The 49,325-nt window shown below is 42.6% G+C and carries 47 protein-coding genes and 1 riboswitch (1 of these 48 only partly in view); of the genes, 10 read left to right on the plus strand and 37 right to left on the minus strand.

The window, feature by feature from the left end; all coding sequences use genetic code 11:
• The 4 genes in view from J3998_RS03790 to J3998_RS03805 are tightly spaced (at most 17 nt apart) and all read right to left on the minus strand, a layout consistent with a single transcriptional unit that may run on beyond the window.
• Positions 1 to 1,275: the 5' portion of an ABC-F family ATP-binding cassette domain-containing protein gene (locus J3998_RS03790; protein WP_208148133.1), read on the minus strand. The gene continues 660 nt to the left of window position 1, outside the view; the window shows 1,275 of its 1,935 coding nt (coding positions 1-1,275); it begins with the start codon at positions 1,273 to 1,275; its stop codon lies beyond the left edge, outside the window.
• 8 nt (positions 1,276 to 1,283) lie between these two features.
• Positions 1,284 to 1,967, minus strand: a complete 684-nt coding sequence (lolD, locus tag J3998_RS03795; protein ID WP_208148134.1) for a lipoprotein-releasing ABC transporter ATP-binding protein LolD — start codon at positions 1,965 to 1,967, stop codon at positions 1,284 to 1,286.
• The gene (locus tag J3998_RS03800) at positions 1,960 to 3,210 is read right to left on the minus strand and encodes a lipoprotein-releasing ABC transporter permease subunit (RefSeq protein ID WP_208148135.1); all 1,251 of its coding nucleotides are present in this window, start codon (positions 3,208 to 3,210) and stop codon (positions 1,960 to 1,962) included. Before J3998_RS03800 ends, lolD begins: the two co-directional genes overlap by 8 nt.
• Before the next feature lie 17 nt (positions 3,211 to 3,227).
• Positions 3,228 to 3,911 carry a trimeric intracellular cation channel family protein gene (locus tag J3998_RS03805; RefSeq protein WP_243750578.1) on the minus strand — a complete coding sequence of 228 codons (684 nt, stop codon included), beginning with the start codon at positions 3,909 to 3,911 and terminating at the stop codon, positions 3,228 to 3,230.
• 462 nt (positions 3,912 to 4,373) lie between these two features.
• Between J3998_RS03805 and J3998_RS03810 the strand changes: the two genes are divergently transcribed.
• Positions 4,374 to 5,231, plus strand: a complete 858-nt coding sequence (locus J3998_RS03810) for a delta-class carbonic anhydrase (protein WP_208148137.1) — start codon at positions 4,374 to 4,376, stop codon at positions 5,229 to 5,231.
• Between the two features lie 165 nt (positions 5,232 to 5,396).
• On the opposite strand, the gene J3998_RS03815 is transcribed toward J3998_RS03810, so the two are convergent.
• On the minus strand, positions 5,397 to 6,713 hold the full coding sequence (locus tag J3998_RS03815; RefSeq protein ID WP_208148138.1) for an NAD(P)/FAD-dependent oxidoreductase: 1,317 nt from the start codon (positions 6,711 to 6,713) through the stop codon (positions 5,397 to 5,399).
• A 315-nt stretch (positions 6,714 to 7,028) separates the two neighbouring features.
• A complete protein-coding gene (locus tag J3998_RS03820) occupies positions 7,029 to 8,264 on the minus strand; it encodes an efflux RND transporter permease subunit (protein WP_208148139.1) in 1,236 nt (411 codons plus the stop codon).
• 110 nt (positions 8,265 to 8,374) lie between these two features.
• On the opposite strand from J3998_RS03820, the gene mfd reads away from it, so the two are divergent.
• Together mfd and J3998_RS03830 are read left to right on the plus strand one after the other, a co-directional pair.
• A complete protein-coding gene (gene mfd / locus J3998_RS03825; protein WP_208148140.1) occupies positions 8,375 to 11,854 on the plus strand; it encodes a transcription-repair coupling factor in 3,480 nt (1,159 codons plus the stop codon).
• A 71-nt stretch (positions 11,855 to 11,925) separates the two neighbouring features.
• Complete coding sequence (locus J3998_RS03830) at positions 11,926 to 12,591, plus strand: CsiV family protein (RefSeq protein WP_208148141.1); 666 nt, start codon at positions 11,926 to 11,928, stop codon at positions 12,589 to 12,591.
• A 79-nt stretch (positions 12,592 to 12,670) separates the two neighbouring features.
• Here the strand turns inward: J3998_RS03830 and J3998_RS03835 are convergent, their stop codons facing one another.
• The 4 genes from J3998_RS03835 to thiC all read right to left on the minus strand — a co-directional run bounded on the left by J3998_RS03835 (position 12,671) and on the right by thiC (position 16,858).
• Positions 12,671 to 13,465: a thiazole synthase gene (locus J3998_RS03835; RefSeq protein WP_208148142.1), complete on the minus strand. Its 795-nt coding sequence runs from the start codon at positions 13,463 to 13,465 to the stop codon at positions 12,671 to 12,673.
• A gap of 147 nt (positions 13,466 to 13,612) precedes the next feature.
• Positions 13,613 to 13,810, minus strand: a complete 198-nt coding sequence (gene thiS, locus J3998_RS03840; protein ID WP_208148143.1) for a sulfur carrier protein ThiS — start codon at positions 13,808 to 13,810, stop codon at positions 13,613 to 13,615.
• Positions 13,807 to 14,910: an FAD-dependent oxidoreductase gene (locus tag J3998_RS03845; RefSeq protein ID WP_208148144.1), complete on the minus strand. Its 1,104-nt coding sequence runs from the start codon at positions 14,908 to 14,910 to the stop codon at positions 13,807 to 13,809. Before J3998_RS03845 ends, thiS begins: the two co-directional genes overlap by 4 nt.
• Positions 14,911 to 14,914: 4 nt before the next feature.
• The gene (gene thiC / locus J3998_RS03850; protein WP_208148145.1) at positions 14,915 to 16,858 is read right to left on the minus strand and encodes a phosphomethylpyrimidine synthase ThiC; all 1,944 of its coding nucleotides are present in this window, start codon (positions 16,856 to 16,858) and stop codon (positions 14,915 to 14,917) included.
• A gap of 139 nt (positions 16,859 to 16,997) precedes the next feature.
• Positions 16,998 to 17,154, minus strand: a riboswitch (TPP riboswitch).
• 188 nt (positions 17,155 to 17,342) lie between these two features.
• Here thiC and J3998_RS03855 point away from each other — a divergent pair.
• On the plus strand, positions 17,343 to 18,170 hold the full coding sequence (locus tag J3998_RS03855) for a tetratricopeptide repeat protein (RefSeq protein WP_208148146.1): 828 nt from the start codon (positions 17,343 to 17,345) through the stop codon (positions 18,168 to 18,170).
• A gap of 128 nt (positions 18,171 to 18,298) precedes the next feature.
• Positions 18,299 to 18,832 (plus strand): DUF3087 family protein, encoded by a 534-nt coding sequence (locus tag J3998_RS03860; protein ID WP_208148147.1) that lies wholly within the window; start codon positions 18,299 to 18,301, stop codon positions 18,830 to 18,832.
• A gap of 79 nt (positions 18,833 to 18,911) precedes the next feature.
• Here J3998_RS03860 and J3998_RS03865 read toward each other — a convergent pair whose 3' ends face one another.
• Both J3998_RS03865 and J3998_RS03870 read right to left on the minus strand, forming a co-directional pair.
• The gene (locus J3998_RS03865; protein ID WP_208148148.1) at positions 18,912 to 19,889 is read right to left on the minus strand and encodes a porin; all 978 of its coding nucleotides are present in this window, start codon (positions 19,887 to 19,889) and stop codon (positions 18,912 to 18,914) included.
• A gap of 541 nt (positions 19,890 to 20,430) precedes the next feature.
• The gene (locus tag J3998_RS03870) at positions 20,431 to 21,867 is read right to left on the minus strand and encodes a sodium-dependent transporter (RefSeq protein WP_208148149.1); all 1,437 of its coding nucleotides are present in this window, start codon (positions 21,865 to 21,867) and stop codon (positions 20,431 to 20,433) included.
• A 51-nt stretch (positions 21,868 to 21,918) separates the two neighbouring features.
• Between J3998_RS03870 and murB the strand changes: the two genes are divergently transcribed.
• On the plus strand, positions 21,919 to 22,941 hold the full coding sequence (gene murB / locus J3998_RS03875) for a UDP-N-acetylmuramate dehydrogenase (protein ID WP_208148150.1): 1,023 nt from the start codon (positions 21,919 to 21,921) through the stop codon (positions 22,939 to 22,941).
• 55 nt (positions 22,942 to 22,996) lie between these two features.
• A complete protein-coding gene (locus J3998_RS03880) occupies positions 22,997 to 23,590 on the plus strand; it encodes an START domain-containing protein (RefSeq protein WP_208148151.1) in 594 nt (197 codons plus the stop codon).
• On the opposite strand, the gene J3998_RS03885 is transcribed toward J3998_RS03880, so the two are convergent.
• Together J3998_RS03885 and nagZ are read right to left on the minus strand one after the other, a co-directional pair.
• The gene (locus J3998_RS03885) at positions 23,587 to 24,720 is read right to left on the minus strand and encodes a mechanosensitive ion channel family protein (RefSeq protein WP_208148152.1); all 1,134 of its coding nucleotides are present in this window, start codon (positions 24,718 to 24,720) and stop codon (positions 23,587 to 23,589) included. The two genes, J3998_RS03880 and J3998_RS03885, sit on opposite strands and share 4 nt — an antisense overlap.
• A 29-nt stretch (positions 24,721 to 24,749) precedes the next feature.
• Positions 24,750 to 25,853: a beta-N-acetylhexosaminidase gene (nagZ, locus tag J3998_RS03890; protein WP_208148153.1), complete on the minus strand. Its 1,104-nt coding sequence runs from the start codon at positions 25,851 to 25,853 to the stop codon at positions 24,750 to 24,752.
• A 76-nt stretch (positions 25,854 to 25,929) separates the two neighbouring features.
• On the opposite strand from nagZ, the gene J3998_RS03895 reads away from it, so the two are divergent.
• Positions 25,930 to 26,379 carry an MOSC domain-containing protein gene (locus tag J3998_RS03895; RefSeq protein WP_208148154.1) on the plus strand — a complete coding sequence of 150 codons (450 nt, stop codon included), beginning with the start codon at positions 25,930 to 25,932 and terminating at the stop codon, positions 26,377 to 26,379.
• On the opposite strand, the gene J3998_RS03900 is transcribed toward J3998_RS03895, so the two are convergent.
• The 8 genes from J3998_RS03900 to J3998_RS03935 all read right to left on the minus strand — a co-directional run bounded on the left by J3998_RS03900 (position 26,376) and on the right by J3998_RS03935 (position 34,222).
• Complete coding sequence (locus J3998_RS03900; RefSeq protein WP_208148155.1) at positions 26,376 to 27,182, minus strand: ABC transporter permease; 807 nt, start codon at positions 27,180 to 27,182, stop codon at positions 26,376 to 26,378. The genes J3998_RS03895 and J3998_RS03900 overlap by 4 nt on opposite strands.
• A 16-nt stretch (positions 27,183 to 27,198) precedes the next feature.
• Positions 27,199 to 28,122: a nickel ABC transporter permease gene (gene nikB / locus J3998_RS03905; protein ID WP_208148156.1), complete on the minus strand. Its 924-nt coding sequence runs from the start codon at positions 28,120 to 28,122 to the stop codon at positions 27,199 to 27,201.
• The gene (locus J3998_RS03910; protein WP_208148157.1) at positions 28,116 to 28,733 is read right to left on the minus strand and encodes a L,D-transpeptidase; all 618 of its coding nucleotides are present in this window, start codon (positions 28,731 to 28,733) and stop codon (positions 28,116 to 28,118) included. The genes nikB and J3998_RS03910 overlap by 7 nt, the downstream gene beginning before the upstream one ends.
• Positions 28,730 to 30,310 carry an ABC transporter substrate-binding protein gene (locus J3998_RS03915; protein WP_208148158.1) on the minus strand — a complete coding sequence of 527 codons (1,581 nt, stop codon included), beginning with the start codon at positions 30,308 to 30,310 and terminating at the stop codon, positions 28,730 to 28,732. The genes J3998_RS03910 and J3998_RS03915 overlap by 4 nt, the downstream gene beginning before the upstream one ends.
• Before the next feature lie 101 nt (positions 30,311 to 30,411).
• Positions 30,412 to 31,740, minus strand: coding sequence for a TolC family outer membrane protein (locus J3998_RS03920; protein ID WP_243750579.1), 1,329 nt, complete (start codon positions 31,738 to 31,740; stop codon positions 30,412 to 30,414).
• Between the two features lie 13 nt (positions 31,741 to 31,753).
• Complete coding sequence (locus J3998_RS03925) at positions 31,754 to 32,257, minus strand: CYTH domain-containing protein (RefSeq protein ID WP_208148159.1); 504 nt, start codon at positions 32,255 to 32,257, stop codon at positions 31,754 to 31,756.
• 36 nt (positions 32,258 to 32,293) lie between these two features.
• Positions 32,294 to 33,190, minus strand: coding sequence for a cysteine synthase CysM (gene cysM, locus J3998_RS03930; RefSeq protein ID WP_208148160.1), 897 nt, complete (start codon positions 33,188 to 33,190; stop codon positions 32,294 to 32,296).
• Positions 33,191 to 33,244: 54 nt separating this feature from the next.
• The gene (locus tag J3998_RS03935) at positions 33,245 to 34,222 is read right to left on the minus strand and encodes a prenyltransferase (protein WP_208148161.1); all 978 of its coding nucleotides are present in this window, start codon (positions 34,220 to 34,222) and stop codon (positions 33,245 to 33,247) included.
• A 271-nt stretch (positions 34,223 to 34,493) separates the two neighbouring features.
• Between J3998_RS03935 and J3998_RS03940 the strand changes: the two genes are divergently transcribed.
• On the plus strand, positions 34,494 to 37,100 hold the full coding sequence (locus J3998_RS03940; protein WP_208148162.1) for a methyl-accepting chemotaxis protein: 2,607 nt from the start codon (positions 34,494 to 34,496) through the stop codon (positions 37,098 to 37,100).
• Positions 37,101 to 37,185: 85 nt separating this feature from the next.
• Here the strand turns inward: J3998_RS03940 and J3998_RS03945 are convergent, their stop codons facing one another.
• From J3998_RS03945 to J3998_RS03995, 11 genes are all read right to left on the minus strand, one after another.
• The gene (locus tag J3998_RS03945; protein ID WP_208148163.1) at positions 37,186 to 37,671 is read right to left on the minus strand and encodes a Spy/CpxP family protein refolding chaperone; all 486 of its coding nucleotides are present in this window, start codon (positions 37,669 to 37,671) and stop codon (positions 37,186 to 37,188) included.
• A gap of 290 nt (positions 37,672 to 37,961) precedes the next feature.
• Positions 37,962 to 38,807: a hypothetical protein gene (locus J3998_RS03950; protein ID WP_208148164.1), complete on the minus strand. Its 846-nt coding sequence runs from the start codon at positions 38,805 to 38,807 to the stop codon at positions 37,962 to 37,964.
• A gap of 18 nt (positions 38,808 to 38,825) precedes the next feature.
• Positions 38,826 to 39,122, minus strand: coding sequence for a DUF1840 domain-containing protein (locus tag J3998_RS03955; RefSeq protein WP_208148165.1), 297 nt, complete (start codon positions 39,120 to 39,122; stop codon positions 38,826 to 38,828).
• A 90-nt stretch (positions 39,123 to 39,212) separates the two neighbouring features.
• Positions 39,213 to 39,470 (minus strand): YfhL family 4Fe-4S dicluster ferredoxin, encoded by a 258-nt coding sequence (locus J3998_RS03960; protein ID WP_208148166.1) that lies wholly within the window; start codon positions 39,468 to 39,470, stop codon positions 39,213 to 39,215.
• 150 nt (positions 39,471 to 39,620) lie between these two features.
• Positions 39,621 to 41,159, minus strand: a complete 1,539-nt coding sequence (gene trhP, locus J3998_RS03965; RefSeq protein WP_279576209.1) for a prephenate-dependent tRNA uridine(34) hydroxylase TrhP — start codon at positions 41,157 to 41,159, stop codon at positions 39,621 to 39,623.
• A 77-nt stretch (positions 41,160 to 41,236) separates the two neighbouring features.
• Positions 41,237 to 41,767 carry a DNA-deoxyinosine glycosylase gene (locus J3998_RS03970; RefSeq protein ID WP_208148167.1) on the minus strand — a complete coding sequence of 177 codons (531 nt, stop codon included), beginning with the start codon at positions 41,765 to 41,767 and terminating at the stop codon, positions 41,237 to 41,239.
• Positions 41,760 to 42,590, minus strand: a complete 831-nt coding sequence (locus J3998_RS03975; protein WP_208148168.1) for a hypothetical protein — start codon at positions 42,588 to 42,590, stop codon at positions 41,760 to 41,762. Before J3998_RS03975 ends, J3998_RS03970 begins: the two co-directional genes overlap by 8 nt.
• A gap of 131 nt (positions 42,591 to 42,721) precedes the next feature.
• On the minus strand, positions 42,722 to 43,387 hold the full coding sequence (locus J3998_RS03980) for a nitroreductase family protein (protein WP_208148169.1): 666 nt from the start codon (positions 43,385 to 43,387) through the stop codon (positions 42,722 to 42,724).
• Between the two features lie 66 nt (positions 43,388 to 43,453).
• Entirely contained in the window at positions 43,454 to 44,830 is a 1,377-nt protein-coding gene (gene rimO / locus J3998_RS03985) for a 30S ribosomal protein S12 methylthiotransferase RimO (protein WP_208148170.1), read from the minus strand.
• A gap of 95 nt (positions 44,831 to 44,925) precedes the next feature.
• Positions 44,926 to 45,189, minus strand: a complete 264-nt coding sequence (locus tag J3998_RS03990) for a hypothetical protein (RefSeq protein WP_208148171.1) — start codon at positions 45,187 to 45,189, stop codon at positions 44,926 to 44,928.
• A 135-nt stretch (positions 45,190 to 45,324) separates the two neighbouring features.
• Positions 45,325 to 45,747: a CopD family protein gene (locus J3998_RS03995; protein WP_208148172.1), complete on the minus strand. Its 423-nt coding sequence runs from the start codon at positions 45,745 to 45,747 to the stop codon at positions 45,325 to 45,327.
• Between the two features lie 89 nt (positions 45,748 to 45,836).
• On the opposite strand from J3998_RS03995, the gene J3998_RS04000 reads away from it, so the two are divergent.
• Positions 45,837 to 46,319: an FKBP-type peptidyl-prolyl cis-trans isomerase gene (locus J3998_RS04000; RefSeq protein WP_208148173.1), complete on the plus strand. Its 483-nt coding sequence runs from the start codon at positions 45,837 to 45,839 to the stop codon at positions 46,317 to 46,319.
• Between the two features lie 71 nt (positions 46,320 to 46,390).
• Here the strand turns inward: J3998_RS04000 and J3998_RS04005 are convergent, their stop codons facing one another.
• From J3998_RS04005 to J3998_RS04020, 4 genes are all read right to left on the minus strand, one after another.
• Positions 46,391 to 47,155, minus strand: coding sequence for an elongation factor-1 alpha (locus tag J3998_RS04005; RefSeq protein WP_208148174.1), 765 nt, complete (start codon positions 47,153 to 47,155; stop codon positions 46,391 to 46,393).
• A 220-nt stretch (positions 47,156 to 47,375) separates the two neighbouring features.
• The gene (locus J3998_RS04010) at positions 47,376 to 47,849 is read right to left on the minus strand and encodes a YcgN family cysteine cluster protein (RefSeq protein WP_208148175.1); all 474 of its coding nucleotides are present in this window, start codon (positions 47,847 to 47,849) and stop codon (positions 47,376 to 47,378) included.
• Between the two features lie 21 nt (positions 47,850 to 47,870).
• Complete coding sequence (locus J3998_RS04015; RefSeq protein WP_208148176.1) at positions 47,871 to 48,608, minus strand: TIGR01621 family pseudouridine synthase; 738 nt, start codon at positions 48,606 to 48,608, stop codon at positions 47,871 to 47,873.
• Positions 48,609 to 48,751: 143 nt separating this feature from the next.
• Positions 48,752 to 49,325: hypothetical protein (locus J3998_RS04020; RefSeq protein ID WP_208148177.1), on the minus strand; the 574-nt coding region annotated here is incomplete at its 5' end.

Here is a 49,325-nt window from a genome sequence, read left to right on the forward strand (position 1 = left end):
CAGACATTGCTCATTACTAAACCCGAACCCACCCAGAAAATCTCGTGCTTGCTGGTCACTAGGCGCATCTTCCAAAGCCAATAGATGTTTTAACGGACTCCATTCCGGGCGCAAAGTTTCTAACTGATGCTGAGAGAAATAACCGACTTTAACACCACGGGCAGAAATTACCTTACCGTTAACCGGTTTTAATTCTCCGACAATTAACTTTAATAAGGTGGTTTTACCGGAGCCATTGACCCCGACCAGACCGATGCGATCACCGGAACGCAAGGTAAGATTGGCCTCGTTAATAATCGGCTTATCCGGATAAGCGAAACTTAAATTTTCGATTTTCAACATCGGATCCGGCTGAGATTTCGGCTCGGCAAACTCAAAATGAAATGGATTACTGGCCTGAACGGCGGCAACCATTTCCATCCGCTCCAAAGCTTTGACCCGACTTTGCGCCTGCTTGGCTTTGGATGCCTTGGCTTTAAAACGGCTAATAAAGGTTTTCAGATGTTGCATCTGTTGTTTTTGCTTATCATGCAACGCTTGTTGTTGCATTAGGCGTTCATTGCGCTGACGTTCAAAAGCAGCGAAATTCCCTTGGTAGAAATTGATTTTTTGATTATCAATATGGGCAATACCTTGCACTACTTGATCTAGAAAATCGCGGTCATGGGAAATAACCAGTACCGCGCCATCAAAAGATTTGAGCCACTGCTTTAACCATGAAACGGCTTCGATATCCAAGTGGTTGGTCGGTTCGTCCAGTAACAGTAAATCGGAACGTTGCATTAACGCACGCGCCAGTTTTAGGCGGACTTGCCAACCACCGGAAAAGGCATCGATACTTTTGCTGAAGTCTTCTTCGCTAAAACCTAAACCATACAACAACTGCTTGGTTTGGTTCTCTACCGCATAACCATGTAATTTATCCAACTGGTCATAGGCTGCGACAATCGCATTGTCATTATGCTCGGCCTCGGCTTTTTTCAAAGACGCAATCGCTTTAGCATAAAGCTCATCGCCAAAACTGACATACTCGATGACCGTCTGTTGCTTGGCATCGGTTTCTTGTTCGACATAACCGATAACCCATTCCGCCGGCATGCCGAGATTACCGGCATCGATGGTGACTTGTCCAAGAATGGCTCGAAAAAGCGTAGTCTTGCCGGCACCGTTTTGGCCAACAAGACCGATTTTCTGACCTGGATGAATGGCGAGATTAGCACTGTCAAGCAAGGGTTTGACACCGGCACGTAATGAAAGGTTTTGAATATTAATCATTGAATTTTTTAAGTATTTTCAACCAAGCAGCCATCTTTAAGATGCAGTTGGCGATCCATTCGATTGGCAAGTTGTAAGTCGTGAGTAACGATTAATAAGGCGGTATTCAGCTCGTGGTTTAATTCTAGCAACAGTTCAAATACCTGCTCTGCTGATTGTTGATCAAGATTACCCGTTGGTTCATCAGCAAGGATACATTCCGGCTCGGTAATCAAGGCTCGGGCAATAGCAACACGCTGACGTTCACCACCAGATAGTTCAGACGGCTTATGCAACATACGATGTCCTAAACCGACTCGCTCCAATAACTTAATCGCTTTTTGTTTAGCTTCATTCAGGTTACTACGCCGAATTCGTAACGGCATAATGACATTATCTAACGCAGTGAATTCCGGCAATAGATGATGGAATTGATAAACGAAACCCATCGACCGATTACGAATTTTGCCACGCTTGCGCTCATTTAATTGTGAAAACTCCGCATCTAAGAGTTGTACTGAACCGTTCGTTGGCTTATCTAATCCAGCCAATAGATGCAACAAAGTACTTTTACCTGAACCGGAAGTGCCAACAATCGCCAATTTTTCACCGGCAAAAAGTTCAAAATCAATCTGTTTAAAGACTTGGGTTTGGATATCCCCCTCTTTATAGGTCTTACTCAACCCCTGTGCATGCAAGACTCGTTTACTCATAACGTAACGCCTCCGCCGGTTGGACTTTGGCTGCTTTACGCGCCGGATAAAGGGTTGCTAACAACGTCAAAATAAAGGCGATACCGGAAACCGAGTAGACATCATTCCAATCGATTTTCGACGGCACTTGGCTGATGTAGTAAACATCCGGTGGAAAGAACTGAATACCTAAAAGCTTTTCAATAAACGGCACAATAACATCAATATTGGATGCCAAAGATACTCCGCCAATCAAGCCCAAAAGTGCGCCAAGCAAACCGATAACTAAACCTTGAATAATGAAAATCCATTGAATGCTGTTCGGTGTTGCCCCCAGCGTCCTCAAAACCGCAATATCCGCTTGTTTATCGGTAACCACCATCACCATGGTGGAAACGATATTAAATGCTGCGACCATAATAATGAGTGCTAAAACAATAAACATCATCTTTTTTTCCATCTCAATGGCTTTAAAGAAATTCATATGTTGCTGGCGCCAATCTTTGACATACAGGGTTTGAGCTAAATGATTAGCAACCTCTTGCTTCACTTCACCGACCCGAAAAAGGTTATCTATCTTTAACTGTAGGCCGGAGATTTGCTCGTCATACTTAAAAAGTTTCTGAGCATCTTTAATATGAATTAATGCTAAATTAGCATCATATTCATGCATACCCGCACTAAAAATGCCTACTACCGTGAAACGTTTGATACGTGGGACAATGCCAACAGCGGTTACCGTTCCCTGTGGAGCGATAACGGTAACCTTATCACCAACTGATAGGCCAAGTGATGACGCCAGCTCGTTGCCGATAACCATTGAAAACTGATTCGGCTTTAGACTCGTAAGATCGCCAATCACCATCTTACCGTTGATATTGCTGACTTCTTTCTCATACACTGGCATTACCCCACGGATCGCCACGCCTTGCACTGAACCACGATTGGTCAACATCCCTTGCTCCATAATATTTGGAGCTGCACCTTCAATATCCGGTAATTCCTTCACTTTTTCATACAAGGATGACCAGTTGCTCAACTTGCCGTTCTCTTGAGAAATGGTCATATGGGCAGTCATGCCAAGAATCCGGTCGCGCAATTCATGTTGGAAACCGTTCATAATCGATAGCACGGTAATTAAAGCGGTAACACCGAGTGCAATACCAATCATTGACGATAGAGAAATAAATGAGATGAAACCGTTACGTCGCTTTGCTCGGGTGTACCGCAAACCGACGAAGAGTTCAAAAGGGAGTTTGGACATAAATACTAAATTCAGTTTTATTTTTCGGAGTTGGCCGATGATTCATCATCAAATTTCTTGCTTCTTCGCTTGTTTTGCCGAATTGGCGGTAAATTAGCTTTATAGGAGATGAAAACCGGTAATTCAATTTTATAAACGATAGCAGAAACTCGCATAATAATAGTAATCAGAATCGACACAAAAATTGCCAGTTCCTGAGAGACATCATTGTGCAGTAACAATAAAAGAACACTCGCTCCGATAAAAGAAGCGGTTGCATAAATCTCTTTACGCAAAACGAGCGGAATTTCATCAACTAAAACATCGCGAATCATGCCGCCAACCACACCGGTCATGACACCAGTCATTATCGCAATCGGATCGGAAAAACCAAGTTCCATTGCCTTCTGCGTACCGATAACGGTAAAAACAGCTAAACCCAGTGCATCCAAGAACAATAATAACTTCACCGGTAAACGGCGAAAACGTGCCAGAAAGAAAAACGCTAAGGTTGTGCAGACAACAATATAAATATAAATATCATTTTGCGTCCAGAAAACCGGCTCACCGATAATGAGGTCTCGCAAGGTTCCACCGCCAATCGCGGTTACCATAGCGATGACAATAGCACCGAACAGATCCAAATGTTTTCGACGTGCGGCCAAAAGCCCAGTGATTGCAAAAACCACTGTGCCGAGGAAATCCAGATATTGCAATGTCATCGTTATTTTCATGCGCTGTATTATAAAAGAGCCTTGAGTTTGCAAACATAAATTTTTCACAAACTTACAGGACTTCGCGTCTATAACCTTTTATTCCTTAAGGTAAAGTATTTTAAGGCGGTATTTTCTTCTTAAAGGCATTGTGATTAATTAAATTTAAAATTAGGCGAAAATATTTCACTAGCACTGCCATTATCTCAACTTAATGCACTCCCCGATAGAGATTTCTAATATTGGGTAATAACGATATTTAAACTCAATGCTGCATTATTGATTTTTTTAATTACTCAACAAAATTCGTATTTGCTATAACTCTCAGCCGTTCGCAAAACTTGATATAGGTAGGCAAAGTCCCGCTCAAACTCAAGCTTTCCAGACAGCCAATAGCGGTAAGACGCAATGATAGCGTCATCCGCTTTATGAAAAATATAAATACAATTATTGTTATAGGACGCAGTCTTTATGAAAAAAACACTTTTAACTCTTGCTATCGCATCTATCTTCACAGCCCCTATTGCATTTGCAGCAGACCATGCTCACGAAGGTGTTGCTAACAGTGTTATCGAAAAACAACGAGCAGCGCTACAAAACAATACTCAAGGCAAAGGCTTTGGTCCACAGTCACCGCGTAATATCGATAACCTAGATGGAGCCAACCCAATTAAATTCCAAGAAGCTCCGCCGTATCAAGAAATGAATCTATGTAACATCCACTTCCATAAAAACGCAGAACACCAAGGTGGAGAGTTCACTACATACGCAGGCAATGGCGATGGACATGGCTATCAGAGCGGATTCAAATATGACGGTACACTTAGCAAAGCCGAGTCAAAACCTTATAAAGGCCAAGTCTGTCCTAGTAAACATGGCGGATTAAATGTTGGTGACACGATCGAAGTTCACTATGTACATTCAACTGCCCAAATCAAACCGGGTCCGACATTAGGTTCATGTTTGAATAAGAGCATCGGCAACCCGCAACTTCGCGTTGAGACTCAAGTTTACGTATTAGTGAATGATAAAAATGCTCTAGACTTCAAGAAAATGACAGAGCATGGAATTCGCGGCGGACGCCACCAAGCTTTGAACATTCCAACCAATATGGGGGCTCCAGTTCAATACACAGGCTCTACAACCGGACCTAAATACAACGAAAAAGGTTCACCATTCCAAGTTTCTTGGAGCGTTCGTCCAAAAGTGGCAAAAGTCGATATCTCAAGCGTTGGTGAATGGTGTAAAGGCAATACTTTTGATGAAGATCACGCACACGGTGTTCGTAACTTAGTTATCAACCCTCGCCTACTCTCAACAATTAAATAATCATTAGATAACAATAAATTAAGCCATAAAACTTGATTTAACTTATCATCTAAATTAGCCGCTAATAGTTATTGCTACTAGCGGTTTTTTTATTGCCTAGCATTTTGTTCAGACAATAAAAAACCCGCCATAATGACGGGTTTTCTACTACCAAATAATCAGTGATTATTTATCCGATTTTAGACGATTAATGCCTAGCATCTTCATAATGTATTTCTGATAAATCGGCTCTGAGTTACCGGCTTTCATATTACGAATAAAGTATTTCTCAAACGCAATCTTAGCTAAGTGAACCCACTTACCTTTTTTCGCCCACGTTAAGTTACGCGGTGGAATCTGTGGCAGAGCAACAAACGCAGCACCAGAATCACCCATATCTGCAAGACATACGGTATTCCAAGTCGGCTCTTCGTGAGGCTCTTTGCCTTCTAGGTTTGCTTCGATATTGTGACAAATCGCTGTGACCATTGACTCGATCATTAGACCGGTTTTCGGCGTACCACAAGGAACTGGACAAGTTGTATCAACCGGAGGAATCGCGATACCAACACCGAGTGCATAGATGTTTTTGTAAGTCGGGTTACGGCTAAATTGATCAACCTTAACAAAACCGCGCGGGTTAACCAACGGGCCACCCATTTTCTCAGGATCGCCATCAACCATATCGCAAAGGAATTTCGAGCCTTTGAATGCCGGAAGCATCATCGAGTATTTAAATGGTAATTCGTGTTGTTTGATAACGTTACCATGCATATCGTGCTCGTCGACATACATTGTGCCATCTTCAATTTTGGTGGTTTTAGCGTTACAAATCCAGTTGATATGACGATTACGCAACTCAGATTCCATTAGCCCTTTAGAATCACCAACACCGCCTAAACCTAGGTGACCAATGTAAGGCTCTGCCGTAACAAAAGTCATTGGAACGTCTTTACGGATTTTGCGCTTACGAAGATCCGTTTCCATAATCATTGCGAATTCATACGCAGGACCGAAACATGATGCACCTTGTACCGCACCAACAATGATCGGACCCGGATCATTACAAAACTCTTCCCACTGCTCATAAGCTTCCGCAGCATGAGGAGTCGTACAAACCGAAACGGTATTACCACCGTGACTCTTTGGACCAAAACCTTCAACTTCGTTGAACGCTAGAGAAGGACCTGTCGAAAGGATTAGGTAGTCATAATCCATGGTAGAACCGTCATCCAGAGTAATTTGATTATTGTCTGGATCAAGCGCAGTACAAATTTGGTTGTAAAACTCAATCCCTTTGCGCGTTAGATGCGGCTCTAATTTGAAAGAGATATCTTCCGGCTTACGCCAGCCCACTGCAACCCAAGGGTTTGATGGAACGAAATTAAATTCATCAACGGCATTTACAACTTTAACGGTATGCCCTTTATCAAGATGCTTACGGATATCGTAAGACATTGGTAGACCACCCGTGCTAGATCCAACTACAACAACTGTTGCCATGTTCACCTCATATTTTTGTTTTGAGTCATAACGAAGCTGACTCTTATTTTGTTCTAATAACTCTGATTTATGCAGTTACCAAAGATATTTTTATAACCAGATACGGATATAAAATTGTTAGGAAATACTGCAGTAATGAAGGATAAATTGAAAATAAAATTTTTATATCCAGAATAAATCGAACTTATTAGAATAGAAATAAAACTTATTAGCAACCCCATAGGGCTTTTTAATAATTTAAATAACGTGATGTAATTTAACCATAAAGTATATATAAACAATTGGTTATGAAAAAAGCAGTATTAAAAACACTCTTTAATGACCTTTTGTCAGCAATAACGGTAACCAAAAAAGCACCATAAAGGTAATAAAAATAATTGAGATAATCGTTAGAAAAGCGCCCATCACCACTAAAACATGATGACTAAAGAGTAAAACAGCCATGCCAATCAGTAATAGCCAAGAGCTTATCCAAATTGGCCGCGCTACACTTGCCATAGCAAACGCTACTGCATCAAACCCTTGGGCAAACATGGTTAGCTGTGCTCGTTGATAACGGCTAAAGAAATGCACAACATCGTCAATAATCAAACCGAGACTTAACATCAGTAGTACCGGTAATAGCTGTTCTGGCATGTTAAATCCGGTTGCTCCAGTCAACATTGGTAAAAGTACTTCTTGAATAGCCATACTGATTAACCACGCCAACATGGTTAGCCAGAGTGCGAACAAAACCACTCTTGCAGAACGCCAATACAACATAAAGAGCCCAGCAAACAACAGTAGCATCAAACCAAATTGATAATTTAACAATACCGCTTGGTAGTACCAGGCTAGGACTATTGAAGTCAACAGGCTGGCAACCAATAAAGGAGTGCGCCATTTCCCTTTAGTTTTTAATGTTTCAATCCAACCACGAAATCCATTTCTGTCACTGGTATTGCCGACACGGAATTCCAAGAAATAACTCAATAAAATCAATGGCAGCAAAGTAATACTGAAAAATACGCTCAAAATTGCGCCAATGGTCACCACCCAAGCCATCTGCGCGTAATCGCCGTTAAACCAAGCAGCGAAAATAAAGCCTAAAGAAGTCGTTAAATTGGAGAGCACAATAGGAGTAAAGTTCAGCTTAAGCGCTTCCGCTACCGCATCAAACTGATACAGCCCACGTGCCATTTCCCGTAACAAGGTACTTAATTGATGAATCAAATTCGACGACAGCATTATCACGATTACCAGTAATGCTAATAAACCGGTTTCATCCAGCACAATATCCAGCCATCCCAAAACACCGAAACTGCTAATCAAAATTAACCAACTTAATGCGAACTGAATCAGTGCAGTACGTTTTGAATCCGCCAACCAGGCTAAAACTAAACTCATCAAAACCGTGGCAATCAATAGTGATAACAGAATCGGTGTTAAGCTATGCCATGCAAAATCAAGTAATCCATACAGCAGTACTGCCAAAATTACACCAAAACGAATCGCCAACGATCTTTTGTTGTGGGCAATGATTTGTACCCAGCTAAACGCCCAATTTCCCATGCAGATTTTTGTCCTTTTGTTGCATTGTTTAGATTCATGCCATAAGCGAATCCGGCTGGTTTAAAATACGCCTCTAATTTTCATAAACTAAGCATATTCAGCAAGATTTCATGGCAGCTCTAAAAGTTCCGTTTTTTCCGTTAGGCGAATTTACACTCACCGGTCATCGTTCGCGTACTAGTGCACTTAATCTATCCAGTGCCGCCCTATTTATTAGTCAGCTTCAGCAACAACACCCATTTTGTGTGGTGCTCGCTAGCGATTCGCAAAAAGCCAATCAATTACAGCAACAAATCGAATTTTTCAGTGCCGCTCAAAAAACGCCGATTTTGACCTTTCCAGAATGGGAAACTCTACCATACGATCAATTCTCGCCGCACCAAGACTTGGTATCGGAACGATTAAAAACGCTTTATAAACTGCCAAATAGCCAACAAGGTATTCTAGTGATTCCGGCGTCGCTTTTGGCGCAGAAGTTAATCCCGCAAGAATATTTAGCGAAATTTACTTTTTTATTTAAAGCCGGTGACAACCTCAACCCTGAGCAATTAATCGAGCAACTCAGTGTTTCCGGTTATCAGCGCGTCAGCACGGTTATGGAACATGGTGATTATGCAGTTCGCGGCGGAATTATCGATCTCTTCCCAATGGGATCGAAGAAACCATTCCGTCTCGACCTGTTCGATGACGAAATTGAATCGATTCGTAGTTTTGACCCGGAAACCCAACTTACGATTGATACGATCGACTCAGTAGAGCTATTACCCGCCAAAGAATTTAATCTTAGTCGCGAAGGTATTGATCTCTTTAAACAGAATTTCCGTCAATATTTCGGTGAAAATGCCCATCAAAGCCAGCTGTATAAACAGGTAAGCAGCGCTGAAGCCGTTGGTGGTTTGGAATACTACCTGCCGTTTTTCCACCAACAGACAGCAACTTTGTATGACTATCTGCCGGAAAATACCGTGTTTATCGATTTTGATGATATGGAATCCGCGATTGAGCGCAATCTAAAAGACTATCAGGAACGCTACCAAATTGCCCAGCACAACAGCGATTACCCGGTAATTCAACCACAAGACTTGCTAATTAGTGAAAGCGCTGTCATGGCAGGTATGAAAGATTACCACCGTATTTCGATTGAAGCTGAAGACCAAAAGTCCAGCAAGCTTAGCCATCAATTCAAACGTCATACCTTGCCGAATCTGGCGATTGATTCCAATAGCGACTACCCATTGGCAAACCTGAATAGCTTCTTAGATATCGAACAGCATCCGGTCGTGTTCTGTGCAGAGTCAACCGGTCGTCGTGAAACCTTGATGACAGTGCTAAGTAAACACTTAAACCAAAAACAAGCTGCTAAACCGGTCATTTGTCAGAACTGGGCAGAGGTTAGCGAATGGGTCAATAGTGCTAAAAAATCCCAAGCAGCAATTCTGGTCGGCCCTATCGAGCAGTCGATTTGGTTACAAGAGCTGTGCTTAATCACCGAAGCGGATATTTTCGGACAAACCGTACTACAACGCCGTCGCCGTAAAAGCCGTCATCAAGACTTCGACAGCGCAATCTCCAACCTTGTAGAGCTTGATGAAGGCAGTCCGATTGTGCATATTGATCACGGCGTCGGTCGCTATCTCGGTTTGGAAACCATGGACATTCGCGGCACATCCCACGAGTTCTTAAAAATTGAATACGCTAAGCAAGCAATGCTCTATGTACCGGTCAGCTCATTGCATCTGGTCAGCCGCTATACCGGAGCTACGCCGGAAACTGCACCGCTGCATCAACTCGGTTCCGATAAATGGGATAAAGCCAAACAGAAAGCCGCTCAAAAAGCACATGATGTTGCTGCCGAACTGCTTGATATTTATGCGCAACGTGCGGCGAGAAAAGGCTTGGCATTCGAAACCGATGAAGAGGCTTATGCTCGATTCGCTGCTAGTTTTCCATTTGAAGAGACACCGGATCAATTTATTGCCATTGAATCGGTTATCGCAGACATGAAATCCGATAAACCGATGGATCGTTTGGTGTGTGGTGATGTCGGTTTCGGTAAAACCGAAGTGGCGATGCGCGCCGCCTTTATTGCCGCTCATGCAGGAAAACAAGTGGCGATGCTAGTACCAACTACCCTATTGGCACAACAGCACTTTGAAAACTTCCGCAACCGTTTTTCTGAGTGGCCGATTCGTATCGAGGTGCTGTCTCGTTTCCAAAGCGCTAAAGAACAGAAAATCATTCTGGCTGATTTAGCGGAAGGTAAAATCGATATTATTATCGGCACTCATAAGCTGATTCGTAAAGAGATTGTCTACAAACAACTCGGGCTGATTATCATTGACGAAGAACATCGTTTTGGCGTGCGTCAAAAAGAACAGCTAAAGAAAGTGCGTGCCGAAGTCGATGTGTTAACCATGACCGCGACGCCGATTCCGCGTACCCTAAATATGGCAATGAACGATTTGCGTGATTTATCGATTATCGCGACGGCTCCGGCCAAACGTCTAGCCGTACAGACCTTTGTACAGCAGTGGAATGAAGAAACGGTACGGGAAGCTTGTCTGCGTGAAATTCGTCGTGGCGGTCAAGTTTACTTGCTGTATAACCATGTCGACCGTATCGAGCGCATGGTTGAACAGATGCAAGAATTGATTCCAGAAGCCAAGGTGACCTTCGCGCATGGGCAGATGAATGAAAAACAACTAGAATCGGTGATGGAAGATTTCTACCATCGTCGTTTCAATATTCTGGTCTGTACTACCATTATCGAAACCGGTATTGATATTCCAACCGCCAATACCATTTTGATTCACCGCGCCGATAAATTTGGTATGGCTCAGTTACACCAGCTGCGTGGTCGTGTCGGCCGTTCACACCACAAGGCCTATGCTTATATGTTTACCGGCGATAAAGCGGCGATGACGCGTGATGCCGAAAAACGTTTAACCGCTATCGCTAAACACAATACCCTCGGTGCCGGCTTTATGCTGGCAAGCCATGATTTGGAGATTCGTGGTGCCGGTGAATTATTAGGTGACGGCCAATCCGGTCAAATCCAAGAAGTTGGTTTCGGGCTGTATAGTGAAATTCTAGATCGTGCGGTCAAGGCACTCAAATCCGGTAAACAACCGGAACTGAATGCCAAACTACACCATGGTTGCGAAGTCGATTTAGGGGAACCAGCATTGATTCCCGAAGATTATCTTCCGGACGTACATAGCCGCTTGGTTCTATATAAACGCATCGCTACCGCTGACAGCAAAGAAGCCTTACGCGATCTAGAAGTAGAAATGATTGACCGTTTCGGCCTATTGCCTCAGCAAGTCAAAAACTTGTTTATGGCTGCGGAAGTCAAATTAGTTGCCGAACTCATTGATGTACACAAAGTTGATGCTTCGGAAGCAATGATTCGCGTTGTCTTCGGTGAACAGCCAAATATCGACATGGGGAAAACCATCTTACTGCTACAGCAAGAACCGAAACGTTATCAAATGAAAGGTCAAAACGAGATTAAAATATTCGATACAATGCCCCTTTTAGAACAACGTCAAGCTGCCATTGAACTACTGGTTAAACAGATTCAACCTTAAAATTAATTTAATGTGAGCTTTGCACGAGATAGTTTACTCGTGCAAAACTCTCTCAATAACGGAAAGCCGCAATGAATGCAATTCAACTTCCTGTTCAGCGTACCCAATACAAATTGAACCCCCTCTTTACCAAGTATCTTGCTGCGCTACTCGTTTTGCTAGCATTTATTCTATCGAGCAATGCAATTCAAGCGGCCGATTTACCACGCTATAAAGTCGAAGTGATTGTGTTTGAACAATTGGCAATCAAAGGATGGACGGAAGAGAATTGGCCGGAATTAAATTCCTCGGTTGACCTAACAAACAGTACGTCTTATTTAACAAAAAAAACTAAGCCGCTTTATCTTGGCAATGCCAGTCCGCAACTGACTTCGGTTGTTCAAAAACTGGGGAAAGGCTACCGACCGATTTTTCATGAGACTTGGACACAATTTGCCTATGGCAATAAAAAAGCACCCAAAGTATCGATTGAGCAAAGTACCGCTTCAAGCCGACTAATCGGGACTGTTAAAGTCTACAAAACTAAATTTTCGCATATTGAATTAGATTTAGAACTTGAGCGCCGAATTCCCTCCGCGGTACGTGGCGCCATGGCGGAAAGAATGGGGATTGAAGAAGCTTATCTACCCGACTACTGGCGCTTCCAGTTAAAAGAAAAACGTAAAGCCGACAGCGGTGAATTGCATTACTTTGATCACCCTTTATTCGGAGCCATCGTTAAAATCAATAGATTGTAAAAAGGTGCTCAATCACACGCATAAAGCCGCTAGGAGATTTTCAACCTTAGCGGCTTTTTTGGTTTAGACGAAATCTCTTCTAGGCTGAATGCCAGAAAGGGGTATCTAAGGTTGGTGTGCTCGCAGATGCTTGTTCGCGTTGTGCCATTGGCCCCGCCTCGTAAGCCAAGCGCCCTGCCTCAATCGCACCCTTAAACGCTTGCGCCATTAATTGCGGGTTTTGAGCATGCGCAATCGCGGTATTCAGCAAAATACCGTCAACCCCCATTTCCATCGCTTGCATAGCATGCGAAGGCGTGCCGATACCAGAATCGATAATCATCGTTACTTCCGGAAAGCGATCACGAATGGCTTGAGTCGCATACGGATTGATAATGCCTTTACCGGTACCGATTGGCGAGCCCCACGGCATAATCACCTTACAGCCCAATTCAACTAAATGACGAGCTATCACCAAATCATCAGTACAATACGGCAAAACCTTAAAACCGTCTTTCAACAGCTGCTCTGTCGCTCTGACTAAATCAATCGGGTCTGGTTGCAGATTAAAATCATCGCCGACCAGTTCCAATTTAACCCAATCGGTTTGAAACAATTCACGACTCATCTGTGCCATAGTGACCGCTTCTTGCACTGAATGACATCCGGCGGTATTCGGTAGCAGGTGTAATCCTAATGACTGAATCAATTGCCAGAAATTTTCCCCACCGGAAATACCCGAAGCTTGCGGATTTTGTCGACTTAGCGACAAGGTAACAATCTGTGCACCGGATGCTTGGATACTCTCCTGCATGACTTTTGGCGACGGATAAAGCGCACTACCAATCATCATTCGACTATCCAATTTTGTGCCATAGATATCTAGGCAACTCATAATAAATTCCTTATTAATCAACACTGTGTAGCACAGTCAGAAATAAACCAAAGTATTTTTTCGATTCAGCGAGACTAGAAATTCCTATGTATGGCAAAGGATACACAAGGGATTGATAACAAAGCTGATCGGGAAAAGACGCAGGTTTTAACCACCTTGGATGGCGACAATAATGTCCAGCTCATCACCTTCATTAAGACCCCATTGCGAGTACTGAGACTTTGGAATGAATTCCTGATTCAACATCACCACAAACGGGCTTTGTTTTGCAAACATCTCTAATGCTTCCTCTAATGAGTAACGCTCACTCAACTCCCTATTTTCGCCATTAACAATGATATTCATGCTAACTCCTCCATTTGTACGGTCAGGATCTGCAAAATATTAGGCAGTTGCTCTCGGTATACTGGGTTGATTGTCTTGCCTAGCAGATAGTTACGACACATATCAACCATCACTGGAGACAGGAGATAGCCGTGACGATACATGCCGTTTAGACTGATAACGTTGCCGTTAACACGCATTTGCGGTTCGTTATCCAAATACGCCGGACGTAAACCGGATTGGTTCTGTAGAATTTCCGCTTCGGCAAAACCGCTGTGAACCGAGAAGCAGGCTGAAAGCAATTCCAGAGTGGAACGGACGGTCGGCTGACGACGATCTTCACTTTCCAATTGCGTCGCACCCACTACGAATTGATTATTCGGTTTTGGCGCGATATAAATCGGATAACGCGGATGCATTAAACGAACCGGCCGATTCAAAGTAACTTGCGGCGCATACAGACGAATCACTTCGCCACGCACACCTCGTAAGTCAATTTGATTTGGTTTAGCACCTAAACCGCGACAATCAATAATCCAATCAAACCCGTTTTGGCACTTACCGTTCACCACAACAGAATCCTCTGCGATTTCTGTTGTGGCATTGGTAATCCAAGTAATATTGTCGGCATTGCTAAGGGCTTTGGCCAAGACCTTCAGCAACTGACGGTTATCCAACTGGCCTTCATTTGGCAGGAACAATCCTTGATGAAAACGTTGATTGATTTCCGGCTCTAAAGCTCGAATCTCATTGATGCCGACTGACTGATAAGCATCGTCTTTCAGATTGTGCTGAAAAGTTTTTAAACTAGCTAAATCTTGTTCAAAAGCTAATAAAAGAGAGCCATTCTGTTGTAAAAACACCTCTTCCGGCAGTTGTTCAAGAATTTTCGGCCAGAGTTTTAAAGACGCTTCACCAAGCCGCATAACACCTTGGCTGCTTTCGGCAGACTCGGCCAGTGGTGCCAACATCGCCGCCGCCAAATAAGCCGCGCTTTGTGTGGCATCACCGCTATCTTGGTCAAACAACTTGATTTTGGCGTCGTTACGTAAACTAAACGCCAACAATCGACCAAGTAACCCGGCACCGAGAATCGCAATTTTAGGCAAAGCCTGTGGCATCGGTTTAGGCTTCCTTCTGGTAGATTTCACTACCGGCATCACGGAATTCTTTCGACTTCTGCTTCATACCGGTTTTGATTTCATCCAGAGAAATCTCCGTAATTTGTCCGGCTGCTTCTTGTTCTGCCGCATAATCACGAACTTCTTGCGAAATTTTCATCGAGCAGAACTTTGGACCGCACATGGAACAGAAATGCGCAACCTTGCCGGATTCTTGCGGGATGGTTTCGTCATGGTATTCGCGCGCGCGTTCAGGGTCTAAACCTAAATTAAACTGATCGATCCAACGGAATTCGAAACGTGCTTTAGATAGCGCGTTGTCACGGATTTGCGCACCCGGATGGCCTTTCGCCAAATCACCTGCATGCGCGGCAATTTTATACGCCATTAAGCCTTCTTTAACATCATCTTTATTCGGCAGACCCAAGTGTTCTTTCGGTGTCACATAACAAAGCATGGCACAACCGTACCAGCCGATATTGGCGGCACCGATACCCGAAGTAATGTGGTCATAACCCGGCGCGATATCCGTGGTTAGCGGCCCAAGCGTATAGAATGGTGCTTCGCCGCATTCGTCGATTTGCTTCTCAACGTTTTCTTTAATCATGTGCAGCGGAATATGCCCAGGACCTTCGATAATGACCTGAACGTCATGCTTCCAAGCAATCTTGGTTAGTTCGCCAAGGGTTTCCAGTTCAGCAAACTGTGATTCATCGTTAGCGTCAGCGATTGCACCTGGACGAAGTCCATCACCTAGTGAGAAAGAGACATCGTAGGTTTTCATAATTTCGCAGATTTCTTCAAAATGCGTGTAAAGGAAGTTTTCTTGGTGATGCGCTAAACACCATTTCGCCATAATCGAACCACCGCGTGAAACGATACCGGTGACACGTTTTGCCGTCATCGGCACATAACGTAGCAGCACACCGGCGTGGATAGTGAAGTAGTCAACACCCTGCTCAGCTTGTTCGATTAGCGTATCGCGGAAGATTTCCCATGTTAGGTCTTCGGCAATACCGTTTACTTTTTCCAGCGCTTGATAGATTGGCACGGTACCGATTGGCACCGGTGCATTACGCATAATCCATTCCCGCGTTTCGTGGATGTGTCGGCCGGTTGACAGATCCATCACCGTATCCGCACCCCATTTGGTTGCCCAAACCAGTTTTTCGACTTCTTCTGGAATCGAAGAACCCACTGAAGAGTTACCGATATTGGCGTTAACTTTAATCAGGAAATTACGACCGATAATCATTGGCTCGGATTCAGGATGGTTAATATTACAAGGAATTACGGCACGACCGCGCGCCACTTCATCACGAACGAATTCAGGCGTAATGTCTTCAGGAATCGACGCACCGAAAGATTCACCGGCATGTTGCTGAGTAATCATATCGTCACGGATTTCTGCACGTTTCATATTCTCGCGGATAGCAATGTATTCCATTTCTGGGGTAACAATACCTTGGCGTGCATAGTGCATTTGGGTGACGTTTTTACCGGCTTTAGCACGACGCACGGTTGGCAGGTTCTCAAAACGGATTGAATCCAAACCTTGGTTGGCCATACGCTCTTGGGTGAACTTAGAAGTTACCGAATCAAGAACTTCCGTATCACCACGCCCTTCTATCCAAGATTCACGTAGTTTTGGCAGACCTTTGTAAACATCAATCTCAACCGATGGATCGGTATAAGGACCAGACGTATCGTAAACATTAATCGGCTCGTTCTTTTCCATTACCGGATTGTCTTCCGGCCCTGAAACATAAGTATCGCTCAATGTAATTTTGCGCATACCGACTTTAATGTCGTGCAGTTCACCTTGAACATAAATCTTTTCAGAATTCGGGAAAGATTGGCCTGATACATTTTGGATAAACGCTTCGGCTGCTGCACGGCGCTCGCGACGGTCAGTCGCTTTATGATTATTGGTTTGATTTGAACTCATTTTCTTGCCTATTGTTTAGGAATTAACGAAAAGGCGAAGAAGCTCGATAGACATTTAAGAGATGATACTGTATTACCCACTTAATAAAACTCGGCGAGTAAATTATTAAGCAAGTAAAACGAAAACAAACTTCAAAAGTGAGTTTGTAACGCTTGTTCCCTTCGCTGGTACTAACCAGATCAGGTTCAACGGATCCCGCTTTCGCGATCTCAGCCCGGGAAGACATGATCACTTCTAATAGCTTCATTAAGAGTGATCATGCCTCTCCTTGTCTAAAGGCACTCCGACAAAATTTGCCATGAAGTATAGCGACAAAGTCACCGAATTTAAAGCAGCAAGTACAAATTAAACGCCTCGAAGACAGGAAACCAAAATTTTTTTAGCCTGACTTCACTCACTAAGTAGTATGCGATATTGTGCCGAGAAGCCGCTTCCGCTATAGTGCTCAATTGACTTTAAAAATAAAAAATAGAACAGAAAAAATATGAGCAATCTTAGCCAAAATATGAAGACTGAAACCGTCAAGACAACACAGTCATTCAAACTCTTTACAAAAATCACCTTAGTCGCATCATTCGCGTTAACCAGTCAGTCAGCCCTAGCGTTTAATCCTAATGCCTGTTTGCAGACTTTTCAGGGCGACGCTTTGAAAATCTGTCAGGCTGCAATTAAAGGCGATGTACAAGCCCGCTATCAATTGGCACGTATCTACGGTGACGCGGTCAATTCCAATATGGTCGATTATCAGCAATCTTTTCACTGGCACCGTGAATTATCACGCCAAGTGTTGCGCGAAAATCTTAATGATCCAATTTATTCACTTGCGATGTATAACACCGGTGTAATGTATGCCGATGGTGTTGGCGTGCAAGCAAACGCAAAAAATGCCGTTTTTTGGTTCGATAAGGCTGCGCAACGTGGCGAACCTTTATCAATGACACGTCTGGCAATGATTTACCAAACCGGTGCACCACAAGTACCGGCAAGCTTTTCAACCGCGCGAACCTGGTTGGAAAAAGCGGTTGCTCAAGACAGTGCCCAAGCAAAAGTGATTATGTCGAAATGGATTTTAGAAGGAAAAATCAATAAACCGGAAGTTCAGGCAATCGATTTATTAAAATCTTCCGCATTACAGAAATCACCGCAAGGTAGTTTTGCGCTAGGAAATATGTACGCAACCGGCTATAAGGAGTTGATTAAAAAAGATTTAATCGAAGCCAAAAAACTGTATAGCGTGGCTTGTAGTCAATATATGTTAGACGCCTGCAAACGTTATCACGATATTGATACCACCGGTCAAATCATGCAGTAATTTACGCTATTTGATGGTCGATTACTCGGCCATCAACGCACCTCTTTCCAATCCTATCCTGCCAAAACTTCCTAAAACCACTACAATAACCGCCATCAAATAACGAACTGTAATTTTTAGGAGTGGTTATGTTTTCCATTGAACCAATCGACCCGAAGGTTTATCGCACAAAATCAAGAAATGCGACCTTGGTAATGCTCGGTATCTTTATCGTTATCGGCTTTATTTTTGCCAGTCTAAGCGTCCATTACCTCAGCCCCTACAATAGCAATAAATTGGTACTTAACTTTCTAGGTGCTTTTGTCGGCTTAATGATCACCGCCTTTATCGTCAAAAAGTTCATGGCAGATAAACCGATTATGGCTGAAGCCATGTACGGTTTTCGCTTAAAACGTAACCTTATGCATGTCACCAATCGCTTAAGACATGTTCAAGAAGCTGTACAAAACGGCGATCAACAAGCGATGAAGATTCTGCGTTTTTATCACTTGGGATTAACGCAAATGCACAAGTTTGAACAGAATAGCAGCGCACTTTTGGATTTAGAGGTTGAGAAACGCGAACTCGAACAAAAAATGCACGAACTCGGTTTGGAATTAGAGCAAATCGAATTTGACCCTGAATGGGTACAAGCCTATGCCGAAGATAAGATAGAAGACTAGATTTAGTTATTGGTAAAAACAAAAAACCGGCATTTAAGCCGGTTTTCTGTAGTAACAATAATGTTAACTAATCATTTAATTAGAAACCTTGCTTGATACCAACTGCTAAACCATTCTTATCAGTCCCAGAATCTAGACTAGTAGCTGTGTACATTGCATGAACAGTTGTCTTAGGTAGAACATTATAGAAAGCACCAGCAGTTACATTGCTGCCATCAGCATTCCATTTTGCAGCACTACCACTAACACCATCAGCCCCAGAAACCTGACCGTAAGATGCGGCAAGCTTCATTGCTTTAGTTGCATTGTATGTTGCATTTAGGTTTGTGAATTTAGCATCATCACCTGAAGCTTGTGCCACCATTTCATATGAAGCGTTTACATTTAAAGCGCCCATCTTCGCACCTGCATAGATACGAGTTGCTGAATCCGTCCCATTTGCAAGAGCTACATTCGTTCCTGCTCCATCTAGCATTAAGTGATTAAGACCGAATTTCATACCACCAGCAGCGTATTCAATACCAACACCAGCACCAGCTTTTTGAGTTGCTTCATCAGCCATCGTGTAGCTTGCATTAAAGCTTAAACCACCCATTTTTGGTGAATAGTAGGCAAACGAGTTATCAGAGAAACCGTTAATGAGCGATGAATAACCATAGTTAGAACCACCACCAACTAAACCAGCTGAAGTATCATAGAATGGATCTTGTTTAACGCCAGTCATTTTATAAGGAGTAGATAGACGACCGTAAATCAGTTTACCCATTGAGCCTTGCAAACCAGCAAAGTAGAAACGGCTTGTTAAGGCTGCACTAGTAGTATCATTTGTATCTTGATTTGCACCCATTTGAAGGTGATAAATCGCTTTAAGGTTATCATTACCTTGCGAACCTTTAATACCGACACGTGAAGCATTGTTTACAAAATCAGTACTTGTATCACCAGCCAGATCACCAGTTACAACCGATGCACGGAAATCACCGTATAGAGTTGGCTCTGCCATTGCTGGGGTTGAGAAGGCTGCAGCTAAGCTTGCAAGTAGTAGCGTCTTTTTCATTAAGAGTCTCCATAATGTTTTTGTTTTTCTGTAAAGATTCGTTCTTTTAATATGTAAATCTTATTTACCGTCAAGAATTTTTACGCGAGCAAATTTATCACCCTATAGAGACGCATGGTTATTAAAAACTTTAAATAGATAAATAAGCCTAGATTATTAAAGTTTTCAATTATGTTCTGAAACAAATCACTAACATACTGTTTTTAAAAGAAAACTAATTATTAGGTCGCACTTGAAATATGGTTATGTAAAACAGTCACATTAAATAACTACCTTACTATTTAAAAGGATTATCAAATTAATGCAATGTAAGGCAGCGCAGAATAGGTCCAAATGGCTTCAGGCAAAGCAAAAATTTGTCTTGGCGGTGTTGACTGTAATGCTCTTCACTTAAGAAATAAAGATTGCTTCACTACGCTCGCAATGACTGTAATTGCGAGGTCTTTAGGCTCTGGCAAGCTCTTTTTTAGTAAACAAATCCGTTACCTGAACGGCATTGCATGATAACGGGATTTTCGCAACTGAAACGAGGAAATTTAATCTATCGATTTCTATTCTGGCTATTCCAGATATAGAACACATAAATCAGCAATGTAAGAGCGATCAAAAGATAAGTACTATTCGATTCAACTAGGTTTGATGCAAACACAATCATAATCGCAACAGGTGCAATCCATTTAAGATCAAACAAAAACAGTTTTAACCACAATGGCGAAAGTTGCAGTTGTTGATCGCGTAATTCAGCACTCATAACCCAAGCCACAAATACTGACATTAAGAGCCCACCCAATGGCAACATAATATTGGTCGTAATAAAGTCTAACGTATCAAATAAGGTACGCTCACCGAGGAAATACACGTTTTCCCAATTACTGAAAGAAAGTACCGTTCCAATGCCTAGCAACCAGATAATTACCCCTAAACTCCATGCAGCTTTAGCTCGAGCAATGCCCCAGTTTTGTTGCAGCCAACTTAACGCAGGTTCGATCAATGATATAGCTGAACTCAAAGCTGCCATAATGACTAATGCAAAAAACAGCGTGCCAAAGAACCATCCGCCCCACATCTGCCCGAATGCGACGGGAAGTGTTTGAAAGAGTAACCCAGGGCCAGCACCAGGCTCCAAGCCATTAGCAAATACAATTGAAAAAATCACCAGACCGGCTAATAAAGCAATCAAAGTGTCGGCAAATGCAATCCAGATACCGGCCTTAACAATTGATTGTTTATTATCAAGGTAAGAGCCATACACCATCATTGCGCTCATACCGATACTCAAGGTAAAAAAAGCATGCCCCATTGCGATCAGCACCGCTTGCCAACTTAACTTTGAAAAATCGGGATTAAATAGAAAAGCAAAACTCTGCTCGAAGGACCCGGTCGTGGTGGCATAGCCAAGCAGCACAAGTAAAATCAAAAATAGCCCCGGCATCATAAAGTTAATCGCTTTTTCGATTCCGCTGCGTATGCCTTTCGACACAATCATAATCGTCAGTACTGCAACAATTGTGTGCCATAACAGCAATTCCCAGGGGTTGGTCAGCATTGCGTTGAAACTCACTCCGGCCTGTTCTGCAGCCATATTGATAAAGTCACCTTGCACGCTACTAATAAAATAAGCGACAGCCCAACCGGCAATAACGGAATAAAAGGAGAGAATCAAAGCGCCGGCCAATACACCATTTAAACCTAACAACCACCATAAACGTGTGGCATTGTGGGTTTTCGCAAGATTTGCCATAGCTTGTACAGGGTTAGCTTGACCTGCTCGACCGAGGATGAGTTCGGAGAGTAAAACCGGAAGACCAATTAATAAAATACAAGCGAGGTATACCAAAACAAAAGCACCACCACCATTTTCTCCGGTTATATATGGAAACTTCCAGAGATTGCCTAAACCCACTGCCGAACCGATTGCAGCCAAAATAAATACCGTTTGCGACGACCAGGATTCTCTAGAAAGTTTTAGTTGTCCCATAGGGTTTCCTTTATAATGTTTTGATAGCAATTTTCATTATAACCCAAGCATATGCATATTCAGGCCAACTACTCCCTGCTCAAACACAACACTTTCCATGTCAATATTCGCAGTCAATACTATGTGGAAATCAACAAACAGAGCGACATTCTTACACTTCGTACCGACGTTAAACTTGCCTCCTTACCTTGGCGCATTGTCGGACACGGAAGCAATCTTCTATATACGCAAAATTTTAATGGTGTGACGTTACGTTGCACTTTCAATAAAATTCGCATCGTTAAAGAAGACAATGAAAATATCTGGTTATCAGTTGGCGGCGGTGTTAAATGGCATGATTTGGTTGAGTATACCGTTAATAAAAATTGGTGGGGACTTGAGAACTTAGCCTTAATTCCCGGTACGGTTGGCGCGGCGCCGGTGCAGAACATCGGAGCTTACGGAGCTGAAGCTCAAGACGTCATTACCCGAGTGCAGACTTTAAATGTCTTTGATGGCACTCATAAAGAGTTCCGTAATGCAGAGTGCAATTTCGGTTATCGAACCAGCATCTTCAAGCAAGAGTACATCAACCGCTTAATGGTACATCGCATTACCGTTCGTTTGAGAAAGTTGGCACATGGTCAAGCGAACCTATCTTATGAACCTTTGAGAAATGCATTAAGTGACTATAAAAAAGAAGAAATTACTCCGAGAATGATGTTTGATCAAGTGGTCAGCATTCGTAAACAGCGAATTCCAGATCCTGATATGCAAGGCAATGCCGGAAGCTTCTTTAAAAATCCTGTTGTGGATGCCGAATATTTTCAGACATTACTGACGGATTATCCAGAAATACCACACCACAAAATGCTTGACGGAACCTATAAAATTCCAGCTGCGTGGTTAATTGAGACTTGCGACTGGAAAGGAAAACGTTACGGTTCAGCAGGAATTTCCGAACAGCACGCTTTGGTTTTAGTAAACCTTGGCGGCGCAACAGGAGCGGAATTAGCTGAACTGGCCCAGTTGGTACAAGAAGACGTAAACCATAAATTTGGCATTCATCTCGAACCGGAAGTGATTATTTTGTAAATCGGAGGGAAAAGGCATAACAACGACTAAATACTTATTACTCGTTTATTCTCTGTTGTTTTCATCATTTGCCATCGCTAGCAACTCCGATTGGCAAATCAACCAAGACTACCCTGAAAGCAACGTTAAGGTTTGGACTAAAAAAGTTACCGGTTCATCATTTTATGCTTTTAAGGGAGAGGTTAAAGTCCGTGCCCCTATGTTCAAAGTACTCACTGTTCTAGCCAACACTTCCTTAATGCCCAATTGGTATTACCGTTTAGATAAGGTCGAAGTTCTTAAGCAAATAAATTCTAAAGAAACCATTGTTAGAAGTATTACAAAACTGCCTTGGCCCTTTGATAATAGAGAAGCCATTACAAAAATCACCAAAGCACATTTAAGTAAGTTTCAAGCTCGAATAAATGTTAGCCACTCCGATTATTTTTTTCCTTACTCCCCTAATCTTGTTCGCATCAATCACCTAAACGGTTACTGGCAATTAGATCAAATCTCAGAACAAGAAACGCTTATTACTCATATGATTGAAAGCGAACCCGCCGGACAAATTCCTGCGTGGCTAATTAACCAGTTAGTTAGCGAAATTCCGGTTTATTCGTTAGAAAAACTCAAAAACCTAGTTGAAATTGATAACAAAACATTGTTTTAACGCATATTTATTTCTGATGCGATCTTATCCACTTCAACATGTAAAGTACGGGTCGGGAAAGCGATTTGCGCATCGTTATTAGCAATGATTTGACTAACCTTCAATAGCACATCCTGCTTGATTTCGTGAAATAAAACCCACTGAGTGGTTTTTGTAAAAGTATAGATGAAGAAATCCAATGACGAAGCATTAAACGTATTGAAGTTAACAATCAGCGTCTGCTCGGTATCAATTTCAGGATGATTCAGCAGCATTTCACGTACATCTTTAACAATCTGTGCCATTTTATCGATATCAGCGTAACGAATTCCGATGGTTTCTTTGATACGGCGATTACTCATACGTGACGGGTTCTCGATGGCGATAGTCGCAAAAATTCCATTCGGAATATACAGTGGGCGCTTATCAAAGGTTCGCACTGTGGTCATGCGCCAACCGATATTTTCCACTGTCCCCTCAATGTCTTTATCCGGCGAGCGAATCCATTCTCCAACGGTAAATGGCTTGTCCATGTAGATCATCAATCCACCCAATACATTTCCAAGCAAGTCCTTAGCCGCAAAACCAACGGCAATACCGCCAATACCACCAAACGCCAGCAACCCAGTTAGGCTCACACCAAAAGCATTCAAGAAGAAAAGGCCGGTCAAAATAAAGGCCAGTAACTTGATGATTTTCGCTAATGCCTCAACGGTTACTTCATCTAATCGGTCATCATCACGCGCCCAATCTTTTAAATGTAGCTCCAGACGCTGAACCAAACGAATCACAAACCAACCGACCGACAGCGTTAAAATCGTCGATTTAAATGACTGGATGTACGGAATCAGATCAACATAAACCCCGATTTTAAGAATCAAGCTATTCAGCGCTAAAACGGTACCGGTTACCCAAATAAAGAATGAAGCCGGCGAACGTGCCGCGTCGACAAAGCTGTCTAACCAGACTTTATTGCGCTTAAGCAGTTGATAATGCAGGGCGCGTAAAAAACGGCGCTGAAGCATATCCAGTATCGCGGTTGCCGACAGGATAATCGTTACCATCAATAGCCAAACTTGACCGCCGAATAGTTCCACTAAATCCGCCCAATAAGGCACCAAATCCTGCAAAAACTGGGTAAAAAATTCCATTTGATTATCACCAACTGAATTTAAAAGTTCTATAAAAGAGAGCCTGAAAAACTGCCTTGCGTTTCATCATGCAGATTACGCTCTGCCCAACTGTTTAAATGATCAAGTAAATGTACCGCTGCTTGCCACTGTGGATCAAAACGTAGCTTGTCATAATTGTACTGATGATGTCCATGCATCCTAATCAAACGCGCATGACTGATTAAATCACCCTGCCACGTAACTTCTGACAAAACTTTGTCCGCAGCATGTGGATCATTACAAACCAATACCAAATCACAACCTGCCTGTAATGCATTTCGAACTCGTTGCGATGCATCGCCAAATTCAACTGCCGCCTGCATCGACATATCATCACTGATGATCGCCCCTTCAAAATGGCACTGCTCACGTAAAATTCGTTGTAACCAAAACTCCGAGAAACCAGCCGGTTTCGCATCCACTTGCGGATAAATTACATGTGCCGGCATTACTGCATCCAAACCATTTTCAATTAATTTCAAGAACGGCTGCATATCTTGCTTTTGAATCTCATGTAGACTGCGTTGGTCAACTGCAATTTCCAAATGCGTATCCGCTTCAATATAACCATGTCCGGGGAAGTGTTTGCCAACCGAAGCCATGCCGGCATTTTGCATCCCTTGGATTAAAGCCAAACTCAGCTCGGCAACCACTTTAGAATCTTCAGAAAAAGAACGATCACCAATAACTTTAGAGCCTCCATAATCCAAATCCAGTACGGGTGCAAAACTGAAATCCACACCGCAAGCCAAGAGTTCGGCCGCCATTAACCAACCGGTTTTATGTGCTAACTCCAAGGCTTGTTTCGGCTGGTTCTGATAAAAACGCCCGAGTAAACGCATCGGCGGTAGACGTGTAAAGCCGTCACGAAAACGCTGCACTCTGCCACCTTCATGATCAACTGCAACCAGTAGCCGAGGGTGTCGAAGTCGATGGATTTCTTTAGTCAATTCTTGTAGCTGTGCAACCGATTCAAAATTACGCGTAAACAAAATGACACCGGCAACTTTTGAATCCATTAACCGCTCTCTTTCGATCGCCGTCATACTGGTTCCCTGAAGATCAATCATGATTGAGCCTAAAGACATGGCTCGACCGGCATTTTGCTGCATAATATTCCTTTGTTCATGCAAGAAGAGTTTGGTGCTCAAATTGTAACCATTGAAAGAAGAATGTGGGAGATTTTCTATGCCGAAATTGCTAGGAATTGCCAGTCATCAACAAAGCCGTGGCGCAATTGCACAACATAGCATTGCATCCTTAAACATAGAAAACGGTTTAGGCGATTTTCGCGGCAGGAAAAACCCAATGACCAGCGTTACCCTTTTAAGTTTAAAATCTTGGCGAACTGCCTGTTCTGAAGCGAGTGATTTATTCCCTTTAGAAATCAGTTGGATTGAACGCCGCGCCAATTTGCTCGTAGACGATATTGAATTTTCTGAACAAGTTATCGGTCGCCAATTACGTATTGGTCAGGCTGTTTTGCAAATCACCTGCGAGACCGACCCTTGCGCTCGTATGGAGAATCTCGCAAAAGGTTTAAAAGCGGCACTCATACCGAATTGGCGTGGTGGCGCGCGCTGTGAAGTTATTCGATCAGGTAAGATTGAAGTCGGTGATTCAGTTGAATGGCTTTAAGCTTTATTCTGATGACGGCCACGTACATCCAGATAATCACGGAACTGATCGCCTAACAAGTTAACCGCCAATACCAATAACATCAGTGCAATTCCCGGCGCTAAAACCAAATGCGGCGCAACCAATAAGTAACGGGTGCCTTCCTTAATCATATTACCCCATGAGGCATCCGGCGGCTGTACGCCTAATCCAAGGAACGAGAGCCCCGCTTCGGCAATCACCGCTCCGGCAATACCAAATGTCGCCTCCACACCCAATGGCGCCATAATCAACGGCAATAGATGGCGATAAAAGATTCGATAATTCGGCACCGCCAATGCTTTGGCCGCTAAGATGTGTTCGCGAGATCGTAAACTCAAGGTTTGCGCGCGAGCCAAACGCGCATAACCAACCCAGCCGACGACCACCAAAGCAAAAACAACATTTTCAATGCCGGGGCCAAGCACTGCCGCCAAGGCGATGGCAAGCAATAACCCGGGAAAAGCCAAAAACACATCAATGATTTTGGTGACGATTCTATCAATCCATCCGCCATAATAAGCGCTGAATATTCCAATTGTCGTACCGATAACTGCCGAGAAAATCACCACGCTCAAAGCAACGAAAAGTGAAGTCTGCGCGCCTAGAACCACCCTTTCCAATAACGGGCGACCGAGTTCATCGGTACCGAGAAGATTAGCGCTCGACGGGCCATGCAACAACGCATCTAGATTGACTTGGTTGGCACTCTCGCCAACAAACAGTGATGCTACTACCATCAGTAGCCAGAGAATCACTAAAACCAAACTAAATTTATAAATCATGCGTGTTGCTAATCACTTATTTTGCTAAACGAATACGCGGGTCGAGCCAAGCATACACTAATTCCGTCAACGCATTGACGCTAATATAAGCCACCGAAATCACTAGAATACAGCCTTGTACTACCGGATAATCACGACGTTGAATTGACTCGACGAGAAGATTTCCCAAGCCCGGCCAGTCGAAAACCACTTCGGTAATGACTGCACCGCCAAGTAAAGTCCCAAGTTGTAGGCCTAGAATGGTGACTACCGGCAGAAGCGCATTAAACAGTGCGTGCTTGCCATAAACCGTAGCATTCGATAAACCTTTAGCCTGTGCCGTGCGAATATAATCTTCGTGCATGACTTCCAATAACGATGCCCGTAACATTCGAGCGAGAATCGCCGCTAATGCAGTACCTAAAGTAACCGTCGGCAAAACCCATGCCCAAGGTTGACTGGCGCCGCTGACCGGCAACCAACCTAACCAAAGCGCAAAAAACAGAATCAGCATTGGCCCGAGCCAGAAATTAGGAATGGAAACACCTAGTAGTGAAATACCCATGGATAGATGATCTGGCCATTTGCCGGCGCGTAAAGCCGCCCATACACCAAGTGGGAAAGCAATCAAAATCGCCAATAACATCGACATAATCGCCAGATGCGCGGTTAAGGGAAAACGCTCGGCAATCAAATCGGAAACCGGTTGCTGATAGAACAGCGAATTGCCTAAATCCGCATGTAGAACCCCGATCAGATAATGCCAATATTGCTGCCAAATCGGTAAGTTCAAACCGAGCTGTTCACGCAACACTTCCTCATCTGCCGGTGAAGCCCAGTCACCCAGCATAACTGCAACCGGATCGCCCGGCACCAAATGCAATAAAAAGAAAACCAATGAGCCGACAATCCACGAAATAAAGACAACTGAACCGATAAGGCGGACTAAATAACTTAGCATGCGCCCTCCAGCTCTTTTGAGAACGCCGTTAGGTTTTTATCTGTAAACAACTGATTCAACATTGTTTTTTGTTTTTGGTAATTCGCATTGACGTTCTGCATTTCAGTTGGAAGGTTTGCCAAGCAATCCACTGCATTATTCTCAGTAATTAAAATCGGGCAGCCCGAATTAACCCTTGCAAACAGTTCGATAACATCGTCGTTTTGCATGCGTAAACAGCCATGGGATGCAGCGGTGCCGAGCAAATCTTCTTCATTGGTGCCGTGAATATAGATATAACGTTGCATGGAATCGCAATGACCTAATCGGTTAACGCCCTTCTGCATACCGCTTAACCAAAGAATCCGACTAAGAATCCAATCACGATTCTTATCCGCAGAGGCCAAATCACAAATCTCTCCGGTCGGACGACGTGCTTTAAAAACCGAATAGATAGGTGAATCCTGACCAATTTTGGCGCGAATAAGATGCCAACCAAGCGGTGTTTGATTAGAATTTTTTAAATTACCGACCCCTTTTAACGCAGAGCTTATCGGCCAAAAATAAACACCTTGCTCAGTGAAAAAATACAATCGTTGTTCTGCGATGCAAGCAATCAAACACTGGTTCATAGATTAACCTGCGCTGTAACTTTTTTCTGGCATTGTAATAAACCATCAAATCGACCATCGGCATACAGTTGGTAGCCAGAAATTTCTTTTCGTAGCACAGCATACTGATCTTCATACCATAAAGGCATGGCAGCAAGTTTTTCATGCAATCGAGTTTGCAATTGACGGTACAACTCGGCTTGCTCAGCAATTGAATCACTTTGAGCTGCACGAGTGATTAAGGCATCAGCAACCTCATCTCTATAGCGCCCGCGGTTGGCACCTTTTGGCGGAATCGCATTCGATGCAAACACATACTGAAAAATATCCGGGCTCTTCACACCAACCCAAGCAAGGCTATATAACTGGAAACGACCTTTCTTAATATCATTGTAAAAAGTTCCCCAATCATAGCTCTGAATTTTAAGGTGAATGCCCAGCGGTTTTAATTGTGACTGATAAATGGTCGCCAAACGAATTCGAGTCGGGTCATTCGAGGTTTTGTAACTTAGTTCAATAAACGGTTGATTATTCTTGTCTTTTTGAATTAATTCGGCAGGAATATCGACCTGCTTAAGCAGTGCTTTTGCCTTAGAGGGGTTGTATTCGTAATCATCCAAGCCTTGTACACCACTCCAATGCTCAGGCACTAGAAGCCCTTCGCCTAGACGTGCATGGCCTTTAAACATCGCATCAATAACTGCCTGGCGGTTAATTCCGTGAGCAATCGCTTGGCGCATTGGTAACTGACTTAATAAGCGGTCTTCAAAGTTAAAACCGATATAGCCAAAGTTAGTGCCACGTGAAAATTTAACCTTTACTTGTTTTTGCTGCTGGCAATAATTGACCAGCTCAGGTGACAAATCATTCTGCACGATATCCACTTCACCCTTGAGAATTTTCAGCACTCGAACCGTGGCATCTTTAACAGGGATAAATACCAACTGCTGTTTATCTATACGACGCTCCAACACAATAGACTGTTCGGAAATACTCAAACAGCGACAAGCACCGGAGCCAAACGGTTCCAGATGAAAAGGATGATTTTGTTCGATTAATCGCTTAGGCAAAATGCCAATGACTAAGCGACCGACAAACAACGCATCCATCTCATTTAAATGAAAATCGACGGTTAAATTATCAATTACCTTAATACGAGCAATGTTCTTTAATGAACCACGATGAGCTGATCCAAACTCTGGATTAAGTACACTCAAATAGGTCGCAGCTATGTCTTCAGCGGTAAGCGGCGAGCCGTCAATAAAGCGGTTCTGTTCACGAGTCGAGAAACGATAATGCGTCGGCGATAATTGCTGCCATTCGGCTAAATCCGGGATCGGTGAAAAGCTGTCATCAAAATCGATTAACTGACGATACAACAAACGGTTTACACGACTGGATAAAGCATCGGTAGCCTTTCTCGGATCGAGCATTTGCGGACGGCCAGTAACCGCCATACGAATGATGTTTGGTGTATTTACCTGCGAACAGCCACTTATTGCCAAAGCACTCAAGGCGGCAGGAGCGCCTATACCACGCAATACAGGCGTAGCAGTAGACAAACTTTTAATAAACTGACGGCGATTGAAATTCGGCATATTAAAGGACGTTAAACAAAAAAGGCATGCTTAATAACCTGCCTTTAAATGAAAGCAGCAGAAATGTATCACTAGACAATTGCGAAGCATCGCTAAAGAAATTATTCTGCTGTGGTACGCAACATTTGATCGAATGCAATAAGATCTTGCTCGGTCAAATCGCCAAGTGCCGCTTCTAAACGCAAAGAATTCAGCACTTGATTATGTAATGCCTCAATTAAATTCTTGCGTGCATCAACTTGATTGGAACGAGCGCTGAAGACTTCTAATAAATCTTTCAAACCAACCTTAAAACCTTCTTCCGCCGCTTCTAAGAAAGCGTCATTCGATTTAACCGCTTCACGTAGAGCAGCAATCAATACTTCGCCACGTTCAATATTTCGGGCTTGTGAACGAGCATTCAGGCGCGCAGTATTTTTACTATCACGTAATGCTTCTAAACTTTTCTGATTTTGGAAACGTGCCGAGCTCACATTCGCATCAGTACTTCCTCCGCTATAAATCGGCATGGAAACATTAAAGCTAATAGCGCTTCCGGTTGCATCTTTTACACCAGGTGCGTCGTCATAGCTTGTATCGTTAAGGCGCGCCTGTAAAGAAACGGTTGGCCAGTAACCTGATTTTTGTACTTCAATCTCTTGCTTCGCGATTTGCGATTGTGCCAGTGCCGATTGCACCGCCAAATTCTGGGTTTGCGCAGTTTGCTCAATATCGGCTAAATTCAGTTGATAAGCTGGAAATTTCGTTGTCATTGGCAAGGTTTTCAAAGCGCCGTATGCCTGACCAGTTATTTTCATCAGCTCTTCGTTAGCAATATCTAAGCTATTTTCGGCATTAATACGATTTGACTTTGAAATGTCATAATTAGATTTTGCTTGCAATACATCTACTTGACTCGCTAATCCAACTTCTGCAGAAGCAGTTGCACTTTCCAACTGTAGACGATCCGATTCTTCACGACTCTGGAATAGTTTCAACGTCTGTTGCGCTAGCAACACATTAAAATACGCTTCAGTCACTTTCAAAATCAAGTCTTGCTCTGCGGTTTTCAAAGCCAATTGTGAAGCATTCAATGCCAATTCCGACTGGTCGATTCGTGCCCACATCTCATGCTGATACACACTTTGATTAAGGGTTACCGATAAGTCCATACTGTCGACTTCAGAAGCATGACTAATACTGTTTTGGTTGACATAACTAGCATCGGCTTGGATTTGCGGGCGTAAACCACCTTCTAATGCGCGCAGTTGCTGTTGATCGGATTGATATTGAGCTTTAGCCTGCGCCAGAGAAGGGTCGTATTGCAGAGCCATTTGATAGATATCAACCAAACCTGAAGTCTGAGCTACAACCGGTTGTGCCATTCCTGAAAACAGTGCGACAGACAGTAAAGATGAAAGAGAGGTTTTTTGTAATTTGTTAACAGACATTATCGCGCCCTTTTTAAAAGTTTTTGTTTTTTTCATCTTCATTCCAACTTTGATATGGATATTCAGATAAGCTGATATTGTAATAGCGCGCTTCATGGGTAACTTCTGTGCCAACCCATACCGGCATTTCTACCTTTTCGTCCTCATCGCGCATTTCAACTTCAGCAACGACTAATCCTGCATTGTCGCCAAAGAATTCATCAATTTCCCAAACATGTTCGCCATGCTTGACCAAATATCGTGTTTTCTTAATGACAGGCCCGACGGCCAAAGTCGCTAACATTTTTTCGGCATCGGCCAAATCAATTGGATATTCATATTCGTCACGGCTTAAACCAATTTCTAAACTTTTGATATTAATATTGGCCGAATCACCTTCAATACGAATGCGCACTGAACTTTTGGAAACACCTTGCAGCGGTGTTAAGTAACCTTGTGCAAAGTCGGTCTGTTGATAGGCCGATGCCTTCCATGAATCATCGGTTAGCAGAAATTTTCGTTCTATTTCACGAGCCATAAGTAGCGCTGTTTTCCAGTTATAGAGTCTTATTATTTATTTGATTGGGTTGAATACACCCGTTGAAAGGTAACGATCACCGCGATCACAAACAATGGTAACAATCGTCGCATTTTCAACTTCTTGCGCCACCTTTAAAGCCGCAGCCATAGCGCCGCCGGAAGAAACTCCGGCAAAGATACCTTCTTCTTTAGCCATAGCACGCATCGTGTCTTCTGCAAGGCTCTGTGACATATCAATAATTCGATCAACACGAGTATTTTCATAGATTTTTGGCATATACTCTTTCGGCCAACGACGTATTCCCGGAATCGCTGCGCCATCTTCTGGCTGAACACCAACAATCTGAATATTCGGGTTTTGTTCTTTCAAGTACATTGAAGTACCCATAATGGTTCCTGTCGTTCCCATAGCGCTTACAAAATGCGTAACTTGACCTTGAGTTGCATGCCAGATTTCCGGGCCGGTCGAATGGTAGTGTGCCAAAGGGTTATCGGGATTAGCAAACTGATCTAACATAATCCCTTCACCGGCTTGCACCATTTTCTCAGCTAAATCTCTGGCACCTTCCATGCCCTGCTCTTTAGTGACTTCAATTAATTCCGCACCATAGGCAGCCATGGATGCTTTACGCTCCATACTCATATTATTGGGCATAATTAACTTCATCTTGTAACCCATTAAAGATGCCGCCATTGCGAGGGCAATTCCCGTGTTGCCGCTGGTCGCTTCAATTAGCGTATCGCCGGGGTTAATATCCCCGCGTTCCTGCGCTTTCTGAATCATATACAAAGCGGGACGATCTTTAACCGAACCGGCTGGATTATTGCCCTCTAGCTTTGCTAACACAACACTGTTAGTTGCTGGATTGACGAGGCGTTGTACTTTCACTAGAGGTGTATTTCCTACAAAATCAACCAAGGTCGGGTACATAGATAAATCCTTTATTTCGCAATCTTTGCTCATGCTAAAAAAGTGAGCGCCAAATTAAAAACTAAGCAACAACGCTAGGCTCAATGGCAAGAGGAGGTTTATTATGACATTCATTGCTAAAATTGGGCGTAAATTCGTAAGATTTTCTTGTGAAAGAACCAAACCACCTTTTTGAATATCAGCAATAGCTTGTCGCGGCAATGTTTTCAGCCATTTTTCAAAATAAACGACCATCCATAGCATTGCGATTCCCCAAAGCAAAGCCCAGTTTATTAGCGGAATTTGCAAACTTTGTGCAAAAACATAAATTAACCCGACACTGACAATCTGACTGACGTAGAACAGCCACTTAACTCCGATTCCATAACGCATCCATAAATTAAAACGACCAATTTGTCTGTCAGCGTGAATGTCTGGAATTTGGTTGAGAAGCAACAGATTATTGACCCAGATAAAAACGATTAAACTCGCAATCATCGCCGGCAGTGACAAAACAAAACTCCCAATCAAAACCGTAAAGGCGCCAAACAGCATAATTGGCCCGAAACCTAGACCCGCAGCAAACCAACAAAGCCATGGAAAAGCGGTGATGTGTGTCGTGTAGAAATAGATCAACACTAAGCCAACCAAACCTAGTGGAATTAACAGCAGTGAAAAACTGAAGATAAAATATATTCCGCTAAGAACAACTAAAAGAGTCAAAATCCAGAACACTTTCTCTGCAAGATTTATGGCCGCAACAGAGTCCAAAAGCCCACCGGTTCCGCCGCTGAAAGGCGTTTTAGTTGTAATCATGTCTAAGCCGGAACGACTGTCATCAATTTCATTACGCAAATTGACCGCCGCATGTGCACTGAGAAATACAATTAACAGTAACCCGAAATCAAACCAGTTGAAGGCGATATTATTACTGATCCCTAAATTTATGGAATGTAAGCTTAACGCACTGGCTAGAAGCAATACCGAAATGCTTAACACAAGGAAATTGGGGCGCGTCGACATTAACACGGGCTTAATCTGAGATATATTCATTTTTTTCACGTTTTCGGTTTCCGGAAAAGAATATTGGCTTGCACGACAAACCTCAATTCCTTTACTCCCATAAAAATACATACTTAACAAAATGCCCTGCAACATAACAAAAATTTACAGGGTAAAGCTCTGCAAAACTGATAAAAATTGACAGCGAACAAGGCCGTTTACACTTTTTTTGCGATGATAGCTATACCACTAAACTTTTATCTTCTAAGTGCAGTTTGCAACAACGGTAGAAGATAATTCATAGATACTTTCGGGATTTACTATGCTTACCCAATCATCTCTTCGCGTCAAAGTTATCACCATAGCCAGTATTGTCGGCATGCTTGTCGCCATCATCATTGGTGTCCTGTTATATTTTTCTTCTGTTGCACCTGTTAAGCAGCAAGTTGAAAATGAGCTAAGCACTAAAATGCAAACCTATATTGAATCGCAACTCGAACTTAAGATTCAGGGCGGCATTATTGGCTCGACAGCTCTGAGCTTCCATGAAGACACTATCACTGCCCTAGAAAGCGGTTATGCATCCGACATTGAAAAATTAGTGTACTCAATTCGACAAAGGTATGCAGATCAGTCGAATTACAAAAATATTAAAACCGAAGTAATCTTGCCAAATGGTCAGTCGATTATTCAATCTTGGACAGACAAACTTCCAAATAAAAATCATAGTTCTGATGCATTCTTTAAAAAAGTAACAAGCGATAAGCAATCTTTTGGCTCACTGACTATCGATGAACGCGGTGTAGGTGTCGTTGCCCTATCACCGGTAATGAATAACGGCACAATGCTCGGCATGCTTTCAATGACACAAGGCTTAGCATCAGTCGGCAAAAGTTTTGTTAAAGAGCATGATGGCTACTGGGTTTTACTGGTCGATAAAAACTATCTTAAAAATAAATTTAATAACCCGGAAATGTTGAACAAGAACACATCGGTAGGCAATCATTATGTTGTTGCTAATAACCGTTGGTTTCAGCCTGAATCTATTGAGTTGGCAGAACACTTCAATGATGGCGGTGTTGACGGCCATAATGTCTATGTTAAAGACCATCATGCTTATATCGATATTCCTGCTCTTGATGAAGAAGGCAAGCCTTTCGGTCGTCACCTATTCATTCTTAACGAAAAGGTTTACACCGGCCCAATTACTTCAGCAATGAATTCTGCTTGGCTTTCAATTATCGGCATTATCGCCGGTATCATCGCACTTGCAGCAGTACTTGTCATGGTTGTGAACCGTGTAGTCATTAAACCTCTGGTACAAGTTCAACAAGTAACTGACCAGATCCTACAAACCGGCGATTTCAGCAAAAAATTCAATATCAATTCCAAAGACGAAGTTGGTCAGACAGCAACTGCTTTGAATAATTTGCTGGATAACATCAGCAATGCTCTAGATGAAGCAAATGACATAGTGAAAGCCATTGCAGCCGGTAACTTTTCTCGAACCATTACCGGCAGCTATAAAGGCGATTTGGCAGCGCTCAAAGACGGTATAAACAACAGCGCGCACAACATCTCACATGTAATGGAAGAACTTTCGAAAGTAATGCAGTCTCTAAGAGACGGCAATTACAATGTTGAAATCAATTCCGGTGTTGCTAGCGGTGACTTTAAAACCATGATTGATAATGCGCAGATTGCCATGAACGAAACCGATCAAGTAGTACGCGAAATCAATGATGTTATGCAAGATATGCGCAATGGTAATTTCGCTAACCGCATTGCCGGTAACACCTCTGGTGAGCTAACCATCCTGAAGGATCGTATTAACGAATCCATGGACGTCTTAGAAAAAGCCTTAGCTGAAATCACTAAAGTAGTGACTGGTCAGGCTAGCGGTGATTTGACACAGCGAATCAATGGCGAATATCGTGGCGAACTTGAAGAGCTTAAGCTTGCCGTCAACCAGTCGATTGAGCGCTTAGCGAGTACCGTTAATCAGGCAATTCACACATCTGGCACCGTTACGAATGAGGCGATTTCACTTTCTACCGATGCAAGCGACTTAAGTTCTCGTGTACAGCAACAGGCAGCCGCTTTAGAAGAAACGTCTGCCACTATGGAAGAGATGAATTCGGCGGTTCAAAACAATACCGAAAATGCCCATCAAGCGGCACAGGTATTCGAACAGGTCCATGGCAACGCCACTCAAGCCGGCCAAGTAATGGAAAAAACCATCGAAGCAATGGGCTCGATCCAAGACTCTAGCCATGAAATTGCTGAGATTGTCACCTTAATTGACAGTATCGCTTTCCAAACCAACCTACTGGCGTTAAATGCTGCGGTTGAAGCTGCTCGTGCTGGTGAACACGGTCGTGGCTTTGCAGTGGTAGCCGGAGAAGTTCGGGCACTGGCACAAAAATCAGCTGACGCCGCAAAAGACATTAAACAACTAATCGATTCAAGCGTTGCTCGAATCGACCAAGGTACAAAATTAGCAAGTGAAACCGGTAAAGTCATTCATGAGATCACCCTATCAATTGATAGTGCTAATGATATGATTCACCAAATCAACAATGCTTCTGCCGAGCAAGCTGAAGGCGTCAACCAGGTTTATCAAGCAATCAGTGATATTGACGCCGCAACTCAACAAAACTCGGCTCTAGTTGATCGTACCTCTGCTGCGGCACGTACCATGAGCGAAGAAGCGCAAAACTTACAAGACAATATGTCCTTCTTTAAAACTGGCGCTAAAGTTTCTACGCCTAAGAGAGTAACGGCAACGCCACAAGTTGAAAAGCCCACGAGTAAAACCGCTTCGGCACCAGTGGAACGCTTAGCCGCACCAAGCAAATCTAAAGTTCAAGAACCTGCTCCAACCAAAGCCCCTTCTTCTGGAAACGGCGATGAGTGGGAAGACTTCTAAATATTAGCCTCTGTAACAGTACGCTAAAAAAGCAAAAGCCCGGAACAATATCCGGGCTTTTTATTGGCTGCTCTCAACTTAAAACTTACTTAAGTTTTTCTTTGGCCATCGCAATCATGCTTGGATAAACTTCATTGATTAATTTGTCATATTGCTCAGCGGTCAATGTCTTTTTAACAAACTGATGACATTTCATTTTGCCTTCCATCAATTTCGCACGTAACTCAGCAATCTTAGCATGGCGGTTTTTCATTTCTTCAAGACCTGCGCCTGCAAGTGCAATTTTTTGTGATTCACTTTCCATCTCATGAATTTTGTTAATCAATTTCTTACCGTTTTTACCTTTTGTAGTGCGAAACTCATTGAATGTTTTGCATTGCTCGGCAGTTAGGTTTAGAGCCTCTTCACTGTTAACCACTACTGGAATAAAGTTTGGCATGTAATTAGCGTGAAAGTTGGCACGAATATCTTCAACTTTAGGCTGTACTTTCACACAGGCATCTTGTGCATGTGCAAAAGACGAAGCAATCAATAGTGAACCGGTAACTGCTGCAACAAAAAGCTTACGCATATTTAAATCCTTTCTTGTGTTTAGTGCGGGTAATTTTAATTAGTTTTTTCTAATATTAGCATAACAAAACCCATGCATAAACTTTATTTATAATAAGTTAATTTTTCTTTTGAGGAAGCTTAATGAAAAAAGTAAGAGCGATCCAAAGCATTTAGCCTATGCAAACGCAGAACAAATCCATTTAGAATGGGGAAATTAAGCATTCCCCTATCTAAAAGTTAAGACCTACCGCAATGATCGGCAGAAGAGCTTTTAAATTATTATTTTGATGATTGCTTGGAACCAAGCTATCAATTTAGTGAGTGCAAACCATAACCGTCTAGTCGCTTAAACCAACCCTCTAACCAAGTTGACTCCAACTGCGAGTTTGATGCTAATTTTGTTCGCAGTTTTAACGTCTGTTTTGCAGCTAGAATAAAAGCGTCTAATAGCGCTTGTTCACTTGTATTTTTCGGCATTTGCATAGCGAATAAAACCTGCAACAAACCCCATCCTTTATTCTGGTAGCGTTCTTTAGGATTTATACCTAACCCTTTGAAATTACTGTAATCAATCAATGCAAACATTCCCCTGTCAAAAGCCATCAACTCATCAATTATAGATTGTATTTCTGCTTTTCGATTATCAGAAACCTGTGCAATTAATTCCGGTAATTTTGACTGAAAACGATTCACAATAAATTCCGACTGCATGGCAAAAGTACTTTGCAAAAATGTCTGCCACTCTTGCATACGACCTAGCTCTTTTAAAGTATAAAAAACCTCTCGACTCTGCCACGGGGCAACTGTAAAGTCATCGGTTGGAATTTGTGTTGTCGAGGATTGGCGCTGCACAAAGCGTAAAAAATCTGGAAAGGTCTGTTCAAATGGCGCATCAACGCCTTTAGGAAACCAAATAAAATGGCCTATACCAAGAGAAGGAAATACTTCTTTTTTACTCCAAAACAATAAGTTTTCAGGTTTAGAGGCACACTCGTTTTGGTAGATCTTTTGCGCGATCCAAGAATAGTCTGCAACCGATATCGACGGAGCTACTGGTATTGAAGTCGCACTTGCATGGGCGGCTTTACATACACTGCTTATAATCAGCAGTTGAAAAAGAAAGAGCGATGGTTTTAAGCTCCAAAAATACCGCATCACAAAGTTTCCTAATATTTACGTTAAAGTCTTTTCCCAGATAACGTATTCTTTATTTTTTATCGCGGCTTTAAGCAAGTCAAGCAGAGGTCCAGCACGATGGGAGACACTGACTGAATCGTTATCCCAGTTATCACCGCTCTGCACACTTGCTGATGAAACAGCCTTTGTTAGATTATTAAAGGCCAGTTCCATCTCTTCATCCGTAAGTGCACCTGGCACAACTTCACTGTGTCCCATTAAATTGATAAGACTCAGTGCGACATTATCAAAATAGCTAACTTCTGGATAATCTTTAGTTTTAAAAACAATCATTTACGGATTCCTTAGTAAGCAGTTTGTAAACTAACCGAATATAAAAAAAGCGAAGTGGAATTCCAACTTCGCTTTTATTTTAGACAAATTTTAAATTTTGTCTTCGTTAACCAGGTTAACGAATTTTTCATACAGTGTATCGTGATCTTCGACTCGATCTGGGTCTTTGATAATTACATCAATCGGGCAAACGCTCATGCACGTTGGTGTGTCATAAAATCCGACGCACTCAGTACATAGATCAGGATTGATTTCATAAATCTTCTCACCCATCGAGATTGCAGTATTCGGACACTCCGGATCGCACATATCGCAGTTAATACAGCCGTCTAAAATTTTTAATGCCATATTAATTCTTCCTTCGCTTAAAAGCAGAATTAATCACGTTATGAGAATACTGAAATCAAGGCAAAAACAGCCTAGAAAGCGCAGTTTACAACGAGTAAATGGGCATTTTAAGACTGTTTTTAACAAAAAGTTCAGTGTTCGCAGTAGTGATTAGCTCGCTTTTTTCGCTGCTGCCGCTGCACGATTCGCTTCGTCGATTTTGTTCTGCTCGTCTTTTGCTTTCTTAGCCGCGGCATCGCGTTTAACGTCACCACCCCAAGATTCATTACGCATAACCAGACAGTATTTTAAAGTCTCTTCATCTAAATCTTTAAATGGGTTTGGAATACGTACCACCCAACCAGAGCCTTTGGCGCAATCTACAACTTCATCATGGTGCGTCTGCATATGGTCTAGAACCATTGAAACATTACCGGCTGGTGACATGATTTCGATTGAATCGCCAACACAGAATTTGTTTTTCACATCCACTTCTAGCATTGAACGACCATCACGCTCAATGACATCTACTACTTCCCCCACGAAACGCTGACGTTCAGATTTTGAAACGCCATATTCATAGTTTTGGTATTCAGAATGCACGTGACGACGAAGGAAACCTTCGGTATAACCACGACTTGCTAGACTCTCAAGGTCTTCCAGCAAAGTACGGTCAAACTCTTTACCTTCCAATGCATCATCAATCGCTTTACGGTAAACCTGAGCGGTACGCGCCACATAGTAATGCGACTTAGTACGCCCTTCGATTTTCAAAGAGTGAACACCCATATCAACCAGTTCAGGAATCAACTCAACCGCACGCAGGTCTTTTGAGTTCATGATGTAGGTACCGTGTTCGTCTTCAAACGCTGGCATCAATTCACCCGGACGCCCTTCTTCTTCAAGCAGCATCGCTTGGTCAGTGGTTTCACCTTCACCAAGAGTCGGACTGTAAGTTGTGGTTTCTGGCGCCGGACGGTCAGTCGTACCGGTTAAATCGGTAATGTTTTCAACATTGATTTTCGGCGTACCGACTAACTCGCCGGTTTCGTCTTCTTTCGCTTCGTAGGTGTTGTAGTTCCAACGGCAAGCATTGGTGCAAGTCCCTTGGTTAGCATCACGTTTATTGATGTAACCAGACAGTAGACAACGACCTGAATAGGCGATACACAAAGCACCGTGCACAAATACTTCAAGTTCCATCTCTGGAACTTTTTCACGGATTTCACGAATTTCGGCAATCGATAGTTCACGTGACAAAACAACACGACGCACACCGTTGTCATACCAGAATTTAACCGTTGCCCAGTTAACCGCATTCGACTGAACCGATAGGTGAATTTCTTGTTCAGGATATTGGGCGTGAACCATTGCAATCAAACCCGGATCAGACATAATCAGCGCATCCGGCTTCATGTCGATAATTGGTTTGATGTCTTTCATGTAGGTATTAACTTTTGAGTTATGCGCAGCGATATTCGACACCACATAGAACTTTTTACCCAGTTCATGGGCGCGAGCAATCCCTTTCGCTAAATTCTCTTCGTTAAACTCATTGTTACGCACACGCAGGCTGTAACGAGGTTGACCGGCATAAACCGCATCCGCGCCATAAGCGAACGCATATTCCATATTTTTCAGCGTTCCCGCTGGTGAAAGAAGTTCAGAAACAACGTTGACTGAACCTGCATTTTGAGTCTCTGCTTGCAAGGCAAATCTCCTACATGAACATAATTAAAAAAGAACCCAATATTTTACAGGAATTTTAGAGTTTACGCATGAGAATATTAGGATTCATTAAACAAGTATGCTGACAATTTTTCTTTCCATAACAAAGCTTTAGCCTCAATTGTTAATCGAGCGTTTGCCGGACTGGTAGAAGTTAAAGTATCGAATTTAAGATTTTCAGGAAGGACTTGTTGTTTCTGTACATACTGTTTAAAAAGTTTCGCTGCTGGTTGACCGTTGAAAAACACGGCTTGAATGCTTGGATATTGTTTGAAAATGGCGTCAAAATCATTCGCTACCGGTACTTTAATCGCACTGTCCAAACTGCCTTCACGTTCGCAAGCAGCCAACACATCCCACAATAAAATTCCAAGTTCATTACAAGCATTACGTTTATCTTGCTCTGTCGGCAAGTCACGACCGATTAGGCTTTCAATAATCGGCCAGAAGGCATTGCGAGGGTGCGCATAATAAAACGCATCCTCTAGCGATTTAACACTTGGCATGGTGCCAAGAATCATTATCTTCGGTTTATCGGCAATGATAGGAGCAAAGCCGTTTATCTGTTTATTGTCATAGAGATTAGGCATAGTAAAGGTTTAATCCTTCATACAATCTTTGCCATTGCTTTTTGTCTTTACGGGGTGCACGCGTTTTAACTTGCGCTGTTGGTTGTAGCGGAATTTCCTGTTGCGGAAGTTGCGGCATCGTCTCCTGCATTAAAAACAATGGCGAGTGGACTTTTTTCGCGATTGGTTTGTCGGCTTCAAATTTAATATTGGCTTGCAAATGTGGCGCAATTTGCCTTTGATACAAAAATTCGACATCCCCTAAACTCGCCACTTTATGAATTAGATCTTGTTGAATTTTAAGATTTTCAATTTGCTCTTCGATATGTTTAATCGCGCCCTGCACACTGAGCTTTACATTAGCCGTTTCTTTAAATACCCATGAAAATTTCACTTCGATAACCGGTTCATACAGACAACGAAAATCACGATACAGTTGCAGCAAGCTAATTGAATGCGGGTGAATTACCTGTTTTACCAAACTGAGATAAGGACTACGTCCGAGTGTTTTCTTGGCAAATTGCATACGCTGTTTAAAAAGTAACTTACTGGCGTTAATGCGTTCAACCTTTCGGATAAAATCCTCATCCGCCAAGATAATTCCCGGCAGAAGCGTGGTTTCTTTACCATCTTGATCCGGCTGAAAATAAATCTGCGTTAAATGCTCAGCTGTCTGACGCACTTTTTCTTTGGTTTTGCTCTGCCAAGTTTCCGGTAACCAGATTTGTTCAGCACAAAGTGACAACATCAAATTCCTGAAATCACTCAACTCCCCTAGCAGGCTATGTAGTTCGGACTGAATTCTTTCAGGACTGATATCGTTGTTGTTGAATTGTTGGCTCATTGTTTATTTTTAATTACCCATATTATTAGAATTAAGGCAAAGCCTTTTAGCAATCTTCTATTGACCATTGTATGATGGGGTAAAAATGATTGAAAACATTTTTGGATAATTTATTCAGCAGGATTTACGCGCTAGTCGATAAAAGTTGTAAACGATTCAATTTCTGCGCGTGATGGCTTGAGTTGGTTTACCGTCGCTTCCGTATCTGCATATCCCAATGCAATACCGCAGATAAAATGTTGCGTTGCATCTACCTTGAAGAAATTACGAAGAATATCTGGATATTCGGCTAAAGCCGCTTGCGGGCAAGTCGAAAAACTAAGTTCCTCGGCCATAAGCATGATTGACTGTAGGAACATCCCGTAATCCAAATAGGAACCTGTTTTTAGCGAACTGTCGATACTGAAAATCAACATACATGGTGCATCAAATGCAAGATAGTTTCTTCCCCACTGCTTTACTCGTGCATCCTTATTGTCACGCGCAATATTCAATAGCGAAAACATTTCCATACCAAGAGCGACTCGACGTTGCTTAAAAGGTGCTTTCCACTCACAGGGATAATATGAATAGTCCATGTTTTGTGTTTTTCCCGATTCAAAAGCAGATAACAATAAATTACTTAATTGCTGCTTGGCTTGGCCTGCTACAACATAAACTTGCCACGGTTGCATATTGACACCGGATGGCGACCATTTGGCATGTTCAAGAATTTGGGTAATTTTTTCACGCTCTACCGTTTTAGGTAAAAAAGCACGCGTTGAACGACGTTGCAATAAGGCTTGACTGACTTTCACTTATTCTCTCCAAGCTATTGAAAGACAATAAAAAACCCGCCGAAGCGGGTCTTGAAAAACACGGGGCTAACCGAGTTCAACAAAGGACGTTTCTTTATCGGTTTCAAATTCAACAATCGGCTCGGCCCATAAATCATACTCATCAGCCGCAACAATTTTGACCTGCACAAATTGCCCCGGTTGAAGGTGAAAGCCGTCGGCAATAAAAACCATACCGTCGATTTCCGGAGCATCCGCCATTGAACGCGCCACCGCACCTTGATCGTCAATTTCATCAACAAGAACTTGCATCACTTGCCCGACTTTGGCTTGCATCTTATTGGCAGAAATACGCTGTTGAGTTTCCATAAAACGCTCCCAACGGTCTTGCTTGATCTCGTCCGGTACTTGCTCGGCGATCTCATTCGCAGTAGCACCTTCAACCGGCGAGTATTGGAAACAACCAACACGGTCAAGCTGGGCTTCTTCTAAGAAATCCAATAGGTCTTGGAACTCTTCTTCAGTCTCACCCGGGAAGCCAACAATAAATGTCGAGCGAATTGTCAGATTAGGTACTTGTTCACGCCATTTTTTGATTCGTTCTAATGTTTTATCAATATTTCCTGGACGCTTCATCGCTTTGAGCACACGCGGATTAGCATGCTGAAGCGGCATATCCAGATAAGGCAGAATTTTACCTTCCGCCATTAATGGAATCACTTCTTCAACATTCGGATATGGGTAAACGTAATGTAGACGAACCCAGAAATTCTCGACGCCGCCTAATTCGCCCAAGGCTTCTGATAACCCAACCATAGAGGTTTTAGTTGGACGGCCATCGGCAAATTCGGTTTTGTATTTGACATCGACACCGTAAGCGGCAGTATCTTGAGAAACCACCAACAGCTCTTTAACGCCGGCTTCTTTTAAACGTTTTGCTTCTGCAATCACATCAGCAACCGGACGACTGACCAAATCACCACGCATCGACGGGATAATACAGAAAGTACAACGGTGGTTACAGCCTTCAGAAATTTTCAGGTACGCGAAATGTTTCGGCGTTAGCTTAATGCCTTGCGGCGGGACTAAATCAACAAATGGGTTATGTTTTGGTGGTGCGATAACATCATGCACCGCCGAGACCACTTCTTCATAGGCCGCAGGACCGGATACTGCAAGAACTTTTGGATGTACCTGGGTAATGACATCGTCCTTAGCGCCTAAACAACCCGTAACAATTACCTTGCCGTTTTCTTCTAACGCTTCACCGATGGTATCAAGAGACTCTTGTACCGCGCTATCAATAAACCCGCAAGTATTAACAATAACGGTATCTGCATCTTCATAAGAGTTGGTGAGGTTATACCCTTCAGTACGAAGTTGGGTCAGAATTCGCTCGGTATCGACTGTCGCTTTAGGGCAACCAAGACTAATAACACCGACGGTAGGCTGTTGTTTTGACATAAAAATGCACTCGCTAAAATTGGGCTTTTGATAATTGAGCGTATTTTAACGAATTAACGAGCGACTTGTATTGGAAACCGTAAACTGATGACGATTTATTGATTAGTGATTTTGGGGAATGAAACCAATTCAATTTCTTGCTTGACCGATGAGTACACAGTTTGACCACAAAGTTGATGCAATGAGCAGTGACTGCAACTTTCCGGCTTACAACTTTCCAAACATAAAGTACGTACAATCTGTTTGCTTTCATCGTTTAAGCACTGTAAGTCTTTTGGTTTAAGTTGACCCCCCTTAAACAACTGTTGCAGTAATTCCTTAGGTAGAGCGACCTGCACCATCTCTTTATTACTGTTCATCTCCTGCTCTCCAAATAATAATCAATAACTTAGTCATCATAACTTCACAGTAATGCTAATGCAAATTGTTATCACTTAATATATAAAAAGCAAAAAGCCGCTCTTAAAAGCGGCTTACTTGATTTGGTAAACACCCTAAAAAGGCTTAATCACAACTAAAATCAAAATGATGGTTACTAAGACCAATGGAATTTCATTCGCCCAACGGTAGTAGACGCCCGAATGATCTAGGTGCCCTTGCTGCATTTCTAACATGCGCTTTTTCGCCCACAGATGGTAAACCAGCATGAGTACAACAAAAACAATCTTAGCGTGTAGCCAACCCATACCGGCGGCAATCGGGAAATATGCCAACCACAACCAGATACCGGTACCAATCGCCAGCATCATCATAATAGTCATAAATTTATACAGCTTCTCGGCCATAATTGCTAAGCGAGCCACGTCTTGGCCAGCTTCTTTACCTTCGACAAAATGCACAAAAATACGTGGCAGGTAAAATATCCCAGCCATCCATGACATCATAAACAGGATATGAAAAGTCTTAAGCCATAACATTCAATTTTCTCCTTAGATTAGCAATTACAAAATGAATCTGTATCATAAAGCCTTTAAAGAATTTTTTTATAAATAACTTGGAAGAAGCAATGGAACTTACTAAAGACATCGTCGGCCTATTTGAATACAAACTAAGTAATGCAGAAGGTGAAACACTTGATGAATCAAATGGCAACCCGCTAGCCTATCTTCACGGCCACGGCAATATCATTCCAGGTCTAGAAGCTCAAATGGAAGGTAAAAAAGTTGGCGATAAATTTACTGCAGAAGTTGCTGCAGCTGACGGTTATGGCGTACGTGTTGAGCAATTAGTACAAGAAGTACCAATGGCAATGTTCCAAGGCGTAGATAACATTGAAGTTGGAATGCGTTTTGAAGCACAGTCTGAGCATGGCACTCACTCCGTTGAAGTGACTAAAGTTGACGGTGAGAATGTAACCGTTGATGGTAACCACCCTCTAGCAGGCGTTGATTTGACTTTTGAAATCGAAATCACCGGTGTTCGCGCAGCGACTGAAGACGAAATTGCTCACGGCCACGCTCACGGTCCGGGCGGTCACCACCATCACTGAGCCAAACAGCTTAATCACACAAAAAAACCGCATCTGCGGTTTTTTTATTTTACAGGCGATGAAATCAATACCTAACCTTCACGCCAAGTATTTACATCACTGTGTGCTCCACGCCATGGCATTACCCACATTTGGTACAGCGAAGTAAAGATCATAATTGTTGATGCTAGCGAATAACCAAAACCGCCGACTATCACAAAATAGGCAAAACTTGGGTTCATCTTAGTTAACCACCATGCAGCAATGTCAACGATCAAAAAGGCAAATGGTATAAAGATCAATAATGCCTTAGCCCATTTTTTGAAACCAACCGACATTGAGAAAATCAAACCTATAAAAAAGAAGATAAAGGCAATACCAAACAAGTGAATATGTGAAACACGAGTTAGCGAAGCGATTGAAGCACCTTCATCTACTTTGGCGATCTCTTTCATTTCATCGTATTTAGTTACATTCGGAAGCCCCGGAATATGCCCGTGACACATTGCGCACTTCTGCTGCACGATAGGCTGAATAGTTGAATTCCACTCATTTTCTGATGCACCATTGCGTGCCCATTTAATCATTGTGAAATTTTCTTCCGGTGTCGCTTTATCTTTCATCGAACCGTTTAATTTCGATTCTAACTTTGAGCCTTCGCGATTGCCATAATAGCTATAGACAATATCATCGACTGATAAACCGAATTTCCCATCCGCCATGCCGTGCGTTAGCATAATTTGTGCGCCTGCCATAAGCAAACCAAGACCGACAACCAAAAGATAACCGGTAAAGAGTGCTTTTACCGGTATTGAGAGGCTTGGCAAATTTAGCCAAGATTTATGTTGATTTTGCATCCGTACTCCTGTCCAAAACCCGTCTTTTTTGTAATTTCTATAGAAAACATGAAAATCTCTAACGTATTTTTCAGTAAGTATTTCTATAGACTTTCCTATCTTGTCGGGTCAAGAACAAAAGCACCAATAGATAATTTAAGGGCTATATAAATATATTTTTTAACAGTATTTACTTATATCTAAAAATCAAATATCAATGAATAACTATTGTTTATGAGGACTATATTTCATGCTCATTCAATAAATAATCCTCATAATCTAAATCGCCAGTGTCAACAATAACGGGGATCGCTGTTAAACCAATCCCGGCTTCTGCGACACTCTCTTTATTACCGGAAAGCAACGGATGCCAATCAGGTAAAGGCAGGCCATTATGCAGGACTCTATAAGCACAGGTGTCCGGCAGCCAGTCAAACTCTGCAACCCGTTCACGAGTCAATTGGACACAAGCCGGAACGTTAATTGAACGGTTCGCATAATCGGTGCATTGCGCTGTGCCCGGATCAGAGTATGGACAAACGACACGAGTATAGACAATTTCATCAGTTTCTTCGTCTTGTAACTTCGTTAAGCAACATAAACCACAACCGTCACAGACCGCTTCCCACTCTGCATCGGTCATTTCATCAAGGGTTTTTCGTTCCCAAAATTTGTCGCTTAAGGCTTGTGTTTGGCTTGTTTCACTAGCTGTCATATTTCTTTCCTAAAATTAAGTTTATTTAAAACAAGACCATGGCGTCGACCATTTCGCTAACTGTTCGTGTAGTTCGAGTTGAATGAACAATCCCCCCTGATCAGGATTGCAGATCAACTCAATCATCCGTCCCTGCCATTCAAAACGTAACCCGTATGCATGTAAATAACCACGATCAAAATCCTTGGCTAAGGTACTATCTTGATAACGACTGTCACCACAAATTGGACTTGCTAAACTTTTCATAACCACTCTTAACTGATGAGTTCGACCGGTATGCGGTTTAAGCAAAAACAGCCTTAAACTTGGTGAAGTTTGCTTTATCTCGCCAATAGAAATGGTTTGGCTAATAAACTGGGTGATGCTGGGATTCTTTAGAGTCTTCATAAGTTTAAAGCTACCACGCCTTGCTGGCATCAAATCGCCCTTTACCCAACCCATTTTCTTTTTTGGCTTCTTACTCGCAATAGCTAAATAATATTTTTCAATGTGACGTTGTCGAAATTTTTCATTCAGCTGCTCAGCCACTGTCGCAGCTCTTGCCAATATCAATAGTCCGGACGTCATCTTATCCAAACGATGAACAGGCCACAGTTTTTCAATGCCAAACTGTTTCTCACACATCGGAACAATCCCACTTGCCGTATTATCTTGTTCAGAATGAAAACTAACGCCTGTCGGTTTATTGATAACAATAAAATCGTCGCACTGATAAATCATTTTAATTGGGTCTGAATAAGAAAAAATGTCTTCTGGCATCGCTGTATGACTATAAACAATTAGATGGAATGGAATTGTAACGCTTTCAAGCACCATTGCTGAAAAATTGCAGGCATAAAAAAAGGCGCGGCTTTTAACTCCGCGCCTAAGATTACATCCTTGTAATCAATTTTTATTGTTTTTTAGAATAATCCACCTAGATTACCGCCGTTATTATCCTGATTGTTAGATGTTAGCGACAACAATGCTCCTGCAACATCAGTAACCGTATCAACCGCACCTTCTACAAGACCGGTTACTTCACCGGTAACTTCTTGTACTGCCTCATCACCTGCTAGAGCATCCAAACCTTCGATTTGATCAAGACCAGCTTCTGTTCCGTCAGTAATGATTCCAGAATAATCAATCGAGCTTTCAGTATCGGCACCTTCTCCACTCGCTGAAGCGGTAAACAGCCCTAGACCATTAGGCAATACTGCATCAAGGTTAAGTGCTGAATCAATACCTTGATCTCCTGAACCTAGAATTCCAGTTAGTAGGTCATTAACAGCAGTAGTAACACTATCTACAGTATCATCAAGAAGTGCTGAAGTATTAGTTCCTAAAAGCCCGTCTACGACATCCGTTACACCATCAACAACTTGATCTACATCGCCTTTTTCACCTAGTAGACTATTGACTGTACCGCCTAGGTCAAGGTCTCCAGCTAGAACACCGTTTACTAACTCGTCAACCGTTGTCGTCACTTCATTAACT

This window comes from Thiomicrorhabdus marina (genome assembly GCF_017571465.1).
GTDB lineage: Bacteria > Pseudomonadota > Gammaproteobacteria > Thiomicrospirales > Thiomicrospiraceae > Thiomicrorhabdus > Thiomicrorhabdus marina.

Bases quoted from the DNA above. Each gene is read 5' to 3' on its own strand.
- murB (WP_208148150.1), top strand. From the start codon at position 21,919: ATGCATATTCAGGCCAACTACTCCCTGCTCAAACACAACACTTTCCAT.
- J3998_RS03960 (WP_208148166.1), bottom strand. From the start codon at position 39,470: ATGGCATTAAAAATTTTAGACGGCTGTATTAACTGCGATATGTGCGAT.
- J3998_RS03900 (WP_208148155.1), bottom strand. From the start codon at position 27,182: ATGATTTATAAATTTAGTTTGGTTTTAGTGATTCTCTGGCTACTGATG.
- J3998_RS03835 (WP_208148142.1), bottom strand. From the start codon at position 13,465: ATGAGTTGCCTAGATATCTATGGCACAAAATTGGATAGTCGAATGATG.
- J3998_RS03935 (WP_208148161.1), bottom strand. From the start codon at position 34,222: ATGAATATATCTCAGATTAAGCCCGTGTTAATGTCGACGCGCCCCAAT.
- mfd (WP_208148140.1), top strand. From the start codon at position 8,375: ATGGCAGCTCTAAAAGTTCCGTTTTTTCCGTTAGGCGAATTTACACTC.
- J3998_RS03920 (WP_243750579.1), bottom strand. From the start codon at position 31,740: ATGTCTGTTAACAAATTACAAAAAACCTCTCTTTCATCTTTACTGTCT.
- J3998_RS03870 (WP_208148149.1), bottom strand. From the start codon at position 21,867: ATGGGACAACTAAAACTTTCTAGAGAATCCTGGTCGTCGCAAACGGTA.
- J3998_RS03800 (WP_208148135.1), bottom strand. From the start codon at position 3,210: ATGTCCAAACTCCCTTTTGAACTCTTCGTCGGTTTGCGGTACACCCGA.
- J3998_RS03815 (WP_208148138.1), bottom strand. From the start codon at position 6,713: ATGGCAACAGTTGTTGTAGTTGGATCTAGCACGGGTGGTCTACCAATG.
- cysM (WP_208148160.1), bottom strand. From the start codon at position 33,190: ATGTACCCGACCTTGGTTGATTTTGTAGGAAATACACCTCTAGTGAAA.
- J3998_RS04000 (WP_208148173.1), top strand. From the start codon at position 45,837: ATGGAACTTACTAAAGACATCGTCGGCCTATTTGAATACAAACTAAGT.
- J3998_RS03910 (WP_208148157.1), bottom strand. From the start codon at position 28,733: ATGAACCAGTGTTTGATTGCTTGCATCGCAGAACAACGATTGTATTTT.
- J3998_RS03895 (WP_208148154.1), top strand. From the start codon at position 25,930: ATGCCGAAATTGCTAGGAATTGCCAGTCATCAACAAAGCCGTGGCGCA.
- J3998_RS03955 (WP_208148165.1), bottom strand. From the start codon at position 39,122: ATGATTGTTTTTAAAACTAAAGATTATCCAGAAGTTAGCTATTTTGAT.
- J3998_RS03845 (WP_208148144.1), bottom strand. From the start codon at position 14,910: ATGCCACAGGCTTTGCCTAAAATTGCGATTCTCGGTGCCGGGTTACTT.
- J3998_RS03885 (WP_208148152.1), bottom strand. From the start codon at position 24,720: ATGGAATTTTTTACCCAGTTTTTGCAGGATTTGGTGCCTTATTGGGCG.
- J3998_RS03915 (WP_208148158.1), bottom strand. From the start codon at position 30,310: ATGCCGAATTTCAATCGCCGTCAGTTTATTAAAAGTTTGTCTACTGCT.
- J3998_RS03820 (WP_208148139.1), bottom strand. From the start codon at position 8,264: ATGGGAAATTGGGCGTTTAGCTGGGTACAAATCATTGCCCACAACAAA.
- J3998_RS03925 (WP_208148159.1), bottom strand. From the start codon at position 32,257: ATGGCTCGTGAAATAGAACGAAAATTTCTGCTAACCGATGATTCATGG.
- J3998_RS04010 (WP_208148175.1), bottom strand. From the start codon at position 47,849: ATGACAGCTAGTGAAACAAGCCAAACACAAGCCTTAAGCGACAAATTT.
- J3998_RS03940 (WP_208148162.1), top strand. From the start codon at position 34,494: ATGCTTACCCAATCATCTCTTCGCGTCAAAGTTATCACCATAGCCAGT.
- J3998_RS04015 (WP_208148176.1), bottom strand. From the start codon at position 48,608: ATGCCAGAAGACATTTTTTCTTATTCAGACCCAATTAAAATGATTTAT.
- J3998_RS03995 (WP_208148172.1), bottom strand. From the start codon at position 45,747: ATGTTATGGCTTAAGACTTTTCATATCCTGTTTATGATGTCATGGATG.
- J3998_RS03945 (WP_208148163.1), bottom strand. From the start codon at position 37,671: ATGCGTAAGCTTTTTGTTGCAGCAGTTACCGGTTCACTATTGATTGCT.
- J3998_RS04005 (WP_208148174.1), bottom strand. From the start codon at position 47,155: ATGCAAAATCAACATAAATCTTGGCTAAATTTGCCAAGCCTCTCAATA.
- thiS (WP_208148143.1), bottom strand. From the start codon at position 13,810: ATGAATATCATTGTTAATGGCGAAAATAGGGAGTTGAGTGAGCGTTAC.
- J3998_RS03830 (WP_208148141.1), top strand. From the start codon at position 11,926: ATGAATGCAATTCAACTTCCTGTTCAGCGTACCCAATACAAATTGAAC.
- thiC (WP_208148145.1), bottom strand. From the start codon at position 16,858: ATGAGTTCAAATCAAACCAATAATCATAAAGCGACTGACCGTCGCGAG.
- J3998_RS03865 (WP_208148148.1), bottom strand. From the start codon at position 19,889: ATGAAAAAGACGCTACTACTTGCAAGCTTAGCTGCAGCCTTCTCAACC.
- J3998_RS03990 (WP_208148171.1), bottom strand. From the start codon at position 45,189: ATGAACAGTAATAAAGAGATGGTGCAGGTCGCTCTACCTAAGGAATTA.
- J3998_RS03855 (WP_208148146.1), top strand. From the start codon at position 17,343: ATGAGCAATCTTAGCCAAAATATGAAGACTGAAACCGTCAAGACAACA.
- J3998_RS03805 (WP_243750578.1), bottom strand. From the start codon at position 3,911: ATGACATTGCAATATCTGGATTTCCTCGGCACAGTGGTTTTTGCAATC.
- rimO (WP_208148170.1), bottom strand. From the start codon at position 44,830: ATGTCAAAACAACAGCCTACCGTCGGTGTTATTAGTCTTGGTTGCCCT.
- J3998_RS03950 (WP_208148164.1), bottom strand. From the start codon at position 38,807: ATGCGGTATTTTTGGAGCTTAAAACCATCGCTCTTTCTTTTTCAACTG.
- J3998_RS03810 (WP_208148137.1), top strand. From the start codon at position 4,374: ATGAAAAAAACACTTTTAACTCTTGCTATCGCATCTATCTTCACAGCC.
- J3998_RS03975 (WP_208148168.1), bottom strand. From the start codon at position 42,590: ATGAGCCAACAATTCAACAACAACGATATCAGTCCTGAAAGAATTCAG.
- nagZ (WP_208148153.1), bottom strand. From the start codon at position 25,853: ATGCAGCAAAATGCCGGTCGAGCCATGTCTTTAGGCTCAATCATGATT.
- lolD (WP_208148134.1), bottom strand. From the start codon at position 1,967: ATGAGTAAACGAGTCTTGCATGCACAGGGGTTGAGTAAGACCTATAAA.
- J3998_RS03860 (WP_208148147.1), top strand. From the start codon at position 18,299: ATGTTTTCCATTGAACCAATCGACCCGAAGGTTTATCGCACAAAATCA.
- nikB (WP_208148156.1), bottom strand. From the start codon at position 28,122: ATGCTAAGTTATTTAGTCCGCCTTATCGGTTCAGTTGTCTTTATTTCG.
- J3998_RS03970 (WP_208148167.1), bottom strand. From the start codon at position 41,767: ATGCCTAATCTCTATGACAATAAACAGATAAACGGCTTTGCTCCTATC.